This is a genomic window from Thioclava sp. SK-1, assembly GCF_001705665.1.
In the GTDB taxonomy this organism is placed as follows: domain Bacteria; phylum Pseudomonadota; class Alphaproteobacteria; order Rhodobacterales; family Rhodobacteraceae; genus Thioclava.
The window spans coordinates 113,275-170,945 of record NZ_MDHA01000021.1 but is presented as its reverse complement, the minus strand read 5'-3'; the positions used below and the strand labels follow the sequence as shown (position 1 = coordinate 170,945).

The following is a 57,671-nucleotide window of genomic DNA, read 5'->3' as shown; positions in this document are numbered from 1 at the left end:
CCGTATCAGATTTTGAATATGAATTTCAAATGGTTGGTATGAATCGTGCTTTGGACAGCAGCGTTGAGACGGTGTTCATGATGGCGGATGCCCGGCGGCAGGCGATTGCGTCGAAGCTGGTCAAGGAAATTGCCCGCCTGGATGGCGATGTCAGCCATTTCGTCACGCCTGCAGTGCAGACGCGACTAAAGGCCAAGATGCAGGGCTGATCAATCGACGGACACTGCAAAGCTGGGCAGAACACCGATCCCTACAAAGGCGTTAAGCACCGCATCAACCGCCACAGCGGCAAGAATCATGCCCATCACGCGGCTGATCACCATCGCCCCTGATGTGCCAATGATCTTATTGATCGGATTGGCCAATAACAGCAGGGCAAGCGTGACTGATAGCACGACGGCCATAAGCGCCGTCGTCATCGCCTGATGTGCGACCGAAAACCGATCATTGTCTGTCAAAACAACCACGGCCAACATTGCGCCAGGCGATGCAATGGATGGTATTGCGACCGGATAGACCGATGTCTGTTTGATCTGCTCTGCCTCGACGATCTCATCTTGTGGCTTTCCATGGCCAAAAATCATTGTCAGCGCAAATAGGAACAAGACGATGCCGCCGGCGATCTGGAATGCGGGCAGCGGAATTGAAAGCGCGTCAAGCAGCAGCTGGCCGCAGACGATGAACATTGCCAACACCGCCAGTGAAATTATGACCGCACGTATCGCGATCAGGCGCTTTTGGGCCGCGGACATTCCAGCCGTGGCAGCCAAGAATACCGGCAATGTTCCGATAGGGTCGATAACCACCCATAGGGTGATGAATTCTTGCAGAATTTGCGAGACAGATAGCACAGAAGGGAACTCATTTCATTGGAGGAGCGGCAGGGGAGGGGCCATAACCCCATAGTATTGCAAAAGAGCGCCCAGCCAAGGCCAGACGCTCTGAAAGATGTGCTAAATGGATAAAACCTGCGTCAGCCGTTGGACGTAGACGATGCTGGCTGATCAGCTGCGGCGTTCAGCATGGGCAGGGAGTCGGCCGTCCAGCTTTCAAAGACAACGGATTCTTCAACCGCCTTCAGCGCCATATTGGCCTCTTGCCAATTGTCGGATTTGACGGACTTGGCCGCGTCTTGCAGCTGCGTGATCGCCAGATCAGTGGGGATCAGCGCGGCCGAAAGGGTGGCCGAGATGTCCGCAGACGCAAGGGTTTGCACCGCGCGTTGGGTCTCGCCGCTTTGCGCCTGCGCCTGTGCTTTGGCCACGTCATTGGAATTTTGCGGCGTCACGGTGAAATCTTCCCCGACCATCATCGACAGATCAAAGGGGACATATTCACCCGGCTGCGTGGTATTCTTGGGCTCAAGGTTCATCGTTTTGGCGTCGCTTTGTGCGGCTTGCATCTGCGTTAGTGCGGCTGTGATCATCTTACCCGCGGCATCGGTCTGACCGTCAAAGATAGCCAGACGGGCGGCGCGCACGGCGTGAAGCGATAGCGCGGCCTCGTCCGAGACCTTCATAACGGCATCGGCATCGCCTTTGGCGGCCTGCTCATATGTCTGGTGTTGTTCGTCGGTGGCTGCGATTTGCTGTTGCGCTTCGCTGGTGGTGTTCTTCGGCATCGCTGCGCCCTCGGCGGCAAGCGCGGGGCTGAGTGCGGTCGAAAGTAATAATGCACCTGTCGCGGCGATCGTTGTGAATTTGGTCGTCTTGTTCATTGTGATGCTCCTTTTCTGCAAGCCGGTTGGCTGTAGAGCGTGGGCCGGAATGACCCGCGTTTCACATCACTTCAACGGTCTGGTCGACAAACAGTTCCCATTTTATCGATCACGTCGGCTCACGCCTGGCCAACCGGATGCGATTGCAGGGCGTTTGAAAACCACCAAAAGGCAAAGCCCACGGGGGATCCCGTGGGCTTAAATGACATGGTGGTCCAATATCAGGACGCTATCAGTCGGTGTGAATTACAAGAATTTCGCCATTGCGACGGCCGTATCTGCCATACGGTTCGAGAAACCCCATTCGTTATCATACCATGTCAGAATGCGGCACATCGTGCCATCCATGACCTTGGTTTGATCCAGCGCAAAAGTAGAGCTGTGCGGATCGTGGTTGAAGTCGATCGAGACATTCGGCTTATCCGTCACGGCCAGCACACCTTTCAGCGCACCATTGGCTGCGGCGGACACTGCGGCATTGATTTCTTCCACAGTTGTGGCTTTAGATGCCTCAAATGTCAGATCAACAACCGAAACATTCGGGGTTGGCACGCGGATGGCCACGCCGTCCAGCTTGCCGTTCAGCTCTGGCAGGACCAAACCAACCGCTTTGGCTGCACCGGTTGATGTAGGGATCATCGACATGGCCGCTGCACGCCCGCGATATAGATCCTTATGCATCGTATCCAGCGTAGGCTGATCACCAGTGTAGCTGTGAATGGTGGTCATAAAGCCTTTAACGATGCCGATTTCATCATTGATCGCTTTGACAACGGGTGACAGGCAGTTCGTTGTGCAAGATGCGTTGGACACAACCAGATCATCGGCGGTCAGCACGTCATGGTTGACGCCGTAAACGATGGTTTTATCCGCACCCGCAGCAGGTGCGGACACCAGAACGCGTTTCGAACCGTTTTCCAAATGCAGCGCGGCTTTCTCGCGTGTTGCGAAGATGCCGGTGCATTCCATCGCGATATCAACACCTTCCCAAGGAAGGTCTTTGGGATCGCGGATGGCAGTAACCTTGATCGGGCCGCGGCCAACATCAATCCAGTCATCACCCGTTGTTACGGTGCCGGGAAAGCGGCCATGAACCGAATCAAAACGGATAAGATGGGCATTGGTTTCCACCGGCCCCAGGTCGTTGATTGCAACAACTTCGATATCGGTGCGTCCCGATTCGATGATTGCCCGCAATACGTTACGGCCAATGCGCCCGAAGCCATTGATTGCTACCTTCACCGTCATCTTATCCTCCATAGGCTGTTAGCGCTAGCAGAAGCGGCCGTGAGGACCCCTCTGCGCTAGCGCTAACATGGACAATTCCAGTAAAAGGTCAATGCAGCGTTGCTGACTTCACCGCCAGAATTTCAGATAATCGACAAGGTCAGCGGTTTTTCGCGCCAAAAATAATGTCGCACCACCGCTGTTTAAAAGACAATCCGCCAAGATTGCCGCGACAATTAGCGCGGCAAGCCCTAGCGCGATAGAGTTGCTCATGCCCGTTCCTCCCGGTCCGGGCACGGCCCGGTTTAGTTCAACAAACGTCCCATAGCCCCGGCGACATCCGCCATCCGGCATGAAAAGCCCCATTCATTATCATACCATGCCAGCACGCGAACCAGCTTGCCGCCGGTTACTTTGGTCTGATCCGGCGCAAAGATAGAGGAATATGGCGTGTGATTGAAGTCGATGGATACTTTGGGTTCTGGATCATAGGCAAGAACCATTCCCATATAGCCATCAGCCGCTTCGCGCACGATTTCATTGACCTGATCTACGGTAACGGATTTTTTTGCAACAAAGCTGAAATCCACCGCAGAGACATTGGGCGTAGGCACCCGGATTGACGACCCATCCAACAGGCCGGCCAATTCTGGAAGAACCTCTCCAATGGCTTTTGCGGCCCCGGTGGAGGTAGGGATCATGGCCATCGCAGCTGCGCGGGCACGATACAGATCCTTATGACGACGGTCCAATGTCGGCTGGTCGCCAGTATAGGAATGGATCGTGGTCATGATACCGGTTTCGATGCCGATGGTATCATTCAAAACTTTTGCAAGCGGCGCGAGGCAATTCGTGGTGCACGATCCGTTGGACACAACCTCATGTGCGGTCGTCAGCTCCCGATGGTTCACGCCGTACACCACGGTTTTATCAACGCTGGTGGCAGGGGCAGACACAAGCACGCGTTTCGCGCCGCGCGTCATATGTACCGCAGCCTTGTTACGATCATTGAATTTGCCGGTGCATTCCAAAACGACATCAACGCCGTCCCAGTCAAGCTCCTCAGGTTTGTAGGTCGACATCACGTCAATCGGGCCTTGGCCGAGATCCAGCGTGCGATCTTTGATCTTCACCTGACCGGGAAAGCGCCCGTGAACGGAGTCATATTTCAACAGATGAGCATTCGTCTCGATAGGGCCAGTCGCGTTGATCTTGACGACTTGAACATCATTGCGTGCAGCTTCTGCGATATGGGCAAGCGTGCAGCGGCCGATCCGGCCGAAACCGTTAATCCCGATGGTGACAGTCATGAGACTCTCCTGAGTGGCTGGCATGGGGCGACGGGGAGGGTGGAATGTCGCACTGGTTGGATACCACGGTGTGCCGTTTCAGAAAAGAATGTTAAAACAACATGTTGGCGCAAACATGGGGCGTTTGCGCTAACGGTTGCGGTAGCATGGGCGCCGGGGCGGAAAATTAAGCGGTCGAAAAATCCCGGCCAGCGCCACATGGACATAGAATCATCGGTGGGGATCAATCCTCGTCTTCGGCCACAAGGAAGATCTCTCCTGCCTCTTCCAGTTTGCGGATGGCGCTGACCACTTCGGACATGGCCTCTTCGACGTCCTTTTCCTTGACCTTACCCATTTCGGCGATTTCTTCGCGCATGCCATCGGCCATACGCTGGGAAATATTGCTGAGGATGAATTCCTTGGATTTTTCATTTGCACCGGTAGAGCCGGCCAGTGCAACCAACAGCTTGGGCTGATCAACAGCACGCAGTATTTTCGGCAGATCTTTCTTGTCGATCCGCACGGGGATATTGGCGAAGGTGAAGATCGCTTTGCGCACCTCATCGGCGAAGACCTTATCGGCCTCGTCCAGCCCTTCCAGCACGTCATCGCGGCGCGATGCGGTTGTATAGTTCAAGATGGCGCCGACCCGTTCAACCGGACCCGAGGTGAAGGCACGCGCAGGCACCGCATCCAGTTGTGAGGCAATGGCCTGGCCAATGCGCCACACGGTTTGTGGTGCAACCGCGCCGGTCTGCGACACTGCATAGGCGACGCGTCGCGCCTTGTCTCCAGGCATCTGGCTGAGCAATTCGGCCGATTTCGCCACGGTCAGTTTTGACAAAAGAACGGCGCAGACCTCAATGCTTTCGTTTTCGATCAATGGCAGCATCGCATCAGTGCCCAGACCGGAGATCCGCTCCCACGGGTCCGAGCGGGAGCTGCCGGCTGCCAGTTTGCGCAACCGCGTTTCTGCTGATGGTGTCAGCTGCCCTTCCAGCAGCTTAAGCACGGAATCTAACCCGCCGGGAACGGCGATGCCGATGGTTTCCAGCTCATTGCAAAATTCTTCGACCACCTGCTCCAAGGTTGCGCGGTCAATGATCCGCAGCTTGGCAATTTCTTCTGCCAGATCGGTCTGCTGGTCATCGGACAATTCGGTCAGGGGTAACTTCTCTCCCTCTGCCGATAACAGGCGCACAATGATTGCAGCCTTTTGCTTTTTCGTCAGGCCCGGTGGTCCAGCTAAGTGGTCATCACCAAAACCGGCCAATTGTCCAAGCGGTGCCAAGGGGGCGATTTGGTTCACCGAACTCTCCATCTGCTAGGGGTGCCCGGTCACATTCGCAAAACCAGATTAAGACGTAGTTACTAAGCGCTAAAGCTCACGCTGGGTAAGCCGGGAAAGACCGTGCAATTTATTAAAATGCCAAACAAAAATGCCCGGAGTGCACACCCCGGGCATTGTGTCAGCACTGTCGCGCTTTGGTTTATTCGCCAAACACGCGGCGGAAGATCGTATCGACATGTTTGGTGTGGTATCCCATGTCGAATTTTTCGTTGATCGCGTCGACGCCAAGCGCCTTGACCACATCTTCATCCGCCAGCAGCAATTCGCGGAAATCCATCCGGTGCTCCCAGACCTTCAAGGCGTTGCGCTGCACCATAGAATAGGCGTCTTCGCGCGATACGCCGGCTTGGGTAAGGGCAAGAAGCACGCGTTGGCTCATGACCAAGCCAGGGAATTTGTTCATGTTATCCAGCATGTTCTGCGGATAGATGATCATCTTTTCGACAACACCTGCCAAACGGTTCAATGCGAAATCCAACGTCACGGTTGCGTCGGGGCCAATGCCGCGCTCAACCGAGCTATGCGAAATGTCACGCTCGTGCCAAAGCGCCACGTTTTCCATCGCCGGGATCACGGTCATACGCACCAAACGCGCCAAACCGGTCAGGTTTTCGGTCAAGACAGGGTTCTTTTTATGTGGCATCGCCGAGGAGCCTTTTTGCCCCATCGAGAAGAACTCGGCACCTTCCAGCACTTCGGTGCGCTGCATATGGCGAATTTCTGTCGCCACATTTTCAATCGAGGATGCGATCACGCCCAGCGTGGCAAAGAACATCGCATGGCGATCACGCGGAATGACCTGTGTGCTGATCGGCTCTGGGCGCAGGCCCAGCTGTGCGCAGACATGTTCCTCGATAGAAGGGTCGATATTGGCAAATGTGCCAACCGCACCGGAAATTGCGCCGGTTGCAATTTCCCATTTCGCTTTTTCGAGACGGTTCTTGTTGCGGTCCATTTCCGCATAAAACCGCGCGAAGGTCAGACCCATCGTTGTCGGTTCCGCATGGATGCCGTGGCTGCGGCCGACACGCACGGTGTTTTTATGCTCTAGGGCGCGCATTTTCAACGCTGCCAACAGCTTGTCCATATCCGCCAACAAAATGTCCGCGGCGCGCACCAGCTGCACGTTCAAACAAGTATCCAACACATCCGAAGACGTCATGCCCTGATGCACAAAACGGGCTTCATCTGATCCGACATGTTCGGCAAGATGGGTCAGAAAGGCGATGACATCATGTTTGGTGACGGCTTCGATCTCATCGATGCGCGCGACATCAAATTCCACATCCTTGGCTTTCCAGACGGCTTCGGCATTTTCTTTGGGGATCACACCGATCGCGGCCATCGCGTCGCAGGCATGGGCTTCGATCTCATACCAGATTTTGAATTTCGTGGCCGGTTCCCAGATGTCGACCATTTCCTTGCGGGCGTAACGAGGGATCATGTCCTTCAGACCTTTCGGTTGCGGGTGCCAATTCGTATAGGTTCGACGCGGCTTCTAGCCTGCAAGGACGGTTCGGGCAAGACAGAGGGGCGTGGATGACGCTGAAACTGACAGATTTCGCAGGGTTTTGGCGATTGCAGCGTCAGATCATTGACCGGGTGCAAGGCGATGCCCGGTTTGACGGGCGCGCAGAATTTACATCGGTGGATCAGGGGCTGGCCTATCGTGAGCGTGGCGATCTGATCTTGTCATCGGGCCAGCGATTGCATGCGCAGCGGGACTATCACTGGCGAATGCAGGCTGGGCGGATTTATGTGGAATATGCCGATGGGCGCAGCTTTCATGACTTTGCGCCCGGTGACGCCCAAGCGCAGCATTGGTGCGCCCCCGACAGCTATCATGTGCGCTATGATTTTGCAGATTGGCCAAATTGGTCAAGCCATTGGTCGGTGCAAGGCCCGCGTAAATCCTATGAAATGACCAGTCACTATCAAAAGATGACATAGGCAGGGTGTGGTCCGCCCGGGGGCGGGCCGGTGGGTTAGGAGGATGGGGTCTGCGCCAGTTCTTGCTCTGCTTCCGCGACGGCGATGCGGGCCATTTCCATAATGGCCTCGCGCCCATTTGCTGCGGCGATAAAGCGTCCGTTGTGACAGAATTTCGCGCCTTGCACGCCCGATGCCTCTTCCAAGGCCTCATTTGTCAGCCCGGCCCACGCCAGCGGCAAATCTGCGCGCTGTTCAAACCCTTCGTCAAATTTGCGGATTCCGCCCAATGTCCAATCTGATGGCCCACGCGGGGTTACGACGAACAACAGATGATCTGCCTCTGCCTTGATCACGGCGGGGCGGAACGGCATCCCCATTGGCAACTCTAGGATGCGACCTTCGCCGGCGGCCTCAATCGCAGCTTGCACCATGCCTTCGGCGCGACGTTTGGCGGCCGAGCGCGCGATCCGCGCTTCCACAAAGGCCCGTGCAATGGACAGTGCCTGATGGAAGGCCTGTGTCTCGGCTTCGGGGTCGGTGTTATCGAACACGGGTTTCAGTGTTTCCAATAGTGCCGACAATGTCATCCCTGCAAATGGGCCAGCGACAGCAGGGCTCAGCTCTCCATTGTCGACCTGATCAATCGGCAGCACGAAACTGCCATCAAATGACGCGTGAATACCATCCACATCTTCATCCTTTACGCCACTGGCGCGCAGGTAGTCATGGCCGAAATGCTTCCAGATCAATCCGAAGGAGCTGTAAGGTTGATCATCTTCCCGGCGGGGGGCACCGCGTTGGTGGTGATCGAAAATCCGCTGATCTGCGTCATAGGCGCCACCAACATCATAAATGATGCGATCTTGTGCCGGGGTGATCCATTCGGGTGATCGGGTACGAACAATCTGTGCATCCGGGAAAAGCCGTGTCAAAATGACAGAGCTTAGAAGCTCATCCGCGTGGAACCCACCGGAATGGGTGACAAGATAACTGGTGGACATACAAGATAGACCTTCGGTTGCAGCGGTATAAGCGCAGATAGGCCTGAGCGTGCGCGAGTTTCAACCCCAACATACTCAGGCAAGTTAAATCTGCGTGAACTTGCGGAATATTTGCCTCTTAACGTCGGGTGAGTTTGTACATCAACACGGGTTGAGTGGCGCGCATGCCGCCCTTAGAAGCAGCAACACTGCATTTGCCGACATAATCAGGAAACCTTTGCCATGATGCCTTCAGCCCGGATCCAGGCCGCGATTGAAATCCTTGACCGCGTTTTTGGGGGGGAGCCGGCGGAGCGTGTCTTGACCAATTGGGCGCGCGGTCATCGTTTTGCGGGGTCCAAAGACCGGGCTGCGATCCGTGATCATGTGTTCGATGCGCTGCGGTGCCGTGGCAGCTATGCGGCCCTGGGTGGCGGGCAAAGCGGGCGCGCGTTGATGCTTGGATGGGCGCGTGAGGCCGACCAGTTGGCAATGTTTGACGGTGTTGGACATGGGCCCGAGGTGCCAACCGCACAGGAACACGAGCATCTGTCGCGCCCCGCGCCGCATGATCTGGATCTTTTGGATTGGCCCGAATGGCTGCGCGATGATATTGCTGGTGCGCTTGGTGATGATTTTGCGCAGGTTAGCGCGGCCGTCCGCACACGCGCCCCGGTATTTTTACGCGTGAATGTTGCACGGATATCGCGCGACGATGCGCAGCAGGTTTTGGCCAAGCAAGGCGTGCAGACCCAACCCCATCTTTTGGCCGACACAGCATTGGAGATCACCCAAGGCGCGCGACGTTTGCGCCAAACCCCGGCCTATCTGGAAGGTTTGGTGGAGCTACAAGATGCCTCGTCTCAGGCGGCAGTGGCGGCAATTCCCTTGATGCCTGGTCAGCGGGTTTTGGATCTATGTGCGGGCGGCGGTGGTAAAGCGTTGGCGGTGGCTGCAACGACGCCCAGTGCGCAGATAACCGCGCATGACATTGATCTTAAGCGGATGGCAGATATTCCAACGCGCGCCGCGCGGGCGCAGGCCAAGATTGCGCTGGCCGCGCCGGGGCAGGTTGGCTCTGATTATGATATGGTGTTGATTGATGCGCCATGTTCGGGTTCTGGCACATGGCGTCGCACGCCTGATGCGAAATGGCGGCTGACGCGGGCTGGATTGTCTGATCTTGTTGCCGTGCAGCGTAAGCTGTTAAGCGAGGGCGCGCAGCTATTGCGGCCTGGCGGCACATTGGTTTACATGACATGTTCCCTGCTTGCGGTTGAGAATTCCGAACAAAGTGATTGGTTTTGTTCGGAATTTGGATGGACCAGAAGTGAAGAATATCACTTCACGCCAGTGCAAGGTGGGGATGGATTCTACTATGCTGCGCTGCGAAAAAGCTAAAACATCGTCAATCGGGGCAGTTTACGTCTCGTGACTTATTGACACATTCACGGGTTGTGATTTGATGTTGTTAACCAGTCCTTAAGGCTTTTATAGCGGAATGCGCCAGAACGACGAAGACTTTGAAAGGACCCGTGACGTGGCGCATCCAGACCAGCCCTTACAACCTTTAGGGCGAACTGTGTCGATGATGGCGCCGGCGGCTGGGTATCTTATTATTGCCGCGCTCGCTGCAGGAGGGGCTGCATTCATGGTCGAAGATCGGCTGGTCATGCTGATCTTGGCCGCGATGGCGGGGTCGTTATTGGTGCTCGCGCTGGTTATGAAACTGGTGGAACGACGCCAGAAACGCCAAGATTCGATGATCCATCAGCAGATATCGACCTTTGTCGCCAATGATGCCTCCCCCAGTTTTACGACAGATGCGGATGGCGAAATTGGCTATCAAAACCGCGCGGCGATTGATCGGTTTGGAACGCGGTCAAAACAAAGTCTGACCCACGCGCTGTCTGAGGTTTTTGCAAATCCTGGCGCGGTGTTGACGCGGTTGCAAGCACGCGCAGGCGCGTTAGGTGCGGCGCGGGAGGATCTTGTGACGCGACGCGGGCATGTCCGCCTGTCGGTGCATCAAATCGGTGAGCGTGACTTTTTATGGCGGCTAGAAGATATGGCCGAGCGCCCGACGGGCGGGCGCGGGGCGGAAAGCATTTCACTGCCGATGTTGACCGTATCGAAAACCGGCACAATTTTATTCATGAACGAGGCGTTGCGCAGGATTACGGGCGAGCGCATGCGCTCTTTGGATCGTATTTTTTCCGAGCTGCCGATCCGTTCTGGCGAAGAACACGAAATTGCAACGCCGGACGGTAGCTTACGCTGTCTGGTTGTGGAAATTGAAGGGCGTGGCGGCCGTAATGAGATCTATCTTTTGCCCTCATCTCAGGGGCGTGGTCTGACGCATGATCCCGCGTCATTTGACAGCTTGCCAGTGTCGCTGTTGCGACTTGATGGTGGGGGCCGGATTCTTGCGGCCAACCGCGCAGCGCGGGCCTTATTGGGGAAATTGCCCGATGATGCCACGATGAGCAGCCTATTTGAGGGGCTTGGCCGACCGATCAGTGATTGGGTTGCGGATGCCATCGCAGGACGTGCAGAGCGACGCCCAGAGGTGCTGCGCGCCCATCGTGGAGAGCGCGAGGTCTTTTTGCAGATCACGTTGAACCGGGTTGTTGAAGAAGGTCGGCCGGGATTGGTTGCTGTGTTGTCGGATGCGACGCAGCTGAAAACGTTGGAAGCGCAGTTCGTGCAAAGCCAGAAGATGCAGGCCATCGGTCAACTGGCAGGTGGTGTTGCACATGATTTCAACAATCTTCTGACTGCGATTTCAGGGCATTGCGATCTGTTGATGCTACGCCATGATAAGGGTGATCCTGATTATGCCGATCTGGATCAGATCAGTCAGAACGCCAATCGGGCGGCCTCACTCGTCGGTCAGTTGCTTGCATTCTCGCGTAAACAGACGCTGAAACTTCAATCGCTTGATCTACGCGATACATTATCGGACCTGACCCATCTTCTGAATCGTTTGGTGGGTGAAAAAGTCCTGCTAAGCCTTAGCCACGCGTCTGATTTGCGGGTCATCCGTGCGGATAAACGCCAGCTGGAACAGGTGATCATGAACCTTGTGGTGAATGCGCGCGACGCGATGCCAGAAGGTGGTGAGATCAAGATTGAGTCGCAAAATATGGTTTTGGAAGAAGACCTGACGCGAGATCGTGCCAATGTTCCAAAAGGCGAATATGTTGAGGTCAAGGTGACGGATGAAGGTACCGGGATCGCGCCAGATAAGCTGGCCAAGATCTTTGAGCCCTTTTTTACGACCAAGCGCACCGGTGAAGGCACCGGGCTTGGTCTGTCGACGGCTTACGGCATTATAAAGCAAACGGGCGGGTATATTTTCTGTGATTCGGTGCTTGGCTCTGGGTCGTGTTTCACGATTCTCCTCCCGGCGCATGATCATGTGGTTGAAGCAGTGGAAGAATCTGTCAAACCAATGCCGCTGCAGGAGCTGCCTGAAAATGACAGAACCGCGACTGTGCTATTGGTCGAAGATGAGGCCCCGGTGCGTGCGTTTGCCTCGCGTGCGCTGAAGCTGCGCGGATACACGGTGTTTGAAGCAGAGAATGCGGAAGAAGCCCTAGAAATTCTGGAAGATCCAGAGCTGCAGGTCGATGTGTTCGTGACCGATGTCATAATGCCAGGGCTTGATGGGCCGACATGGGTTGGCCAGGCGTTGGAGGCGCGCCCAGGCACGAAAGTCGTCTTTATGTCCGGCTATGCCGAGGATGTGTTCCGCGACGGTCGACCACCGATTGATGGCTCTTCCTTCCTGCCGAAACCGTTTTCGCTTAGTGAACTGACGGCCACAGTGCAAAACCAGCTTAGCAGTTGATTCACAGCAGACTGTTATAAAGTTGGATATCACGCGCCATATGCTGTTGCAAATTTTGGTGCGTCGCGGCGCTGAGCTGGGTATCGGCAACTGGGGGGACGTTCAACCGCGGCAGATTGATTTCAAACTGCAGTTGATCCTCTAAAAACATGATAAAGGCGGCCATATCTTCATAGGGAAAGATCCGGTCGACACAGCGGTTCCCTGCCGTATCCGTCAAATATTTTGACTGATTTCCAAGATCGGCGTAATCGGGTGGGCTTACCGCCATGTAATCTTGTGCGAAATGTTCAAAACTGTGCCCGTTCAGATCGGTCCCAGTCTCGTCAAATTCGTCACGCACGCGAAAACGATACCATGAGCGCAGCCAGTCAATGGGTTCGCGCATCAGTGCGACCGTGGTGAACTTTTCACCAGATGCATCGGTCAGGAACGGTGCAAGATGGGTCCGATACTGAACTGCAGTCATGTGTTTGATTGGCTCTGGCCGGTCTGCTGCAAGCGACGCCAGGGGTTCTAACGCGGCCTGAATGGCGGTCGAGCCGGATTTAGGTGTTGCCAAAAAGACCAAACGTTGGTCCCAAAAAATCAACATGCTATCCCTTTGTGTAACCTTCCCCTTGGATAATGGCCGTCAAAGCGGGCGTAAAGCTTTGATTAACTAATATTTGGCAGGCTTTCTGAAATTAATACGTTGAATTGTTCCTGTTTTGTGCTCATATCAATTAAGAACGATAGCAGAACATTCGCGCATGGGCTTGATTGCCGTTCCGCGCGCTCTGTGGAATAAGGGGAAAAACATGGCAACGGCGGGCCTCTTTGAAATGAACGATAAAGTCAAAGCAGACAAACAAAAGGCGTTGGATTCTGCGCTTGCGCAGATCGAACGGCAATTCGGCAAGGGCTCCATTATGAAGCTTGGGTCCGAAAACGCGTCAATGGATGTGGAAGCCACATCGACCGGGTCGCTGGGGCTGGATATTGCCCTTGGGATCGGTGGTCTTCCCAAAGGCCGCATCGTGGAAATTTATGGTCCGGAAAGCTCGGGCAAGACCACTCTGACATTGCACACGATTGCAGAAGAACAGAAAAAGGGCGGTGTTTGTGCTTTCGTCGATGCGGAGCACGCGCTTGACCCGTCTTATGCGCGCAAACTTGGCGTTAACCTTGATGATTTGCTAATTTCGCAGCCCGATACTGGCGAACAAGCGCTTGAAATCGTGGATACATTGGTGCGCTCTGGTGCGGTTTCGATGGTTGTCGTGGATTCTGTTGCGGCATTGACACCCAAGGCAGAAATCGAAGGCGATATGGGCGACGCGACTGTAGGTGCACAAGCGCGTTTGATGTCGCAAGCGATGCGGAAATTGACGGCATCGATTGGACGGTCCAATTGTATGGTGGTCTTTATCAACCAAATTCGGATGAAGATCGGCGTGATGTTTGGTAGCCCTGAAACCACTTCTGGGGGTAACGCGCTGAAATTCTACGCGTCAGTACGCCTGGATATTCGTCGTATTGGTGCGATCAAGGACCGTGATGAAGTTGTCGGCAATTCGACCCGGGTTAAGGTTGTGAAAAACAAGGTCGCACCGCCCTTCAAGCAGGTTGAATTTGACATCATGTATGGGGAAGGCATCTCCAAAGTCGGTGAACTGATTGATTTGGGTGTCAAAGCAGGTGTGGTAGAGAAATCCGGCGCCTGGTATTCCTATGGGGATGAGCGCGTTGGCCAAGGCCGTGAAAACGCTAAGCAATTCATGCGCGATCACCCTGATATTGCATATGAAATCGAAGATAAGATCCGGGCAAGCCATGGTCTTGATTTTGGTGAATCCGGCGATGACGTTTTAGCTGATGATGAATAAGTACGGCTAGCTTGGCTGGTGCTCCGCTCAGATGCCTGGGGGTTGGCCCAATCATGGCCAACCCAATCCACTGTTTAGGCCAATCCTGATTAGGGTAGCCGCGATTTTTTGCTGGCTTCGCATTTTTATCTGACTATTGTCAGCTAATGACGCAAGATTCTATTTCCCGCTTTCGCCGGTTCAGCCGCGCTGTCACCTCTCAGATGGGGGTGTTGGATCAAGATTTTCTTGGACTGGGCCGCCCGCTGGGCCCCGCGCGCGTTTTAAATGCTATTGGCCATGGCCTGCATGACATCTCGCAATTGCGTGAATATTTGCGCCTTGATAGCGGTTTAATGAGCCGGCTACTCCGCCAGCTAGAGGCAGAGGGGCTGATCACAACGACACCCGGCGCAGAGGACAAGCGGCGCAGGCAGGCACATTTGACACCTGCGGGCGCGACAGAATACGCAGCCTATGAACGGTTGAGCGATGCGCGGGCGCATGATTGTTTGGCGCGTCATCCCAAACCTGACGCGCTGCTTGCTGCAATGGATTTGGTGGCATCTGCTTTAGGTCGTGACCATATTCAAGTTCAGTTGGCCGACCCGTGCGGTCAAGCGGCGCAAGATTGTCTTGAAGCATATTATGCGGATCTGTCGAGCCGGTTTGGCCAGCGTTTTGATCCCGTGCGCTCAGGCGATCCCGAGGCATCTGCGATGCGCCCGCCCGATGGTGCATTTGTGCTGGCGGTGTCTGACGGGCTGGCCATTGGCTGCGGCGGACTGAAGCCTTTGGCAGACAGTGATATGCCCACGGGGGAGGTGAAGCGTGTTTGGGTTTCGCCAAATGCGCGCGGCATGGGTGTGTCGCGTCAGCTGATGCAAGCGCTGGAAGGTCATGCACGAGATCTGGGCATGCGCCGTTTGCGACTGGACACAAGTGCCAAGCTGTCAGAGGCGCGCGGGCTTTACCGTGCTACTGGTTGGACCGAAGTCGCGCGCTATAATGATAACCCCTATGCGGATCATTTCTTTGAGAAGGTGATCTAGCACGGATTTTCCGTGTTTTTCTCTGAAAATTCGGCCTGTTTGGCGGCTTTGCTGGACAGGGGCGGGCGTGAACGATAAACGATTGTCAAATCCCCAAAGGGCAAAAGATATGGCAAGTCTGAACGACATCCGCTCCACTTTCCTCGGCTATTTCGAGCGTAACGGCCATAAGGTCGTTGACAGCTCGCCTCTGGTGCCGCGCAATGATCCGACCTTGATGTTCGCAAATTCCGGTATGGTGCAATTTAAAAACTGTTTCACCGGGGTTGAAAAGCGCGACTATGTGCGTGCTACGACCGCGCAGAAATGTGTGCGCGCTGGTGGCAAACATAACGATCTGGACAATGTCGGCTATACTGCACGTCACCATACATTCTTTGAAATGATGGGGAATTTTTCCTTTGGGGATTATTTCAAGGAGCAGGCGATCACCCATGCCTGGACTTTGCTGACCCAAGATTACGGCATTCCGAAAGATAAGTTGCTGGTGACGGTCTATCATACGGATGACGAAGCCGCTAATATCTGGAAAAAGGTTGCGGGCCTGTCCGATGATCGCATCATTCGCATCCCGACCAACGACAATTTCTGGCAGATGGGCCCGACCGGCCCCTGTGGCCCGTGCTCGGAAATCTTCTATGATCATGGCGATCATATCTGGGGTGGTCCGCCCGGCTCCCCCGAAGAAGACGGTGATCGTTTTATCGAGATCTGGAACATCGTTTTCATGCAAAATGAACAGTTCGAAGACGGCTCAATGCGTGCGCTGGATATGCAGTCGATCGACACCGGCATGGGGCTGGAACGGATTGGCGCGCTGTTACAGGGCAAGCATGACAATTATGACACCGATCTGATGCGGGCTTTGATCGAAGCCTCGGCACATGCGACCAGCGCGGATCCCGATGGTCCGGGCAAAGTGCACCACCGGGTGATTGCCGATCACCTTCGTTCGACATCCTTTCTGATTGCTGATGGCGTGATGCCATCCAATGACGGCCGCGGCTATGTGCTACGCCGTATTTTGCGGCGCGCGGCGCGACATGCCCATATGCTGGGTGCCAAAGATCCGGTGATGTTTAAGCTGGTGCCGGCGCTGGTGCGTGAAATGGGCGCGGCCTATCCGGAACTGGGTCAGGCGCAGGCCCTGATCGAAGAAACGCTGAAGTTGGAAGAAACCCGGTTCAAGGTTACGTTGGAACGCGGCCTGAAACTGCTTGATGATGAGGTTTCCGGCCTTGCAGCAGGGGCGGCTTTGCCAGGTGCTGCAGCGTTTAAACTATATGATACCTATGGGTTCCCGCTGGATCTGACGCAAGATGCGCTGCGCGAAAAGCAGATGACGGTTGATACTGACGGGTTTGACGCGGCCATGGCCGAGCAAAAAGCCAAGGCTCGCGCGGCCTGGTCAGGCTCTGGCGAGGCCGCGGATAGCACGATTTGGTTCGATCTGGCTGATCGCGTGGGGGTGACCGAATTCCTGGGCTATGACACAGAAGAGGCCGAGGGGCAGGTTGTGGCTCTTGTCTCTGGTGGTGCAGAAATTGAGCAATGCTCTGACAGCTGTCAGATCATCACCAACCAGACGCCGTTCTACGCGGAATCCGGTGGCCAGGTGGGTGACAGCGGGATCATTCGCACGCCGACAGGCACCGCGCAGATTACCGATACCAAGAAGGTTGCAGGGGTTTTCATCCATTTCGCAACCGTGACCGACGGTGTGATCAGCAAGGGCCAGCCTGCAAAACTGGAGCTGGACCATGCACGCCGCGGTGCGATCCGGGCAAATCACTCGGCAACGCATTTGCTGCATGAGGCGCTGCGCCATGCGCTTGGGGATCACGTCGCTCAAAAGGGGTCGTTGAACGCATCGGACCGTCTGCGTTTTGATTTCAGCCATTCCAAGGCGATGTCAGCAGCGGAAGTTGCGCAGGTTGAGGCCGAGGTGAACGCCTATATCCGCCAAAATACGGCGGTAGATACGCGGATCATGACCCCGGATGAGGCACGCGGCCTTGGGGCGCAGGCCCTGTTCGGCGAGAAATACGGCGATGAGGTCCGCGTGGTTTCGATGGGCGAACAGACTGGTTCGGGTAAGGGCGGCACAGGCAATGTGTATTCGCTGGAACTTTGCGGCGGCACCCATGTGAAGCGCACAGGCGATATCGGTGCCTTTGTGGCCCTTGGAGACAGCGCGTCTTCGGCCGGTGTGCGCCGGTTCGAGGCGCTGACAGGGCAGGCTGCGTTGGACCATTTGAATGCGCAAAACGCGCGTTTGGTCGACGTGGCCGCGACGTTGAAGGCGGCACCGGCGGATGTGTTGGACCGGGTTAAGGCGCTGACGGATGAGCGTAAGGCGCTCGCCAACGAGGTTGCGCAGCTTCGCCGGGAAGTGGCGATGGGTGGCGGTGCGTCCGGCGGCGGCGCCGAGGCGATTGAGGTCAACGGGATCAAGCTGATTGCGCAGTCGATCACGGGCGTTACGGGCAAAGACCTGCCGCCGCTGGTGGATGAGCTGAAGGCGAAAATTGGCTCTGGTGCGGTGCTTGTGGTGGCCGATACCGGTGGAAAGGCGGCTGTTGCTGCAGGTGTAACCGCTGACTTGACGCAGCGCTTGTCTGCGGTGGAGATGGTGCGGGCTGCGGCAGGTGCGCTTGGCGGCAAGGGCGGCGGTGGCCGTCCTGATATGGCGCAGGCAGGTGGCGCGGATGCGTCCAAAGCCGAAGAGGCCATCGCGGCCGTCAAAACTGTTATCGAAGGAGTGTAAGATGCCCGGAGCATATTGGATTGCCCATGTGACCGTAACGGATCCCGTTGCCTATGGTGAATATGCCAAAGGGGCGGGGCCGGCGTTTGAAAAATACGGTGGTAAGTTTTTGGCACGCGGTGCGGCCTATAAGCAGTTGGAGGGCAAGGATCGCGAACGCAATGTGATTGCATTGTTCCCCAGCCTGCAGGCAGCGCAGGATTGTTATAATAGCCCCGAATATCAAGCTGCGCTGAAACATGCCGAAGGTGCAGCGGAACGCGATCTGGTGATCGTCGAAGCGATGGAATAATATGAAAGCGCCCCTTGGGGCGCTTTTTTATGCGGCCCGAGTGTTTATGCGGCCTGTGTGGGGTTTTCCACGCGGGTGGTGGTGGCGCGCATGCGGGCGTGCGGTGTTTAGCCTTCGCTGCGCTTTTTGCGTTGTTTCGCGTCCATCCGCCCTTCACGCAGTTTCCGGCGCATGCCCTTGACGCGCCAATGATCAAAAAGCTCACGCCGCGTGTGGTCGATGGCATTGATCCCAAGGTCGAAATGCCCCCGTGCCAAGGCGTTATGCAGCATCATTTCATGATAGCGGCCCAGATTGCGCCGTGCGCGCATCATCTGCGCCAGTTCCTGCCGGGTCAGCGTTTCCGATAGCGCGCGGATGGCCACAGATTTTAAAACCCCCATGCGTTTCAGGATTGGTGGCATCACATGGCCTATATGGCGCAGCGGATACAGCGTGACATTCGGTCCGCGAAGCCGGTTGATATGGGCCTTGTCCAGTTGTTGAAACGGGTCATAGAAAATCGTTGCGCGGCGCAGATGCGGCAGGGCACTGGCTGCATCCGAAAATGGCAGTGACCAATCGCCTTTTTCAAAGCCCCGCGTATAACGGGTCTCAAAGGGCACATCGCAGGGGTCCAAAGAGGATTGTGGTGCAAAACAGACTGCATGCGCGTTGGGTATGACGGCACCAAACGCCAAAGCGCCATATCCCCCCATTGACGCTCCATAGGTTGAGACACGCAAGAACCGGTCATAGAACCCGGCATTTCGCAGCCGTGTCAGGGCGGTCAGCAAGGCGCGGTCGCGCCACCAGTCACCACGTTGATTGATTACACCCAGAACCGACCAGCCCTGTTCAGCCAGCAACTTATATGCCCAAGGCCATTGCGGCCCACCTGCGCGATAGGTTGCAAGATTGCCGAAGGTGACAACCAAATTCTTCCCCGCCGCGCCGTTACCGGGCAAATAGGCCAGCGCATGATGGGCCATTTCCAAACAAAACCCACCATCACGTTTGGCTTTGGCAGTGACATCCTTGAAACAAGGCGGGGCGGTGGTGTCGGCCATAAATATGCTCACTGAAAACGGGAAAGATAGGGCTGGTGAAATACACGAAGGTCAGTGTCGTGTCTGTGGCGCCGAATGTCGAGCCACTTCAGGCGCGTTTCTTGCTTCACATGTATCGCGCGGCGCGATATGACGGGCGCATGAGACCGACCGCCACCAATTCGATTTGCTGCATTATCGGCTGACATGTGTCAGGCGGTCCGGTTCATGCAATTCTGTGCGATAACCATCCAAGGACCGCCGCACGGCAGCCGGATGCAGGGGACCGACGCCACGGGAGCCTGACCCATGACCGATACCGCCGCTGCGCCGCAGATTCGTTTGCGCAATACGATGACGCGCAAGGTTGAAGATTTTGCTCCGATTGATCCCAAGGATGTGCAGATTTATCTGTGTGGGCCCACGGTTTATGACCGGGCGCATTTGGGCAATGCCCGCCCGGTGGTCGTGTTTGATGTTCTGAATCGCTTGTTGCGCCATGTCTATGGGGCGGATCATGTCACCTATGTGCGTAATTTTACGGATGTGGATGATAAGATCAACGCCACCGCATTGGCGCGCCGCGAAGCAGGGGCAAGTGGCACGTTGGAAGAGTTGATCGCCGCGCGCACCGAAGAAACCATCGCATGGTATCACGCGGATATGGATGCGCTGGGGGCGGCGCGCCCCGATCATGAACCCCGTGCGACCGCCTATATCGGCGCGATGATTAAGATGATCGCAGGGTTGATTGCGGCAGGCCATGCCTATGCCAAGGACGGGCATGTGCTGTTTCGCGTGCGCTCGTATTCCGAATATGGCCGGCTGTCAGGGCGCTCGGTTGATGATATGATCGCCGGGGCGCGGGTTGAGGTTGCGCCCTATAAAGAAGATCCGATGGATTTCGTTTTGTGGAAACCGTCGGATGGGGAATTGCCCGGCTGGGACAGCCCATGGGGGCGGGGACGTCCGGGCTGGCATATTGAATGCTCTGCCATGAGCTATGAGCTGTTGGGTGACAGCTTTGATATCCATGGCGGCGGGATCGATCTGCAATTCCCGCATCATGAAAACGAAGTGGCCCAAAGCTGCTGTGCCCATCCCACAGGTGAATTTGCGCGGTACTGGGTGCATAACGAGATGCTGCAAGTGGAAGGGAAGAAGATGTCCAAATCATTGGGCAACTTCTTTACCGTGCGTGATTTGCTGGATCAGGGCGTGCCTGGCGAAGTGATCCGCTTTGTCTTTTTGCAGACGCATTATTCCAAGCCAATGGATTGGACGGCTGAAAAGGCGCGCCAAGCGGAGGCGACGTTGCGTAAGTGGCGGGCGCTCGTGGCGGGCATCGAACCCGCCCCAAGCGCGGCGCCCTCTGTTATCGCTGCGCTGGTTGATGACGTAAACACGGCGGGCGCCATTGCGGCGCTGCATGCGCTGACTGATCCGGCAGAGCTGAAAGCCTCTGCTGCGCTATTGGGGTTGTTGGAAGATGGTATGGGCAACTGGGCGAAGGGCGACGATGTCGATCCGTCCGCGCTGTCCGCGCTGTCTGCGCGGCTTGCGGCCCTGCGGGCCACTGCAATGGAAACCAAGGATTTCGCCCCCGTCGATGCGATGAAACAAGCCCTGCTGGCAGCAGGCGTAGAGGTGCGCATGTCGAAAGCCGGTGTGGAGCTGCTGGCCGGGCCGGGTTTTGATGCGACCAAGCTGGAGGGGCTGTGATGAACCGCGAACGTCTGTATCTGTATGACACCACGCTGCGCGATGGGCAGCAGACGCAAGGTGTGCAATTTTCGGCAGCCGAGAAAACCCAGATTGCACAGTCGCTTGATATGATCGGCATTGACTATATCGAGGGGGGCTGGCCGGGCGCAAATCCGACCGATAGCGAATTCTTCGATCAGCGCCCACAGACTCGCGCCATGTTTACGGCCTTTGGCATGACCAAGCGTGCTGGGCGTTCTGCGGAAAATGATGAGGTACTGGCCGGTGTTTTGAACGCCAAAACGCCAGCGGTTTGTTTGGTGGGAAAAACCCATGATTATCATGTGACCACCGCGCTGGGGATCACGCTGGAGGAAAATATCGAGAATATCTCGGCCTCGGTCGCGCATCTGGTCGCACAGGGACGCGAGGCATTGTTCGATGCAGAGCATTTCTTTGATGGCTATGTCGCGAACCGGGAATATGCGCTGTCATGCGTTTTGGCGGCTTTGCGTGGCGGGGCGCGCTGGGTGGTCCTGTGCGATACGAATGGGGGCACTTTGCCCGAACAGATCCATGATATCACGGCAGCGGTGATTGCCGCTGGCATCCCCGGCGACCGGCTGGGGATCCATTGCCATGATGATACCGGGATGGCGGTTGCGGGATCCTTGGCTGCGGTACGTGCCGGTGCGCGCCAGATCCAGGGCACGTTGAATGGTCTGGGGGAGCGGTGCGGCAATGCCAACCTGATTTCGTTGATCCCGACGCTGCTGCTTAAAGAGCCCTATGCCAGCCAATTTGCTTTGCAGGTGGCGCCAGAGGCGTTGTCGGGGCTGACACGTTTGTCGCGGAAACTGGATGATATTTTGAACCGCGTTCCACTGCGGTCCAGCCCTTATGTGGGGGCTTCGGCCTTTACCCATAAGGCCGGGCTGCACGCCAGTGCGATTTTGAAAGATCCTTCAACCTATGAGCATATCCCGCCCGAAACGGTGGGTAATGCGCGGCTGATCCCTATGTCCAACCAGGCGGGGCAATCCAATCTGCGTGCGCGGTTGCAAGATATGGGAATCGCGGTTGCCAAGGGCGATGACCGCCTAGGTCTTATTTTGGATCAGATCAAAGAGCGTGAAGATATGGGTTATGCCTATGATGGCGCGCAGGCAAGTTTTGAGCTTGTGGCGCGGCGTGCGCTTGGGTCTTTGCCAAAATACTTCGAGGTTGAACGATATCGCGTGTCAGTTGAACGTCGGCGCAACGGCCATGGGGTGATGGCAAATTCCTCAGAAGCGGTGGTGATCGTCAATATCGGTGGCGAACAGATGCTGTCGGTAAGCGAAAGCTGGGATGAGGAGGGGCATGATCGGGGGCCGGTGAACGCGTTGTGGCAGGCGTTGAAAAAGGACCTGGGCCCGTATCAGGCGCATGTGGATGAGATGAAGCTGGTCGATTTCCGGGTGCGTATCACCCAGGGTGGCACGGCGGCTGTGACACGGGTTATCATTGATAGCGAGGATGCGCAGGGGCGGCGCTGGTCCACTGTCGGCGTCAGCGCGAATATCGTTGATGCCTCGTTTGAGGCACTGCTGGAAGCCGTGCAATGGAAGTTTCTGCGCGATCAGGTGGCGGTTCAATGAGCTTGTCTCCTGCGGTGTTGGCTTGTGCGCAAACCGTTCAAGAGGGCGCGCCTGAACGGTTTGAGGCGTTAATGATTGTGCCGCCTGCGCTGCGCGAAACACTGTGGCCCTTGCATGCGCTAAATTTGGAAATTGCACGGGCGCCATGGGCGTCGAAAGAGCCGATCGTATCCGAAATGCGTTTGCAGTGGTGGGTGGATACCATTGACCGTATTGAAGAAAATGAAGAAGTGCCGCCCCATCCCATCGGTCCGGCCCTGACAGTGTTACGCCCTTATACGGCGGCATTGCGCGATCTGGCAGAGGCGCGCCGCGCCGATTGCTGGCCTGAAAGCTTTGTGGATGAGGCGGCGCTGTGGGCCTATTTGGGGCGGACCTCGGGGACGTTATATTGGATTGGTGCACAGCTTGCCGGTGCGCCGATGCAGTATCAGGCGCGTGTGCGCCAATTTGGTGAGGCAGCCGGCCTTGCGGCATGGTTGCGTGCGGTGCCGACCCTGGTCGAACGCGGTCGTCATCCCCTGCCAGATGGTCGACCAGAGGCGGTGGGAGAGTTGGCGCGCGCGGGGCTGGACCGGTTGCAAGCGGCTAAGGTTCCGTCATTGCCGCGCAATATACGTCATGCGCTGGTTACGGGCTGGGAAACCCGGCCCCTGTTGCGACGTATCTATGAAAGGCCCGACCGCGTGCATCAAGATGATTTCGACGGTCCCGAATTCCGGCGGCGTTGGGCGAAATTATGCGCGGGTTTTGGGCGTTTTTAAACCTGCTTACGGTTTAAAGGAAAATTCAGGTCTTCACGACATAGTCATACCAGCTGCTGCCGAACTGGCACTTCGTATCGACATTTGCGCCTGCGTTTTTGCGGGTCGGGGACCTTTGTATGAATTTTCTCCAAAATCTGAAGCTAGGCATTAAACTTCCTTTGCTGCTGGTTGTGACCGCAACCTTGGCGCTGACTTTGATGGGGGTGCAAGCCTACCGAGATGGTCGCGCTTTGCTTGCTGAAGCCAGCACAGAGCGACTGGCACATGTGATCTCTACGCGCGCGGATGCGTTACAGACATGGCAAGACAATATACTCAATTATGTTGGATCAACGGTCGCGGGTGCACAAAGCCAGCGGGCAATGAAGGACATGTCCGGGGCCTTGCGCCGTTTGGGGGATCAACCAAGCGACTTCTTGTTGAAAGCTTTTGTCGAGGATAATCCTAACCCGGCGTCAGAGCGGTGGAAGCTGGATCGCCCGGAGGATGTCAGCAGCAATTATGCCATTCAACACGGGCGATACCATCCTGGTTTTGTGAAGGCGGCGCAGCAAATGGGGGTGCAGGACATGTACTTGCTGACGGCTGATGGCTTCACATTCTATTCGATGCGCAAGGGCAAAGATTTCGCGACCAATGTGTTAGAGAATGAAAACTCTCCGCTGCATGACGTTGTTGTGCGTGCGCTGACATTAGGGGAAGGGCAGATCGCGTCGACTGATTTCATAGCGGATCCAGAAGTCAAATCCGGTCATTCGGTGTTTCTGGCATCGCCCATTATGGGGCGCGACGGAACTCCAAGCGGGGTAGCAGCATTTGAAATTCCGACCGACGTTATGGAAGAAATTCTGTTAGATCCACGTGGGTTGCAGAAAACCGGTCAAGCCTATGTTGTGGATTCGGCTGGGCTTTTACATAATAGCCTGCGAATGGACCCTGACGCCAAAGTGATGGGTGTGCTGTTGGGAAACGCGGCGATTTCGGCGGCGAACCGCGGAGAAATTGGCTCGCAAGAGATTCAATCCGGCACACATGGTGTGGCCGCAATGGCGGCCTATCGTCCGCTTCGTCTGTTTGATCATGATTTTTCGCTGATTGTTGAACAAGATGATGCAGAGCTGTTCATGCCGGTCCAGGAACTGGGCACGGCGATGCTGATGCATGGTGCGATGACGCTTGTCGTCTTGGTGCTTGTATCGTGGTTTGTGGCACGCAGTGTCGCGCGTCCCTTAGTATCCTTGCGTGACGCAATGCACCGAATTTCGCGCAAAGATTATGAATTTGAGGTCCCACATTTGAAACGCGGGGACGAGGTTGGCGATATGGCGAAGACTCTAAGCGCGTTCCAGCTGGATTTAGCGATTGCAGATGATGCCGCGCGGGATTCTACTTTAAAAGGTGCGGCGTTTAACTCTGGTTCCTCTGCGATGATGATGGCCGATAATGATTTTGGCATCACATTCTTGAACCCGGCCATGACGCAGATGATGCGAGACCGGATTGCCGATTTCCGAACCCTAGATGGTGGTTTCGACCCGTCTGATTTGGCAGGTCGCTCTATTGAGACATTCTTCAAGAATGGCGCGCGGATCCGTCAGCTTTTGTCTGATAGTGCGAATCTGCCGCTTGAAGAAAACTTGAAAATTGGCACGGCACAATTCTCATTGTCCGTGTCCGAAGTGATGATGCCGGAAGAAGGCCGGATCGGGTATGTCGTTGAATGGCGTGACATGACTGAAATCGGTATGTCGCGGGCGATTGTGGAAACCCTTGATAGGGCGCAATTGACTGGGGAGGGGCTCCCTGATGGTACGGCCGTCAAGCTCAACGAAAACTATTGTAAGGCCGTTGGCATCCAGGCGGAAGAATTTTTGGGCCGCTCCTTCATTGACTTCACCATTCCTTTGGATCGCCCAGAGACAATGGAAGAGTTGGCACGACAAATTGTGGAAACCGGCGTTCCTGTATCTGGCCTATGGCGCCTTGATGCAGGTGACGGCCGATTTGCGATCGCAGAAGGGATCATCGCACCTGTAAATGATCTGCAAGGCGATGTCGTCAAAGTCATCTTTATCGGTACGGATGTCACGGCTGTACGCCAAGAAATCGAAGCTGCGGAAATCCGTCGCAAAACGGTTGCGGAAAGCCAAAGCCGTGTCGTGGACTCTCTCCGTATCGGTCTGAAAGCTCTGTCGTCGGGCGATCTATGTTCCAAGATTGAGGCGCGTTTTGAGGCTGAATACGAACAGCTTCGTCAAGATTACAACGCTGCGGTCGATACTCTGGCATCTGCGATGCAGACCGTTATTGAAAACGCATTGACCATCGACAATGAGACCAGCGAAATTTCGAATGCAGCTGAAGACCTAAGCCGCCGGACTGAAAAGCAAGCCGCCACGCTGGAAGAAACAGCAGCCGCCCTGGATCAACTTACGTCTTCAGTGGGCAACTCCGCAGTTGGTATTGGTGAAGCGGATCGCGTCGTCGGAGAGGCACGCTCCAACGCAGAAACTTCTGGCCAAGTGGTGCAGCAGGCCGTCGCAGCCATGGGAGAAATTGCTGAAAGTTCACAAAAAATATCGCGCATTATCAGCGTCATTGATGACATTGCGTTCCAAACCAATCTGTTGGCGTTGAACGCAGGTGTTGAAGCCGCCCGTGCTGGCGAAGCAGGGCGTGGATTTGCTGTTGTGGCGTCAGAAGTTCGTGCCCTGGCACAACGATCCTCTGAGGCTGCTCGCGAAATTGACGGCTTAATTTCAGCATCTTCTGATCAGGTTCAACGCGGTGTTGGTCTGGTGGGACAGGCGGGCAAAGCGCTTGAGACAATCCTATCGTCGATGATTGATATCGCCGGGCGCGTTTCTGAAATAGCAGCCTCTTCAAAAGACCAATCCTCGGGTTTGACAGAAATCAACTCTGCAATGAACCAACTTGATCAGGTCACGCAGCAAAATGCGGCCATGTTTGAACAGACGACGGCGGCTAGCCATTCGCTTAGCGGGTCCGCACAGGCGCTGAACAGCGCAATGCGAAACTTCAAAACACCACAGCTAAGCAGTCATGTGGTGTCAGCGCCAACGCCTAAACGTCAGACCACACAGCCGGCAAAGCCTGCGGTGGTCACGCCACCACCCCCGGTTTCAACACCCGTGTCGCAGGGAAATACAGCGGTCAAAGTGGCGCCTCCGGCGGACGATGACTGGGAAGATTTTTGAGCGGTAAATAAGTGTATTGCTATAGTTCTTTCCGAAGAAGGACAAGTTTGAGATGAATGCAAAACGCGTCCTGATTGTGGATGATTCCGCAACAATCCGGCAGCTTATTCGTGCGCGCTTGGCGGGGGACACACGGCTGGAAGTGGTCGGGGAGGCTCATGACCCATATGATGCACGGGAAAAGATAAAAGCGTTACAACCCGATGTCTTGACCTTGGATGTTGAAATGCCGCGTATGAACGGTCTTCAATTCCTTGAAAAGGTGATGACTTTACGTCCGTTACCGGTGGTGATGGTCTCGACGCTGACCCAACGCGGATCTGCGGCTGCGTTAGAGGCGTTGTCGCTTGGGGCAGTTGACTGCGTGGGAAAACCTCAGCGCGGAAGCCCGGTTGCGGCCTTTGCCAACCTGCCAGATATCTTGGTTATGGCTGCAGATGCGCGTCTTCGGTTGCCCGGAAACCGGCGTAAGATTGTTCCATCTGAAGGGTTTGTGTGGAACGGACGCGTCGTGTTGATCGGATCGTCCACGGGGGGGGTTGACGCGTTGGAAACCGTGCTTTCCGGGTTTCCGAAGAACTGTCCGCCAACGCTGATCACACAGCATATGCCAGAAAGTTTCCTAGCCAGTTTCGCGCGGCGTTTGCAATCAAATATCGCGCCTAATATCATCTTGGCACGCGAAGGTGTGCCCCTGGCGCAGGGAAGTATCTATCTGGCCCCAGGTGGGGCGCATCATCTGGAGGTTCGACCGGGAAATCCTGAAAAATGCCATTTGTCCGCGTCTGAGAAACGCAATGGGCATCGCCCGTCGGTCGAAGTGCTCTTTGATTCTGCGGTGCCGATTGCGTCTAAAGTTGTTTCTGTGATGTTGACGGGAATGGGCCGGGACGGTGCTGACGCTATGTTGCGGCTTCGGAAAAACGGGGCGCGATGTCTGGCGCAGGATGCGGCATCCTGTGTGGTCTATGGTATGCCACGCGCTGCTGCCGAAAACGGCGCCGCCGAAAAAGCATTGCCACTGCGCCACATCGCAAAAGAAGTTTTGGACTTGTGTGGGCGCTCCGCAGAGCGGTCGGTTAATAAAGGACGGTCACTCTGATGAGCAGCTTACACATGCCACGGCCTAAGCATATATCGCAGGGAGAATATGCGACCGGCGGCGCAGATAGCACGTCCATTGCCACTATATTGGGATCCTGTGTTGCCACTTGTATGTATGATGAGGTCGCCCAAGTTGGCGGTATGAACCATTTTCTACTGCCCGACAGTTCAGGCGGCCTTGCCCACACTGCAAGCTTTGGCGTGAACGCGATGGAACTTTTGATCAATGACCTTGTCAAAATGGGCGCGCGCCGTGATCGGCTGAAGGCCAAGGTCTTTGGTGGTGGGCGCATGATTGCCGGCCTGTCAGATGTGGGTCAGAAAAACGGCGCTTTTATTTTGGATTTCTTGTCTAAAGAAGGCATTCCGTGCGTCGGCCAGTCTTTGGGGGGAACGCAAGCTCGGCGCGTTGAATTTTGGCCAAGCACAGGTCGTGCTCGGCAAAAACTTCTGGGCGAAGCACAGCTGCCAGAAGAAGTGCGGCCACCACCCAAACCGATTGCGAATGATGTTGAATTGTTCTGATCTACGTAAGGCTGCGTAATAGAACTGTGATGGGAAAGGGTCACAGTTGGACCCATCACAGTTCTTTTTGGTGCAAGGGTCATAGACATCGGGAGCAATGTGCCATGCGGTGCTGTGATTACCAAAAGTCGCATTACTCGGCGTGATATTTGCGCGGCAATCACAAAAAAACTTCTGTCGTTGAATGCTTTGCTTTGCACAAAGGCGCGGTTTCTTTCAGATTTCTTGTTAAGTAATTGACGGGTCAAAGGAGGTTTCAATGCGCAACCGTTTGTCATGCATTGTATTGAGTGCAGTTTTCGGGGGTTTTGGAACCGCAGGATCGGCCTTTGAGCTGGCAACGGGGCTGGATATCCTGAACCAGCCCGAAAGCAAAATTGAGGCTTTGCATCGGTTCTATGTCGGCAAAGAGCTGGGCGCTGGCTGGCATTTGGGGCAATCTATTTACTCCTCTGCTGCAGGGGATGCAGGCGGTGCTTTTTTTTGGGGCTTTGAGGCGATGAAAGATGTGTCTCTGGGCCGGAATGTCACCTTACGGTTTTCTGGTTTCATAGGCGGCGGCGGCGGAGCGGCGGAGGTTGAAGGCGACGGGCTGATGTGGCGCACGAATGTGGCGTTCGCTTTCCCAGTGACTGCGAAAAATGAGCTGGAGCTGGGCTTGTCCTGGGTGTCCATCGATGGGGTTGATGTTGATGACCCGGCATTGAGCGTTGGTCTGCATCGCGCGCTTGCCGCGGAGGGGCAAGCGCCGGTTTTGCGTTCGGTTGCATTAAGAGCAACGGGGGGCGCAGCCTCTGACAGTAGCCGAAACCGAAGCGGTGGCGCGCAGGCCGATCTTGGTTTGGTGGGCGCGGAATTGGCGTTTGCCCATAGCCCGCAAATGGATGTGATCTTCGCCGCCGACGGTGCGGCCGACGGCGCAGAAGGCTACATGCAAATCCTTTCGGGGGCACGGTATTACTGGGGGCTGGGGGCGGTGAACCTTTATGGTGAGGCGGCGCTTGGCCTGGGCGGTGGTGGTGATGTTGACACCGGATCCGGGTGGTTTGGTCAGGCAGGCGTCGGTTTGGCCGTGCCACTGTCCAGTGGTTTGGACGTGCAATTCAGTCTTGGCCAGCAAATTGCGGATGGGGCGTTTGACGGCACGTATGGTCAAATCCGTTTGGCCCGGGTGTTCGCGCGCGATACCCGGGCACCTCAGGCGCAGCGCTGGCAATTCAGCGCCGGCCTGTCACTGCAGGTTGAAAATGATGGCCTGCGCAAAGCGTCGAGCTTTGGCTCAGGTAACATTGTCATGCAGGAATCGTCTCTTGATATGTTCCTGACAGATCAGCTGTATTTGACCGGCAATGCGCAGACCACGATGTCTGGCGATGTCTCGGGTTATGCGATTGGTATGCTGGGGGTTGGATATGAGCTGCCGCTTACATCCGATTGGACCGTGTCGTTAGAAGGGCATGTGGGCGCTGCTGGTGGTGGGGCTGTGGAAACCAACGGTGGGCCAATCGGGTCGCTTCGGGCGGAAATTGACTATCGTGTGACCGACCGCGCCAAGCTTTCATTAGGGATTGGCAAGTTGCAGGCCTTAAAGGGTGACGGCGGGATGGCACCAACTTTTGCGCAGCTGGGGTTGAAAATTCCGTTCATGACGCACTGATCGGTTTTAACGCCCTGGATGCGGTCGGGCTTCGGGGGGGCGGTTGCGTAGGCCGCGCATTTCCGCACCGTCTTCGGGCCGCAAGCGCATGAAAATCAGGGCAGAGACAGGCCCGGTCAATGCGATGATACAAAAGCCTACGGTAAAGGCGGACAAGCCTATCGCAGAATTGGACATTGCAGCCTGTGTCAGCGCTGCGCCGATTTCTATCGCGATCCCGGCCAGGGCAATACCAAGCGTCAGAGAGACCTGTTGCCCGACAGAGGACATCGAGGTGCCTCGGCTCATTTCGACCGAGTTCAGGTCACCAAAGGTGATCGCGTTGATCGCGGTAAATGTAACCGCCTGCGCGATCCCGCCGATCAGCAAAAGCGGAAGGATTTGCCAATCAGAAGGCGTTGAGACGGTGACGAAGCCCAGTAATGTCAACCCGCGGATCAGCGTGCCAGCAATCAGCACCGGACGAAAACCAAAGCGATTGACGATGTTGGCAGAAAACCCACGCACAATCAGGGCCCCGATGGCAGTTACCCCGGTCAATGCGCCCGACATCAGGATCGACATGCCCAAGCCCAGCTGAAAGAACAGCGGCAAGATGAGGGCAGAGCCGCCGATAGCCAAGCGAAAGATCAGACCGCCCCAAATTCCCACAGAAAATGTCCGGTGTTGAAACAATTGCGGGTCCAGTAACGCATCATCACGCCGCCGGACGCGGCGCCAATAAACAAACAACACACCCGCGCCAGTGACAGTCAGCGCCCATGCCAAGGGCATTGGCAAGACATGTTCACCCAATGAGCTGAGCCCTGCCATGATCGACATCAGTCCAATCGCGGAAAGGAAAAAGCCAATCACATCAAACGGGGCAGGGTGGCCAGGGGTGTCTTTTGGCAGGTGACGCATCGCCAAAGCCAAAGCGATGCCCCCTAACGGCACATTGATCAAAAAGATCCAACGCCAACCCAAATACTCGGTTACGGCAGCACCGATGAACGGACCCAGCGCGGGGCCAATTAACGCGGGGACGGTCAGATAGACCATCGCGCGAACCATGTCCGATTTCTCGGTGTTGCGCAGCACGATCAATCGTCCGACCGGGGTCATCAATGCTGCGCCCAGACCTTGGATTGCGCGCGCGGCGATCAGCCCGTGCAGATTGGTCTGCACCGCGCACAGCGCCGATGCCCCGATAAACACCACCATTGCGGTTAGGAACGTGCGGCGCGCACCATACCTGTCTGCGATCCAACCTGATACCGGCACAAACCCCGCAAAACAGATCATATAGGTGGTCAGCGCCAGCTTCAGGGCCAGAACCTCAACATCCAAAGCACGCGCGATTGTTGGCATCGCGGTGGTCAAAATGGTTGCGTCAATCAGCTCCATCAACAGGGCAAATGCGACGGTCAAAGGCAGGATATAGGCGCGAAGGTTGGGCATTTGGGGCTCAATAGCTACGGGGACGAATCTGATAGGCGTGTCAGATAGAGGTATGTGATCCATTGTTTTGCATCGTCCACCTCCCAAATGCAGAACTCACTGTGCAAACCAGTGAAATGGCGCAGTGGTTTTGGCAAAATGGCGCTGAAATCTGTGGCGATGCACGATTTTTTGTTCACAAAGCTTGCCGCTAAGTCATTCGACTGTTGCATGGGCGCCGGACAGTGGAGAAAATTGTCCTAAGAGTTGAGGAGAACGGATATGGCCCAAGACCCGATCACCCCTGAGGCCGAAATGGCCGCACCTGCACAGGATGCTGTGGCATCGGACGCCCCACTGAAACCGACCGAGAATGTGACGTCAGCACCAGTATCAGATACGGAGCTGGAGGCATCGGATACGGTTGCGGCAGCAGTTGTTAAAACGCCCGCACCTGTTTCTGAGAGCAAAACCGAAAAAACGGTAGCAGTCGAAGACAAGCCTGCGCCGGTCGCGGCGAAGGCCGAACCTGCTGAAATGCCGAAGGCGGCCGCGAAACCTGCCCCTGCGCGCAAAAAAGCCCCGGCGAAGCCGCGTGCTGCTGCACGTCGCCCTGCCAAAGCCGCAGCACAACCGGCTGCTGCTGCGGCCGACGTTGGCGCGGCATCAAAAACTGCGGCAGTCAAATCAGACTTTGCCGGATGTCTGGCCATACCCAGCTTTGATTTTTCCGCAATGTTCAAGCCACAAGCCGCGCTGACCGATGCGATCATTGAGCAAAATATAGAAATGCTGGATTTCGTAAAAAACCGGTATAATCAAGAATGTGATACGCTAGAGGCGCTTTGTGCCACGCGCTCTCCGATGGAGGCGATGCCGATCATGACGGATTTTTGGCATAGTGCGGTAAGCGATTACACAGCACAGGCCGAGAAATTTACATCCGCTTTGATGGGAATGACCGAGAAGAGCGTTAACGCCGCGCTGTGAGTCGCAGAGATTCGTATATTTCGGTTCATCTGTGTTTAGGAATAGCCGAAAAATATTACAAATGGCGGGAAAATCCATCCCGCCATTTTTATTTTCGCTAAATTTGAAACCGATTTGTTAAGGGCGGCGCAACCTGTGGCTGTATTTACGCGGCGCCTTTCCAAATCCAACCTCCGCCCAGAATACGGCTGTCATCGGGGGAGTAGAACACGCAGGCCTGCCCGGGGGAGACCCCTTCTTCCGCAACGATCAGCTCAACCTCAGCTTCGGTTTCCGAAATCGGGCGAACGATCGCATCGCGTGGCGGCCGGGTGGAGCGCACCTTGACCGCGAGATGCCACTCCTTGCGGGATGTGAAAGGCTCATCGCCAAGCCAGTTGATCTCGCGCACGGGAATCACCCGAGTCGCAAGGGCCTCTTTCGGGCCGACGATGACCTGCTTTTTATCCGGATCAAGCCGAACAACGTAAAGAGGATCGGCTTGCCCACCGATTCCAAGCCCACGTCTTTGACCAATTGTATAATGAATGACACCTTTATGCGTGCCGACAACGGTTCCATTCATATCGACGATATCGCCAGGATCGGCCGCACCCGGACGCAGCTTTTCGATCACGCTGGCATAGTTCCCATTTGGTACGAAACAAATGTCCTGACTGTCAGGTTTATCCGCGACCGAGAGCCCGTATTTAGCAGCCAGTGCGCGGGTTTCGTTTTTGGATGGCAGATGACCGAGTGGAAACCGTAGGAAGTCCAACTGCTCTTGCTTGGTGGAAAACAAGAAATAGCTTTGATCGCGATTGGCATCGGCAGCGCAGTGCAGCTCGGCCTTCAGCGGGCCGGGTTTGCGCTGAATATAATGGCCTGTTGCCATACAATCTGCATCCAGATCCTTAGCTGTTTCCAGTAAGTCTTTGAATTTAACGCGTTCATTGCAACGAATGCATGGAACAGGGGTGGCCCCCCCCAAATAGGCATCCGCAAATTCATCAATCACAGCCTCGCGGAATGTGTTTTCGTAATCCAGCACATAATGTGGGAAACCCATGGCTTCAGCGACCCGGCGGGCATCGTGAATATCTTGCCCCGCGCAACAGGCACCTTTTTTCGCCAAGGCGGCCCCATGATCGTAAAGTTGCAACGTGACACCGACCACATCGTAACCTTCTTCAGCCAATTGTGCTGCCACGACGGAGCTATCGACGCCACCAGACATGGCAACAACGACTCGGGTGTCAGCGGGTTTCTTGGCGAAACCTAGCGAATTCAACGGTATGTCCGTGCTCATGTCAGCGATCCCTTAACCAGGTCCGCAGAAATATATGAAAATGCAACATATTAACAAGGGAAGGTTTCACCCGTCGTTAAGAGCCTGCGGTCACAGTTGCTCATAGAAAGTTGAAGGGGGTGTGCCCATGTATCTGAAAAAAGTTGATGGTCCACGCTCGGTGAGCCTACCTGACGGAACGATTTTGACTCGTGCAGATCTTCCGCCACAGAAAACACGGCGTTGGGTGGCGTCGCGTAAGGCAATCATCGTGCAAGCAGTGGCCTTTGGTCTGATCACACGATCAGAAGTTCTCGAAAGATATGATCTTTCGGATGAAGAGCTGGATATCTGGACACAAGCTGTCCAGAAACATGGTATTGCAGGTTTGAAAGTCACCGCAATCCAAAAATATAGACAACCATAAGGTGATTATGAAAATTAACCTATCCCAGTAAGAGTGTGTTAACCATTTGGCTGCAATGTATAGTTGACCGAGGGATTAATGCGGAGAACCCAGAATGCGGATTTTGTTGGTGGAAGACGATCCCACAACGTCGCGAAGCATCGAGCTGATGCTGACGCACGCCAATTTGAATGTCTATTGCACCGATCTTGGTGAAGAGGGAATAGATCTTGCCAAGCTCTATGACTATGATCTGATCTTGCTTGATCTGAACTTGCCCGACATGAACGGGCATGAGGTTCTGCGTCAGCTGCGCCTGTCCAAGGTTGATACACCCATTCTAATTTTGACGGGTGCAGATGACACGGAAAATAAGATCAAAGGTTTTGGTTTCGGTGCCGATGACTATATGACCAAACCGTTCCATCGAGAAGAATTGGTTGCCCGGATCCATGCGATTATTCGCCGTTCAAAAGGGCATTCTCAGTCGATCATTCGCACAGGGCTTGTGTCTGTTAACCTTGATGCCAAGACGGTTGAGGTTGAAAACAAACCTGTTCACCTGACTGGCAAAGAATATCAGATGCTGGAGCTGTTGAGCTTGCGTAAGGGAACGACACTTACCAAGGAAATGTTCCTGAATCATCTATATGGCGGTATGGATGAGCCAGAGCTGAAGATTATCGACGTTTTCATTTGTAAGCTGCGTAAAAAGCTTGCTGATGCAACAGGCGGTGAGAATTATATCGAAACGGTGTGGGGGCGTGGCTATGTCCTGCGCGATCCAGATCCAGGTGAGATGGAACGCCGCGTCGCTAGTTAAGCTGTAGTATTCGCGCTTATTGCTTGGGTGCCTTGTCACTCTTTGCGTAAAATGGGCCTGGCGAAACGGCTATGTCGACCTGCCGGGCGCATCAAGCGCGGAACTTAAAATTGGCTTTTGGCTGCGCTGGCCGTCAGGATTGGCCGTTAGGCGCCAATATCCGTTAAGGACTTGACCAAGTAAGGCTGGTTTCAACAGTCAGTAATGGACTGAGCATTTTGAAGCTATGTCTGCTGCATAAATCTAGCATGATAGATTTTAGGCAGGTATTCTAGAAATATACTACCAAAGGATGTGAGCCCCTTCTGGTAGGGTTGTTATATGAGATCCCTCATTGCAACCTCGGCCCTTGATGGGGCCGAGGTTCAGCACTTAATGGATTTGATCCATTATATGCCTCCGCAACGGGTGCGACACTCCCACGGCATGCTACTTTAATGCGACTCAGCCACGGCCGCGGTAGGGCGGGACGCCCTGATCAGGGATCCAGACGCCGTCGGGGGCAGTACTTGTTTGCCAGAATACGTCAATCGGGATGCCACCACGTGGGTACCAATAGCCACCGATGCGCAGCCAAATGGGGTTCAACGTATCTGCCAACCGCTTGCCGATGCCGACGGTGCAAGCCTCATGAAAATCGCCATGGTTGCGGTAAGACCCCAAAAGCAGTTTGAGGGATTTGGATTCTACGAGCCAATCACCAGGCACGTAATCAATCACCAAATGGGCAAAATCGGGCTGACCTGTCATTGGACACAATGATGTGAACTCAGGCGCGACAAAGCGAACGCAATATTGCGTGCCCGGATGCGGGTTTGGCACGCGCTCCAACACCGCTGTATCTGGCGAATTGGGTAATTTTGTCTCGCCGCCCAGCTGCGTTAAATGGCTATAAATATCGTCGGACATATCCCGGCCTCCTGTTTCCCACCACCTAAGATATAAATCTTTAAAATGGAATGCACACGGTTCGCTTTGGTGCAGGCTTCACGCGTCAGTATAGGCACATAGCAGTGGTTGTGCATTTTTACGATGGTTACCACGGAAGCTAAGATGTCGCACATACACCCGATATCTATGTGGGGGGCGCAAAAAGCCGTGTGGCAGGGGCAGATTTATATCGTAATCTGGTAAGTGTGTTTGCACGCGATCTCTTGATACTCCGGGGTGCAAGGGATAGGTTCAGGGCAACTTGAAATCGGAGGGCGTTTGCTATGGCGCCCAAGCGTCCCAGGTCTGCGGGCGCGTTCCCGAAAAAACCGGTAGAGCCACCCGCGACCCAATGGCCCGAATCCGACGAGCTTTATGCCGCGTTGGATCTTGGGACCAACAGTTGCCGCATGCTGATTGCCCGACCGAAAGGGTCTCAGTTCCATGTGGTTGACAGCTTCTCAAAGGCTGTCCAGCTTGGCCAAGGTCTTGAGACCTTTGGCCGGCTTTCGCGTAGCTCTATGTCAAGAACGGTGCAGGCGCTGCAGATTTGTCGACGAAAAATCGAAAAGCACCATGTGACCCGAATGCGCCTTGTTGCTACGGAAGCCTGCAGGCGCGCGCGTAACGCCCGTGATTTCATTCGCTATGTACGGCGCGAAACCGGGCTGCCATTAGAGATTATCCCAGCCGAAGAAGAAGCCCGCCTTGCGGTAATTTCATGCGCCTCACTTGTTAAACCCGCGACCGAGCAGGTTCTGGTGGTTGATATCGGCGGCGGATCGACAGAGCTGGTGTGGATTGATCTGGAAGACGTGCCACCGCGCGACCGGGCGCGTGCGATCATGCGGCTTGGCAAAGGGTTCGATCAGCCCGACGGGCCAGAGCCCGCGGCGCGTGTCGTCGATTGGATCTCTGTTCCGCTTGGGGTGGCTACGCTGAAGGACCAATATGCCGATGTGGAAGATGATGCGGCCCGTTTCGCGTTGATGAGCTGGTATTTTGAGGAAAAGCTGGCTGATTTCGCACCCTATTCTTCGGGTAGCCCGCAAGAGGGGTTTCAGATCATCGGCACATCCGGAACGGTGACCACCGTGGCCGCCTGTCATCTGGGATTGCGTCGATATGACCGGAACCGGGTGGATGGGTTAAGCATGTCGACCGGACAGATTGACGCCGTTATTCGCACGTTTTTACAATTGGGGCCGGATGGCCGGCGCTCGGATCCGCGGATCGGGCGCGATAGACATACGCTGATCATGTCAGGGGCTGCGATTTTGCAGGCGCTGATGCGGGTCTGGCCGACGGATCATCTGTCGGTCGCGGATCGCGGCCTGCGCGAAGGGTTGCTATATGCGCAGATGGCCGATGACGGCGTGCTCAAGGAAATGGAGTAAGACAATGGTCAAAACGCCCACCGGAAAGAATACATCGGGGCGCGGTCAGCGGGATCTGCGGGTTCGTGTGAAATCGGCCAAGGGTCGCAAGCTGTCATCGACATTATGGTTGGATCGGCAGCTGAATGACCCCTATGTCGCGCGGGCCAAGAAAGACGGCTATCGCGGGCGTGCAGCCTATAAAATTATGGAGCTGGACGACAAATACCGCTTCCTTGTGCCGGGTGCACGGGTTGTTGATTTGGGCTGTGCGCCGGGTGGCTGGTGCCAGGTGGCGGTGCGCCGGATCAACGCGTTGGGCGATAAATCCAACCGTCGTAAAGGCACGATTTTGGGCATTGACCTGCAAGAGGTGGAGGCCATTGCCGGGGCAGAGCTGCATCAGCTGGATTTCTTGGAAGACGATGCGGATCAGAAGGTCAAGGCATGGCTGGGTGGCAATGCGGATGTGGTGATGTCAGATATGGCGGCCTCTTCATCCGGGCATCAAAACACCGATCACCTGCGGATCATGACGCTATGCGAAGCAGCGGCCTATTTCGCCTTCGACGTGTTGGAAGAGGGCGGAACATTCGTTGCCAAGGTTTTGGCAGGCGGGGCCGAACAGGATTTGCTGCGCGCGCTGAAAATGAACTTTACCAAAGTCGCGAATGTAAAGCCGCCAAGCTCGCGTCAGGACAGTTCCGAGAAATTCGTTGTGGCGATGGGATATCGCGGCAAGCGCCACGAGGGGGCGATTGACGAAGACGAAGACGACGCCTGACATCGTTGATTGCGTTACGACGAAAGTCGTAGGGTAGGGACATTTACACCCATTTGGAAAAGCCTATCCTTTTTTTCGGTCAGATCGGAAAGAGGGGAGGCTTTTCGTTTATGCGACAGCACAGGCAGATATCACGTGGGATGGCTGCGCCTAGGCGTGATCATGGGGCGATCGTGCAGGCGGTGGTGTCGTCCAAATCAGCGGCAGGCCAAGCAGGTTTCGCGGCCAGCTGGCGCAGATCCCTTATTCATCACAAATTGGACCCGGTCGCGCAGATCCCGGTTGAACGTTTGGCACAACAAGACATGCAGCGCCGACGTGAACGCGCGGGGTTGATGATGTCTATTGCAGCGCCTGTGCTGGATCGTTTGGCGCGCGCCGCAGGTGACGCGGGCTGTGCGGTGCTGTTGTCCGATGCAGGCGGGTTGATTTTGGATGAACGGTTGCGCGATGGCGATGCGGTAGATTTCCATGCCTCCGGATTGGTGTCAGGGGCCGATTGGTCCGAAAGCCGCGAAGGCACAAATGGTATTGGCACCTGCCTAGCCGAGGCGCGGCCGATCACCGTATGGCGCGATCAACATTTTCGCGCGGGAAACACAGCACTTACCTGTATGGGCGCACCGATTTTTGGTGCGACGGGCGAATTGGCTGGGGTGATTGATGTCAGCTCAGCGCGGTCGGATATGACAGAAGGTTATGCGCGGCTTGTTGCGTTGACGGTGCAAGATGCCGCACATCGAATTGAGGCTGATCTGTTCCGTGCCACCCATGACGGGGCGCGTATTTTGTCCACGGGGGGCGGTGAAACGGCCAGTCAGGGTGTCATGCTATTGGCCATTGACCGTGATGATTTGGTGATCGGAGCAACGCGTGCGGCGCGTCGACATTTGGATCTGCAAGATGGGCAGATCGGAAAATTGCCTGCAGCAGACCTGCTGGAAATTGATGCGGCCAAAGGGCTGGAAGAGGCGCAGCGCTCAGAAATGGCGCGGGCCTTGGCCCGTTCTGGCGGCAATGTGTCTGCAGCAGCGCGAGAGCTGGGCATCGGGCGGGCCACATTTTACCGCAAGGCCAAGGCCTTGGCGCTGACGGTATCATAATCTGGCATGCACGGATCACATACGGGGGCCTTCGGGCCCTTTTTTATTGCTCATTTTGGGCGCAGGGCCGCGGATCGGTGCAATCTGTCTCAGGGCTGAGACAACTACGACCTTCTGCCAATGCAAGGCCGCTATGCAATGGGGTTAAGGTGAGTCACGCTTAGGCGATACTAGCTCCGGGAGGGAGCTGATCATTCTGGGAGGAAATACCAATGGCCAACGATCTGGCACAGAATTTTAAGGGCGTAATGGTGTCGCCTTTCCGCGCACGTTACGACAACTTCATCAACGGCACATTCAAAGCGCCCAACGCCGGCCGCTACTTTGAGAATGTCACCCCTTTGACCGGTGGCGTCATCGGTGAGATCGCCCGCTCGGACGCGTCCGATGTTGAGGACGCCTTGGATGCGGCACATGCTGCCAAGGAAAACTGGGGCCATAAGATGTCCGCGTCGCAGCGGTCACAGGTTTTGCTGAAAATCGCAGATCGTATGGAAGAAAACCTGGATCTGCTGGCAGCGGCGGAATGCTGGGACAACGGCAAGCCGATCCGCGAGACAACCGCCGCAGATGTTCCGCTGGCGATTGACCATTTCCGTTATTTTGCAGGCGTTCTGCGCGGCCAAGAAGGCAGCATGTCGGAAATCGACGCTGACACCGTTGCCTATCACTTCCATGAGCCGCTGGGCGTTGTTGGCCAGATTATTCCATGGAACTTCCCGTTGTTGATGGCGGCATGGAAAATGGCGCCGGCTCTGGCTGCGGGCAACTGCATCGTGTTGAAACCGGCCGAGCAGACGCCGGCAACCATCATGGTCTTTGCCGAGCTGATCGCAGATATCCTGCCACCGGGCGTGTTGAACATCATCAACGGCTTTGGTTTGGAGGCAGGCAAGCCGCTTGCATCGTCCAAGCGTATCTCCAAGATCGCATTCACCGGTGAGACAACAACCGGCCGCCTGATCATGCAATACGCGTCAGAGAACCTGATCCCGGTCACGCTGGAACTGGGCGGTAAATCTCCGAATATCTTCTTTAAGGACGTGTGCCGCGAAGATGACGCCTATTTTGACAAGGCGATCGAAGGGTTTGTTTTGTTCGCACTGAACCAAGGCGAGGTCTGCACCTGCCCGTCGCGCGCCCTGATCCAAGAAGACATCTATGATGAATTCATGGAACGCGCATTGAAACGCACGCAGGCGATCATCCAAGGCGATCCACGCGATGCCGCCACAATGATGGGCGCGCAGGCCTCGGCAGAGCAGAAAGAAAAGATCCTGTCCTATATGGATATCGGCCGCAAAGAAGGCGCTGAAATCCTGACTGGCGGTGGTGCAGCTCAGCTGCCCGGCGAATTGTCGAACGGCTATTACATCCAGCCGACGATTATGAAGGGCCACAATAAAATGCGGGTCTTCCAGGAAGAGATCTTTGGCCCTGTTGTCTCGGTCACCACGTTTAAGGATGAAAATGAGGCGCTGGAGATCGCGAATGACACGCTATACGGTTTGGGTGCCGGCGTGTGGTCGCGTGATGCAAACACCTGCTACCGATTTGGCCGCAACATTCAGGCCGGCCGTGTATGGGTCAATAACTACCACGCCTATCCGGCTCATGCGGCCTTCGGTGGTTACAAGCAATCCGGCATTGGTCGTGAAAACCACAAGATGATGCTGGATCACTATCAGCAGACCAAGAACATGTTGGTCAGCTATAACCCCAATAAATTGGGCTTCTTCTAAGTCAGGAGGGGGCGCCCCTCTCGCCCCCTTTCAAATCTATGCCCTTTCGGGGGCACAGTGTTTACCTCCCCGATCCCCGCTGCCCCTTTCAGGGGTGGCGGGGTGACGCGGTTTAACCCAAAGGATGCGTGATGACGGAAGTAACAGCCACCAAAGCCGCATTGGAGCTTTTGGAAGAGATTGTCGCGGACCATGGCCCGGTTATCTTTCATCAATCGGGGGGCTGCTGTGATGGGTCGGCGCCAATGTGTTACCCGCTTGGAGAGTTCCGCTTGGGCGACAGCGATGTCAAGCTGGGCGAGGTTGGCGGGATGCCCGTCTATATGTCGCAATCGCAGCATGAGCTGTGGAGGCATACCGACCTGATCCTGGATGCCATTCCTGGATTGGGGGGCGGACAGTTCAGTTTAGACAATGGGCGCCCAAATAGGTTCCTTACGCGATCAAAAATGCATCAGCGTTAGAAATAATATCATTTTTCTACCCTGAATTGTTAAGGTAGCTCACTTTTGTAGTGGGACTGTCACGAAACTCCGCTATGGATCAGGCTATCGTTCAGACGATGCCGGGAGGGCGGGGATGAAAGACGCATTTTTCTATGATGTAGAATTGGCAGGCGGCGCGGATCTGGGGCGGGCGCCTGTGTTGAATGCGATGCGCCAGGCGGCGATTGCGAAATGCCGCACATATCACACCACGAATAAAAGCCTTGGCTTTTTGGAGCGCGCGCAAAAGGCGTTGGCCCATCACGGTGATGCCACGCGCCGGGCAGAACCGTTTTTGGACGACATGCGTGCACAGATTGAATCTGAATTGTCCCGCATCGGGAATGCCGGTCATCACTGACCTGTTGCGCCCATGATGCGCAGCACGAAATGTTCTGTTTCCCTGACATGAAGGACAGACCGATACACGCGGTTTAGGCCTTGCGGCGGAACCCTGATGGCGTCGCCCCCGTGCGGGCATGGAATGCACGGGTGAAATAGCTGGGTGTTTTGAACCCAAGCTGCAATGAAATATCTTTCACCGACAATGTGCTATCTGACAGCAGGCGGCGTGCCTCATACAGGCGGCGGTCTTGCAGTAAATCCAACGCGGACCGTCCACAGGCTGATTTGCACGCCCGTGTCAGATGGGTGGGCGTAACGCCCAGATGCTGCGCATAGTCTGAAATGCTGTTTCCCGATTTGAAATCCCGCTCCAATAAAGCAGAATATCGCCCGACAAGACGCCGCGCGGCAGAGGGTTTTACGCTATCGGCGGGCGCTTGTGCTATCTGGCGTTCCAGCCAAACACCCAGAAGACCCAGATGATGGCGTGCGGCACGATCTGCACCGGGGGCGGTGCTGTCCATCTCTCGCTGAACCGATTCCAGAATATTAGAGAATTCCGATTGCGGCGCGGCATCGCGAATGCGCAGATGCTGTGCTGTATGGGGCAGGGTCAGATCCGTATTGCGGCCCAGAAAAATTGCCGTTCCTTGGGTTTGCGGGCCCAGTTCCATTGCATGCATCATCCCAGCTGGAACAAAGACAGCATTATGTGGCCCGTATCCGCGGGTGATCCCACCGACGGTGATGCGGCCTTGTCCACGGGTGAACCAATACAGGCACGGCTCTGACAGGGCACGCATGGCCTCCACCCGCCATTTGCCACCCTGCGCCAAACGCGCAACTTGCAAAATGCGCACCACACTGGGCGTATCCTTTGCGGCATTGGTTGCGCGTGGCTTCGCCGTTGCAGATGCAGGCGCGGTCAATTTGGCAGGCGGCGGAGCAGAGAACAATTTCACAGGGATGATTCCAACTTCAGGCAACAGGTTAAAACTACGCCGGAAGCTGTTCGGATAAAAAGAAAATTTTAACTTTTACATTTATTCTTGGTCGGGCCGCATGATCTTGTGCCATGTGGACATGCGGCTACGAAACCAAGTGCGTTGCCGCTTGGCATACTGCCGGGAGGCGGCCTGTGCACGGCTGCGTGCCTGCGCTAAATCGCAGCTGCCTTGCAAATAATCGATCAATTCCGGCGCCCCGATCGCCTTGGCCCAAAGCGCAGAGCTATCCCACATCGGCTGCACAGCGCGCACTTCTTCCAGCGCACCGCCCTCCAGCATCAGGTCAAAGCGGTGGTCGATACGCTGCGCCAACCAATCCCGCTGCGCCTCGATTACCAGCGCGTCACATTCGGTCAGCGGCAGCAGGGGCGGTGGGGTATCATCTTGCCATGCGGCCAAACCGCGCCCGGTGGCCTGCAGCACTTCCCATGCGCGCTGCACCCGCATCGGATTTGCCCGGTCCACCCGTGCGGCGGTCGGCGCGTCCAGCTGTGCGAACATCGCGTTATGGCCGTCTTCATGTCGCAGCTTATCACCGGCGTCACGGATGGCGGCCGGGGTGGGTGGGATCTGTGCCAGGCCTTGGGTCAATGCGCTAAGATACAGACCGGTGCCGCCGACAATAATGGGGCGTGCGCCGTCGCCTGCGCGCCATTCTTCCACAATCTGCGACACCTCGCGCAGCCAATGACCCACCGAATAATCCGCCCCTGGCGTGATATGCCCATAAAGCAGATGCGGTGCTTGGGCCGATTCTTCCGCGCTGGGACGAGCGGACAGAACGCGCCAACATGACCAGACCTGTAACGCATCGGCATTGACCACTACGCCGCCGTGATCGCGCGCAATCTGCAAGGCCAATGCGGATTTTCCACTGGCCGTCGCGCCGCCGATTACGATGGGTCGCGCAGAATTAAATTTAAGGTCAATGGCCACGAAACTTGCCTCTTTCATGCGTTTGATATGGCCCGACCGGCTAACATACGCCTTTCTCGGAATATCCGAGTTGAACCCAAACCATATTTGCGACATTTTGCGCGGCAATGACAACAGCCATATGGGGGCCCCGGGATGACTGCGCAGACCGACACCAAAGTCAAATACAAGCGTGTGTTGCTCAAGATTTCGGGGGAGGCGCTGATGGGCAATCAGGGCTATGGCCTTCACCCGCCGACCGTTGCACGTATCGCCCGTGAGGTGAAATCCGTTCATGATCTCGGCGTTGAGATTTGCATGGTCATTGGCGGCGGCAATATTTTCCGCGGCCTGGCCGGATCGGCACAGGGGATGGAACGCACCACCGCCGATTATATGGGTATGCTGGCAACCGTGATGAACGCGCTGGGGATGCAAGCACAGCTGGAGGAATTGGGCCTGCATACGCGGGTAATTTCGGCCATTCCGATGGATCAGGTCTGCGAACCCTATATTCGCCGCCGTGCCGTGCGCCACCTTGAAAAAAAACGGATCTGTATCTTTGCGGCGGGCACGGGAAATCCGTATTTCACCACCGATACCGCCGCGACGCTGCGCGCCAATGAGATGAATTGCGAAGCGATTTTCAAAGGCACTAAGGTCGATGGCGTTTATAACATGGATCCGAAGAAACATCCGGAGGCCGTGCGTTATAACACTGTCAGCTATGATGAAGTGTTGCAAAAGAACCTTGGGGTGATGGATGCCAGCGCGATTGCCTTGGCGCGCGACAATGACCTGCCGATTATCGTCTTTTCTTTGGATGAACCAGGTGGTTTCCGTGGTATTCTGGCTGGCGAAGGCACCTACACCCGCGTTCAGGGGTAAGCCTGCGGCAACGCTTAGGAAAGAGGGCACGTGCAGGTGCTATCTTTCCGGCGTAAGCTGGGGTAGAACCGGGGCGAACACATGTCTAAATTCGTTTAGGATTGGGCATATCAGGATAAAACCGCCGAAACTAAGGACGGAATTAGAAGATGGCTGACGAAATTGAAATCGATGTAGACGGTATTGAACGCCGTATGGACGGGGCTTTGTCCGCGCTAAAGCATGAATTCGCATCTTTGCGGACCGGGCGTGCGGCGACATCCATGTTGGACCCGATTCAGGTCGATGCCTATGGTCAGATGACGCCGATCAATCAGCTTGGCACCGTCAACGTGCCAGAACCGCGTATGGTGACGATCAATGTCTGGGATAAGGGCATGATCAATAAGGTCGAAAAGGCCATCCGCGAATCCGGTCTGGGGATCAACCCGCAGACCAACGGCCCGATCATCATGTTGCCAATTCCCGAATTGAACGAAGAGCGCCGCCGGGAGCTAACAAAAGTTGCCGCGCAATATGCAGAATCGGCCCGTGTGGCGATTCGCAACGTGCGCCGGGACGGTATGGATCAGGTGAAAAAAGCCAAGGCCGCCGGGATGTCGGAAGACGACCAAAAGCTGTGGGAAGGCGAAGTGCAGGAATTGACCAACACGCATATTGCTGCGGTCGACAAAGCACTTGAGAGCAAACAAGCCGAGATTATGCAGGTTTAACGCACCCTGCTGTTCGCGACTGAAAGGCTATTACATGGCGCTGACCGACCCGACTGACCCCAAAAACGCGCCGCTTGATGCGGGGCCGATCACGGATTACGGGGTGCGCCATGTGGCCATCATCATGGATGGTAACGGCCGTTGGGCCAAAAACAAAGGCTGGCCGCGTTTGGCCGGCCACCGTCGTGGTGCGGAACGGATCAAGGAAATTACCCGTGTTGCGCCAGATTACGGTGTCACCCATTTGACCGTTTATGCGTTTTCCACCGAAAATTGGAAGCGTTCGACTGAAGAAGTCCTTGGCTTGATGGGGATTTTCTCTCGTTATATAGAGAAAGAGGCCGATGCGCTGTCCTCGCTTGGGGTGCGGATGCGCTTTATCGGATCGCGTGGGCGGTTGGATGGGCGCTTGTCCAAGTTGATGACCTCGATCGAGGAACGCACGCAGCACAACTCGCGACTGACAATGACGGTTGCGATCAATTACGGTGGCCGTCACGAGCTGATGCGCGCCGGTGCCCAGTTGGCCAAAGATTATGCCGCGGGACTGATTTCCGAAGAAGACCTGTTGTCAGAAGCAGCCTTGGCAGATCGTTTGGACACCGCCGGTCTGCCTGACCCGGATTTGGTCATCCGCACCTCTGGTGAAACGCGGACATCGAATTTTCTGGCATGGCAAGCCGCCTATGCGGAATATGAATTTACCGAGACGCTGTGGCCCGATTTCACTCCCGCGCGGCTGGAAGAAATTTTGGCCGGGTTTGGCAACCGCGACCGACGGTTTGGCGGGGTTAAACTATGACGCAACCGACGGCTGGGCGTTGGGGGGATCTGCGCAAGCGGATGCTGTCAGCCATCGTTATGGTGCTGATCGGTGGCGTGGCCATCTTTTGGGGCGGGCTGGCCTTTGCGGGGTTGGCCTGTATCGTCACCGGGCTGATGATCTGGGAATTGTCGGCCATGACCGCACCAGACCGGGTGAACCGGGCGATTTTGCTGGGCGTTATTGCCGCGCTGACATTGGCGCTGGTGTTGTTCATGCATTCGCCGTTCTTTTTGGCATTGCTGATCTTGCCACCTATTGCCGGGCTGTGGCGACCGCGTCGGGATCGCCGTATTTTCACCGTTTATGCCTTGGCCATGATGTTGACGGGCTACGGGTTGGTTGCCCTGCGTGAAACCCAAGGTGTGGGGGCGATCACCTGGATCATCTCTGTGGTGGTTGTGTCTGATGTTGCGGGCTATTTCGTAGGCCGCATCATGGGCGGTCCGAAATTCTGGCCCAAAATCAGCCCGAAGAAAACATGGTCGGGCACGGTTGCTGGCTGGGTTGGTGCGGCGCTGCTGGGCGTGGTGTTTTATATGGCGGGGGGCGGTGCTGGCCTGATCTGGCTGTCGCCACTGGTGGCTTTTGCCGGGCAGCTTGGCGATATCGCCGAAAGCTGGATCAAGCGGCGCTCTGCGGTCAAGGACAGCTCAACTTTAATCCCCGGCCATGGCGGTGTGATGGACCGTTTTGATGCGCTGATCGGTGCCGTTTTATTGCTGTTATTGATCGCGAGTTTCGGACCTTTGCCTTTGACATCCGCGCTTTAAGCCGGGGCAGGCACAGCAAAACAGGGGTAGAACAAATGCGGGTTTCCGTGTTCGGGTCCACGGGGTCTATTGGCGAAAGCACGTTTGATCTGCTGTCGCGGGCCAATCATGATGTGGTTGCGTTGACGGGCGGTGCGAATGTGGCGCGGTTGGCGCAGCAGGCGATCGCGCTGAATGCACAGCTGGCTGTTACGGCCTATGATCACTGTCTGCCAGACCTGCGCGCAGCGCTTAGCGGCACTGGGATCGAGGCTGCGGCTGGAACCCAGGCCTTGATTGAGGCCGCAGAGCGTCCCGCCGATTGGGTCATGTCTGCGATTGTTGGCGCAGCAGGCTTGGCACCAGGGTTTCGCGCTTTGGCACAGGGGGCGACATTGGCGCTGGCCAACAAAGAAAGCCTTGTAACCGCAGGGCCTTTGTTATTGGCACAGGCGGCCAAATATAACGCGCGCATCTTACCTGTTGATAGTGAACATTCCGCTGTGTTTCAGGCACTTGTGGGCGAGGATATGGCCGCAGTGGAGCGCATCGTGATCACCGCCTCTGGTGGTGCATTCCGTGACTGGCCCATGTCCGATCTGGCACATGCAACGGTGGCGCAGGCCTCTAGCCATCCGAATTGGGACATGGGGCAGCGGATCACGATCGATTCTGCTTCAATGTTCAACAAGGCGTTGGAAGTTATTGAAACGCGTGAATTTTTCCAAGTCGATCCAAAGATGATTGAGGTGTTGGTCCATCCGGAATCGATGATCCATGCCTTGGTTGGGTTCCAAGATGGGGCGCTGATGGCACATCTGGGTGCGCCGGACATGCGCCATGCGATCGGCTATGCGCTCAATTGGCCACAGCGCGCCCCGCTTCCGGTCGAGCGGCTGGACCTTGTGAAGCTGGGACAACTGACATTTCAGGCCCCCGATCCGGGCCGTTACCCCGCGCTTCGGCTGGCCTATGAGGTGATGGAGATCGGCGGCACCGCAGGTGCGGCCTTTAACGCGGCCAAGGAAATTGCATTGGACGGGTTTATCGCAGGCGATGTCGGATTTTTGCAGATGGCTGGCGTGGTGGAAACTGTGCTGACGGAAATGTCAGGGCGCCAGGGCCTTGGAAATGCCGCAGTCACGCTTGATAACGTGACCCAAACTGATACCGAAGCCCGGGCGCTTGCCCGTGCGTTGATCTCTACCGGAAGGATCTAAGCCGTGGAATTCCTGCCCGACTTCGGCAATTTGCTATATACCGTTGTGGTCTTTGTCGTGGCGCTGTCGATCATTGTGACAGTCCATGAATATGGTCATTACATCGTGGGGCGTTGGTCTGGGATCAAGGCGGATGTTTTTTCTATCGGCTTCGGACCGAAACTGTTCAGCCGTGTAGACAAACATGGCACGCGCTGGCAGGTCGCGCTGCTGCCGCTGGGGGGCTATGTGAAATTTCGCGGTGACGCGGATCCGGCTTCTGCGCAGGCGGATGACGCCGAAATGGCCGCCCTGACGGCGGAGGAACGCCGCCACACCATGCATGGCGCGCCGCTTTGGGCGCGGATGGCGACCGTTGTGGCCGGGCCGGTGTTCAACTTTATTTTGTCGATTGTGGTGATCTTTGGCCTGATGATGTGGTCGGGCACTGCGGTGGAAGAACCGATTGTAGAGCAAGTGGTGGCGTTGCCACAGGGGGCTGGCGATCTGTTGCCCGGCGACCGTATCATTGGTGTGAACGGGGTTAAGACGCCCGATTACGCAGCGCTTAATGACGGGGTCGATACCCTGCCAGATACGCCCATGTTGGACTATCGCGTGTCACGCGACGGGGCAGAGCACCAGATCGAGGGGCCGCAATTGTTCCCACCGCGTCTTGCCGGGGTTGCGCCGCAATCGGCGGCATATGATGCGGGTCTGCAGGCGGGGGATGTGATTGCCGCCGTGAATGGAACGCCGATTTGGCGCTTTGCAAATTTGCAATCGGCGGTGAAAGCCAGTGACGGCGCCGCGCTGGATCTGCAGATCTGGCGTCCCGACCAGGGCATGTTTGACGTAACCTTGGCGCCCAAACGCACTGATCTGCCCAAAGCGGATGGCGGGTTTGAAACGCGCTGGCTGATCGGGGCCTCCGGCAGCTTCGTGTTCACCCCGCAAACCCGCCCCACCACAGTGTCAGAGGCAGCGACAGGCGCGGTCAAACAGACATTCGGCATTGTGACGCAGTCAATTTCCGCATTGCGGGCGATGATCACGCAAGAAATTTCAAGCTGCAATATGCGCGGTGCGATCGGGATTGCCGAAGGGTCGGCCGCAGCAGCCAAGGCAGGGTTCACTGATTTTATCTGGTTCATCGCGATGCTGTCCACTGCGGTTGGATTCTTGAATCTTTTCCCGATCCCGGTTCTGGATGGGGGCCATTTGATGTTCCACATCTGGGAAGGCATCACCGGCAACCCTCCGCCGCCTGCCGCAATGAATGTGCTGATGATGATCGGCATCGCACTTGTCGCGAGCCTTATGTTGTTTGGCCTGTCTAACGATATATTATGTCCCTAACGACAGGCGCCACTTTGGTGCGTCAAGGTGACGCCCAAACTCCGCCCAATTTCAGCCATATTGTTCGCATACCCCTATTTTAAGGACTTCGGAGACGCGCTTCGGGGTGGGGGTAAGACTGTAAGGGGTGTTGGTATGGACGTGGTTATTCGTGAAGGTTCGCGTGGGCTGTCGATGATGATCGATCTGACACTTGATCGGCTGTTGGTTCCTGCCGCCTTGGTCGTGTCTTTGATCGGTGCGACCTTGATTGCCTATAACCTGTCCGAAATGATTGATCCGACACAGTTCTTGCCGCATCAGCTATAAGCTGCCCTTTGCGGTAAAATCCGCATTGGGCCGGCACGAATAGCCATGCGCGATGACTGGATGTACGTCAAAGCCACAGAGCCGGATTTGCTGCGTGCAAATCCGGCTCTGTGCTTTGACAAGGCCCGTCTTTCCGGCTACTCACTTTCTTAAGAGAAAAACAACTGCCCCAGGGGCGGGAGACGGCGATGAATAACAGGCGGAACCACGCAAAAGGGCAGTGCGCGCGTTCGATTGTGAAACCGGCAGCGATGGCTCTGGCTTTGGCGCTGACATCTGTGGCCTTGCCGCAGGCAGTCTATGCACAATCTTACACGTTCTCGAATGTTCAAATTGAAGGCAATGAACGGATCGAGCCAGAAACGATTCTGACCTATGCGGGCATTTCGCAGGGGCAATCGGTGTCTGGCGGGGATTTGAATGCGGCCTATCAGCGGTTGCAAAATTCAGGCCTGTTTGAAAGCGTGGATATCACCCCACAAGGTGGCACTCTGGTCATCAATGTTCAGGAATATCCAACAATCAATATCATCAACTTTGAGGGCAATAAACGCCTTAAAGATGAGAACCTTGCAGGGTTGATCGGGTCCGAAACCCGCAAGATCTATAACCCCGCCACTGTTGAAGCCGATGCGCGCAAGATCGCACAGGCCTATGCAGAGTCAGGTCGTATCAACGCCCGCGTCGATCCAAAAGTGATCCGCCGGTCGGGCAACCGTGTCGATATCGCCTTTGAAATTCGTGAAGGCAAGGTGACCGAGGTTGAGCGGATCTCGTTTACCGGCAACCGGTCTTATTCAGACCGTCGTTTGCGCAATGTTTTGGCGACGAAGCAGGCGGGTTTCCTGCGCCAATTTATTCAGCGCGACACATTCATGGGCGACCGCGTCGCGGTTGATCGCCAATTGCTGAGCGATTTTTACCGCTCGCGTGGGTTTGTCGATGTGCAAGTATCGGGCGTGTCGTCCGAGCTGACGCGCGAACGTGACAGTTTCTTCGTGACTTTCAATATCCAAGAAGGCCAGCAGTTCAACTTTGGTCAGATTTCTACCGTGTCCGAAGTTCCCGGTGTTGATGTTGCGGAATTTGAAGATCTGGCAAAAATCCGCTCTGGGAAAACCTACAGCCCGGCGGCCGTCGATCTGGCTGTAACCCGGATGGAAGAAAAGGCCCTGCGCTTGGGCCTGAATTTTGTTCGCGTTGACCCCCGCGTGACCCGCAATCCGCGCACACAGACGCTGGATATCCAATTCGCATTGGTGCGTGGTGAACGTGTCTTTGTGGAACGCATTGATATCGAAGGCAATACCACTACGCTGGACCGCGTTGTGCGGCGGGAATTCCAAACGGTTGAAGGCGACCCCTTTAACCCGCGTGAAATCCGCAGGTCAGCAGAGCGGATCCGCGCGCTTGGCTATTTCTCAAATGCCAATGTGGAATCGCGCCCCGGTTCCGCGCCCGATCAGGTTGTGGTCGATGTGAATGTCGAAGAACAGCCCACAGGCGCGCTGAGCTTTGGCGCAAGCTATGGCCAAGACGCCGGTCTTGGTCTGCAAATCCAGCTGAGCGAGCGCAACTTCCTTGGTCGTGGTCAGCAGCTTAGCGCATCGATTGGAACGACATCGTCGAACCAGCGGTCGTCGTTCAATTTTGTAGAGCCCTTTTTCCTGGGCCGTGATCTGGCGCTTGGGTTCAATATTTATCACACGGTGTCGGAAGACGATAACTCTGATTACAACGTGCGCCGGTCGGGCCTGTCGCCATCGATCGAATTCCCGGTTGCTGAAAATTCCCGTGTGCAATTACGTTATTCGCTGTCGCGTGATGAACTTTATGGTGTGAATGCGCTGAATGATCAGGGCACCGCAACGCGCGATGATGACACCGGCTCGTCCCCGATCTTGTCGCGTGAAGAAGGTGCGCTGTGGAAATCCTCTGTCGGGTATAGCTATATCTATGACACGCGGACCACGGGTCTGGATCCGCGCTTTGGCTATTACCTGCGCTTTGATCAGGATTTTGCAGGGCTGGGGGGCGATGTTGAATCGGTTACCACCACCGCGCTTGCAACAGCCGAACGCAAGGTCTGGAACGAAGAGGTCACGCTGCGTGCGGAATTTGAAGGCGGCATCATCGCCAGCAAAGCCGGCGGCAATGACACGATCTTGGAACGTTTCTCGGGCAATGGCAAAATGCGCGGCTTTGAAAGCAACGGTTATGGCCCGCGCGACACGGCTGCACCAAACCAGGATGCGTTGGGCGGTAAATATTTTGCCGTCGCACGTTTGGAAGCAGAGTTTCCGCTGGGCCTGCCAGAGGAATATAATATCAACGGCGGTTTGTTCATGGATATGGGCTCCGTTTGGGGGCTGGATGACAAGACAGGTGCCTATGGCACCGAGGTCGATGACGGGTTCAACCTGCGCTCGGCCATTGGTTTCGCTGTGATGTGGTCGTCACCGATTGGTCCGCTTCGGTTCAATTTCTCCAAGGCAATCGCCAAAGAGGATTATGACGAAGAACAGACCTTCGACATGACGGTATCAACCCGGTTCTGACGATGAAGCGCCATGCGCATATTGGCCTTAGGGGGCGGTTGCTTTTAGCATCCGTCCTTTTGGCAGTTTCTTCGGCCGGCGGCGCTGCGGCACAAGATACAGTGTCGCGGATGGGATCACCTGCCGGCGCGACGGGCACGGTGGGGGCGGTGCAAACCCCTGTTTTGACCGTGGATTGGGAACAGCTGTATCAGCAATCGGCATGGGCCCAGCGTGTCCGGCAAGAAGTGGCCGAGCAATCCGCCGCCTTGAATGCTGAAAACGATAAAATTGCCGCGGATTTGGTGGAAGAAGAGCGAAGCCTGACAGAACGTCGCGCCAGCATGACACCTGAAAATTTCCGCGCAGCAGCACAGGCTTTTGATGAAAAAGCCACAACCATCCGCACCGCGCAAAAGAACAAGGCACAAGCGCTGAACCGTAATTTTGATGCGGAACGTCAGGCATTTTTACAGCAGGTCTTGCCGCTGTTGGATCGGTTGCTTTTGGCGCGCGGTGCCTATGCGGTGCTGGATCGCCGGGCGGTGGTGCATGCGCGCGCTGAAGTCGATGTCACGTCCGAGCTGGCGGATCTGGTCGATGCCGAGCTTGGCAATGGCGCGGTGACGCCGCCAACGCCATAGGCGCGGCGCGGGATTCCTTGCCAAATGCGGTCTTCATTGATAGGTCATCCCACCAGAGACGATATCTGCCGCTGATTTTATTGCACGCTGCAAATTGCATGGCATCCCATTGGCCAAGAACGAAAGAAAAAGAATGACAGAACCTGCACCCTATACCGACGTCGATCTTGCAATGATCAAGCGGATTATTCCGCATCGGTATCCGTTTTTGTTGATCGACAAAGTGGTCGATATCAAACCAAATGAAAGCGGTGTGGGCATCAAGAATGTCACAGCAAATGAACCCCATTTTGAAGGCCACTTCCCGGCAGAGCCGGTGATGCCCGGTGTGATGATCGTCGAAGCGATGGCCCAGACCTCTGCCATTGTCACAGGCATTTCGATGAACTTGATCGACAAAGACATGACAGTCTATTTTATGGGCATCGACAAATGCAAGTTCCGCCGCAAAGTGGTGCCGGGCGATGTTTTGCGTATGGATGTTGTGGTCAAACGCGGTGGCGGCAAGGTCTGGAAATTTGAGGGCACGGCCTCGGTCGATGGCGAAATTGCGGCAACCGCTGAATTCACCGCGATGATGAACCTAAGCTAAAAGAGGGCAGAAATGGCCATTGATCCGACAGCACAAGTTCACGCAAGCGCCGTGATCGAAGAGGGTGCCGTGATTGGCGCTGGTTGCCGGATCGGGCCATTTTGCCTTATCGGGGCCGAGGTTGTTCTGGCCGAAGACGTGATCTTGCACAGCCATGTGGTTGTGACAGGGGCAACCCAGATCGGCACCGGCACAGAGGTATTCCCATTTGCCTCGCTTGGGCAGATCCCGCAGGATCTGAAATTCAAGGGTGAAAAGACGCGGCTGGTGATTGGCGCGCGAAATCGCATCCGTGAATATGTTACCATGAACACAGGCACCGAAGGCGGTGGTGGTCTGACTCAGATTGGTGATGATGGGCTGTTCATGTCATCATGCCATGTGGGCCATGATTGCAAGATTGGTGATCGGGTGATCTTGGTCAATTCTGTTGCCGTGGCTGGGCATTGTCATTTGGCAGATGACGTGATCGTCGGGGGATTGTCAGGTGTGCACCAATGGGTGCGGATCGGGCGCGGCGCGATGATCGGTGCGCTGTCCATGGTGACGGCGGATGTGCTGCCCCATGGTTTGGTGGCCGGGCCGCGTGCGCAGTTGGAAGGGATGAACCTTGTTGGCCTGCGCCGGCGTGGAACGGAACGTGCGCAGGTGTCTGAACTAAAGGCCTTGTATGCCACGCTGTCGTCGGGCAACTTCCGTCAGACGGCGCGCGAGAAATCCGATCTGGGCGTCGAAGGTGCCTTATCGCGCGAGGTGCTTGATTTTATTCTGGGGCCGTCGGATCGGTCCTTCCTGACGCCACATGGTAAATAGGCCCGTCGGGGCGAAGAAGAAGGCGCATGCATGACAACTGAAACGATGCCGTCGGGCGAGACAATCGCCCTGATCGCAGGGCAGGGCAGCTTGCCGATTCAATTGGCGCAGGCGCGCTCTGATCTGTTGATCTGTGAAATGGATGGCTTTCCCTGTGGGATTGACGGCGCTGCGCCTTTGCGGTTTCGGCTGGAACGTTTGGTGCCTTTTCTGGATACGCTTGTGGATCGGGGCGTAAAGCAGGTGGTGTTTGCAGGTGCGATGCAGCGTCCGCAAATTGAGCCAGAGCTGTTTGACATGCAAACCATGCAGATTTTGCCGCGCCTGATGGGGGCAATGGGGCAGGGGGATGATGCCACATTGCGCGCAGTGATCGAACTGTTCGCCGAATGGGATCTGGAGACAGTGGGTATTGATCAGCTCCTGCCACAGATCTTGCCCGAAGATGGCGTGTTGACCGGCGCGGTCACTGCCGCGGATGAGGGCGACGCCATTCGCGCGGCGGCGATTCTGGCCGCGATGGCGCCGGCCGATATTGGGCAGGGCTGTGTGGTGGCCGGTGGGCTGTGTATGGCGGTGGAAACCCTGCCTGGGACCGATGCGATGCTGGAGTTTGCCGCGCACTATCGCGACCTTAAACCCAAAGGCGGGGTATATTTCAAAGCGCCCAAACACGGGCAGGATCGTCGGATCGACTTGCCGGCCATTGGCCCCAAAACGGTAGAGCAGGTCGCCAAAGCCGGTTTGGCCGGGATTGTGATTGAAACAGGTGGCGTGATGATCTTGGACCGCGATGCCACATTGGCTGCCGCCAATGCAGCGGGCTTGTTTATCTGGGTGCGACCGCGATGAAGATATTCCTGATCGCCGGAGAGCCTTCGGGTGATATGCTGGGGGGCGCTTTATTGGCCGGGTTGAAATCGCTTTGCCCGGATGTGCAAATCAGTGGCGTCGGTGGTCCGCAGATGATCGCACAAGGGCTGGACAGCCAATTCCCGATGGAAGAGCTGTCGGTGATGGGTATCGCGGAAATTTTGCCGAAATATTTTCACCTCAAACAGCGTATTCGTGAAACGGCGGATGCGATTTTGGCCGCAAAGCCCGATGCGGTGGTGTCGATCGACAGCCCTGATTTTTGTTTGCGCGTTGCAAAGTTGGTCAAGCAGGACGCCCCGGACCAAAAAATCATTCACTATGTCGCGCCGTCGGTATGGGCATGGCGTCCGGGCCGGGCCGCGAAAATGGCCAAATGTGTCGATCACGTCCTGGCGTTGCTGCCGTTTGAACCGCCCTATATGGAAGCTGTGGGGTTGGGCTGTGATTTTGTAGGACATCCGGTTGTGGCAGAGCCGCGCGCAGATAAAGCTGCCGCCGATGCCTTTCGTGAGACCCATATGATCGCCCCGGATCAGCCATTGGTGCTGTGCCTTCCCGGATCGCGTAAATCCGAAGTTAGCCGCCTTGGCGCACGCTTTGACGAGGCACTGATGCAGCTGCGCGACCGGGAACCGGGGTTGCGCGTTGTTGTCCCCACAGTAAAGGGTGTGTCGAAAATGGTGGGGGAAATGACCGCTCGCTGGCCGATCGCGCCGATTGTCGTGCAAGATCCTGCGGAAAAACGTGCGGCTTTTGCGGCAGCGGATCTGGCGCTTGCGGCGTCGGGCACGGTGTCATTGGAATTGGCCGCCAGCCGCACGCCAATGGTTATTGCCTATGACGCGTCGATGATTACATGGAATATTATCTGGCGAATGATGAAGATCGACACGGTTACCTTGGTCAATCTGGTGTCTGATACGCGTGTTATTCCTGAATTTCTTGGTCCGGAATGCAGGCCTGAAAAGATCGCGCGCATGATGTCGCGCCTGTTGGAAGACAGCGCCTTGCGGGCGGGGCAATTGGTCGCGATGGACCGCACCATGGAACGCCTGGGTGAGGGCGGAGAGGCGCCGGGCATGCGCGCGGCCCGTGCCGTTTTGGACGTGGTCAACGGCGGAAAAACCGTTTCGGCCTAATGATCTAACGGGATCACATCCACCGTTTGCACGCTATCATGCCCCCCAGCAGAGCGCATTGCGCCCAAAACCGGCGCGACATCTGAATAATCCCGCCCGTGTCCGATTTTGATATAGTCCGTGCCTGCGAATTGGTCATTGGTGGGGTCAAATTCGATCCAGCCCATGGTTTGCCCCGCCCAGGCGCGCACCCAGGCATGCATCGCATCCGCGCCTTCCAGCCGGGGTTTGCCGGGGGGGGGGAACGTGCGCAAGAACCCCGATACGTATCCCGCCGGGATACCCACGCCACGCAGCGCAGCGATCATGATATGGGCGAAATCCTGGCACACGCCATGGCGTTTTTCAAACGCCTCACTGGGCGGGGTTTCGACGGTTGTGGCCTCGGCGTCGAATTTCATCTCCCGGTGCAGGGCATGTCCGACGGCCTCAATCGCCTCAAGCGTGCTGTGTGACGTGGTGATGGCGTCTTTGGCGAAGGCAGTCATTGCTGACATTGGCCCGGTGCGCGGCGAGGGGCCAAGAAAGTGATGCGGACTTTCGGGATGCAAAGAGCGGCTTGCGATCAGTTCTTTATGCAATGACACCAAAGGCGGCGACATATCATGCATGCTGTCGCCTTGCAGCCGCTCAACATAGGCTTCGATGCTGAAACTGACGGCCGGTGTGGGGTTGTGCCACACCAGATGGCTGGCAGAGTTTCCAAAAAAATCAATCAGATGGCGTTCTTCATCGGGGAAGGGTGTCGCAATCAGCCGGGCCTGTTCCACATGTTGCACACCGGGGATAAAGCAAGGCAAAAGCCGCACGATATTGCGCCCCCGGTCCGAGCCGGATTCGTAGGTGTAATCAATTGTCAGCTGGATTTCATAGCGCATCACATCACCGTAAATAGGCCGCGGTCAGGTCATCCGAGACGGCGATAATATTGTGCCGCACGCGTGTCATCCATTCGGGCGTGATATCCTCTGGCATGCAAATCGTGCATTCGGTTTCCATCTTTAGCAAATGCCGCACCAGCTGCGAGGGCCGGCCGTGGCGTTCGGCATTTGGCAATGCGCGGGCCAGCTCATGCATTCGGTGGATCAAAAACGCCAATGCCCGCGGGTTGTTCACATCCAGGGCCAGAAGATCCATGACCGTGTCGCGGTTGGTTTCCACGCGGTAGCGGCGTTGATGGGTGATGACGGAATCGGCCAATTCGACCGACAGATCCAACGAGCCTTGCGGAGCTCCAGGTCCGGCGAAATAGGACAAGATCGACGCAAGCGTGTCTGCCCGCTCTAACGCGCGGCCAAAGGACAGGAACCGCCAGCCTGAAAAGCGATACATATTTTCATGCACCAACCCTGAAAACCCTGTCATCTTGCGCAGCAGGACTGACATGGCGCGGGCTGCATCATCGCCGGGCACAGCGCTGCGTGACATGCGCTGCGAGGTGGACAACAGGTCATTCAGCGCGTTCCAGCCGTCGGTTGAAAA

The 57,671-nt window shown here is 56.0% G+C and carries 54 protein-coding genes (2 of these 54 only partly in view); 37 read left to right on the top strand and 17 right to left on the bottom strand.

Features of this window, described 5'->3' with window-relative positions; translation table 11 throughout:
- Window positions 1-209, top strand: partial view of a pantetheine-phosphate adenylyltransferase gene (coaD, locus tag BFP70_RS01615; RefSeq protein ID WP_066009687.1) — the 3' portion only. 286 nt of this gene lie to the left of the window's left edge; the window shows 209 of its 495 coding nt (coding positions 287-495); the start codon falls outside the window, past its left edge; it ends in the stop codon at window positions 207-209.
- On the opposite strand, the gene BFP70_RS01610 is transcribed toward coaD, so the two are convergent.
- The 7 genes from BFP70_RS01610 to purB all read right to left on the bottom strand — a co-directional run bounded on the left by BFP70_RS01610 (window position 210) and on the right by purB (window position 7,031).
- Window positions 210-851, bottom strand: a complete 642-nt coding sequence (locus BFP70_RS01610; protein ID WP_066009488.1) for a MarC family protein — start codon at window positions 849-851, stop codon at window positions 210-212.
- Window positions 852-973: 122 nt separating this feature from the next.
- Entirely contained in the window at window positions 974-1,717 is a 744-nt protein-coding gene (locus BFP70_RS01605) for a YfdX family protein (RefSeq protein WP_066009486.1), read from the bottom strand.
- A gap of 246 nt (window positions 1,718-1,963) precedes the next feature.
- On the bottom strand, window positions 1,964-2,965 hold the full coding sequence (gap, locus tag BFP70_RS01600) for a type I glyceraldehyde-3-phosphate dehydrogenase (protein WP_066009485.1): 1,002 nt from the start codon (window positions 2,963-2,965) through the stop codon (window positions 1,964-1,966).
- 108 nt (window positions 2,966-3,073) lie between these two features.
- Window positions 3,074-3,217 (bottom strand): hypothetical protein, encoded by a 144-nt coding sequence (locus BFP70_RS20920; RefSeq protein WP_176715465.1) that lies wholly within the window; start codon window positions 3,215-3,217, stop codon window positions 3,074-3,076.
- Between the two features lie 32 nt (window positions 3,218-3,249).
- Window positions 3,250-4,254, bottom strand: coding sequence for a type I glyceraldehyde-3-phosphate dehydrogenase (gene gap, locus BFP70_RS01595; protein WP_066009482.1), 1,005 nt, complete (start codon window positions 4,252-4,254; stop codon window positions 3,250-3,252).
- Window positions 4,255-4,477: 223 nt separating this feature from the next.
- Complete coding sequence (locus BFP70_RS01590; RefSeq protein ID WP_083217288.1) at window positions 4,478-5,545, bottom strand: flagellar motor switch protein FliG; 1,068 nt, start codon at window positions 5,543-5,545, stop codon at window positions 4,478-4,480.
- A gap of 181 nt (window positions 5,546-5,726) precedes the next feature.
- The gene (purB, locus tag BFP70_RS01585; RefSeq protein WP_066009479.1) at window positions 5,727-7,031 is read right to left on the bottom strand and encodes an adenylosuccinate lyase; all 1,305 of its coding nucleotides are present in this window, start codon (window positions 7,029-7,031) and stop codon (window positions 5,727-5,729) included.
- A 95-nt stretch (window positions 7,032-7,126) separates the two neighbouring features.
- On the opposite strand from purB, the gene BFP70_RS01580 reads away from it, so the two are divergent.
- On the top strand, window positions 7,127-7,537 hold the full coding sequence (locus BFP70_RS01580; protein WP_066009477.1) for a DUF6314 family protein: 411 nt from the start codon (window positions 7,127-7,129) through the stop codon (window positions 7,535-7,537).
- A gap of 35 nt (window positions 7,538-7,572) precedes the next feature.
- Here the strand turns inward: BFP70_RS01580 and BFP70_RS01575 are convergent, their stop codons facing one another.
- Entirely contained in the window at window positions 7,573-8,520 is a 948-nt protein-coding gene (locus tag BFP70_RS01575; protein WP_066009475.1) for an MYG1 family protein, read from the bottom strand.
- A 222-nt stretch (window positions 8,521-8,742) separates the two neighbouring features.
- Here BFP70_RS01575 and BFP70_RS01570 point away from each other — a divergent pair, with 222 nt between their 5' ends.
- Together BFP70_RS01570 and BFP70_RS01565 are read left to right on the top strand one after the other, a co-directional pair.
- Window positions 8,743-9,900: an RsmB/NOP family class I SAM-dependent RNA methyltransferase gene (locus BFP70_RS01570; RefSeq protein WP_066009473.1), complete on the top strand. Its 1,158-nt coding sequence runs from the start codon at window positions 8,743-8,745 to the stop codon at window positions 9,898-9,900.
- Between the two features lie 187 nt (window positions 9,901-10,087).
- Window positions 10,088-12,352 (top strand): ATP-binding protein, encoded by a 2,265-nt coding sequence (locus tag BFP70_RS01565; protein ID WP_141693059.1) that lies wholly within the window; start codon window positions 10,088-10,090, stop codon window positions 12,350-12,352.
- Between the two features lies 1 nt (window position 12,353).
- Here BFP70_RS01565 and BFP70_RS01560 read toward each other — a convergent pair whose 3' ends face one another.
- On the bottom strand, window positions 12,354-12,947 hold the full coding sequence (locus BFP70_RS01560) for a hypothetical protein (protein ID WP_066009467.1): 594 nt from the start codon (window positions 12,945-12,947) through the stop codon (window positions 12,354-12,356).
- A 205-nt stretch (window positions 12,948-13,152) separates the two neighbouring features.
- On the opposite strand from BFP70_RS01560, the gene recA reads away from it, so the two are divergent.
- The 4 genes from recA (at window position 13,153) to BFP70_RS01540 (ending at window position 18,310) form a co-directional block, all read left to right on the top strand.
- Window positions 13,153-14,220 carry a recombinase RecA gene (gene recA, locus BFP70_RS01555; RefSeq protein ID WP_066009465.1) on the top strand — a complete coding sequence of 356 codons (1,068 nt, stop codon included), beginning with the start codon at window positions 13,153-13,155 and terminating at the stop codon, window positions 14,218-14,220.
- A gap of 146 nt (window positions 14,221-14,366) precedes the next feature.
- The gene (locus BFP70_RS01550; RefSeq protein WP_066009463.1) at window positions 14,367-15,251 is read left to right on the top strand and encodes a helix-turn-helix domain-containing GNAT family N-acetyltransferase; all 885 of its coding nucleotides are present in this window, start codon (window positions 14,367-14,369) and stop codon (window positions 15,249-15,251) included.
- 109 nt (window positions 15,252-15,360) lie between these two features.
- A complete protein-coding gene (alaS, locus tag BFP70_RS01545; protein WP_066009461.1) occupies window positions 15,361-18,018 on the top strand; it encodes an alanine--tRNA ligase in 2,658 nt (885 codons plus the stop codon).
- Between the two features lies 1 nt (window position 18,019).
- A complete protein-coding gene (locus tag BFP70_RS01540) occupies window positions 18,020-18,310 on the top strand; it encodes a DUF1330 domain-containing protein (RefSeq protein ID WP_066009459.1) in 291 nt (96 codons plus the stop codon).
- A 107-nt stretch (window positions 18,311-18,417) separates the two neighbouring features.
- Here the strand turns inward: BFP70_RS01540 and BFP70_RS01535 are convergent, their stop codons facing one another.
- The gene (locus tag BFP70_RS01535) at window positions 18,418-19,359 is read right to left on the bottom strand and encodes a S9 family peptidase (RefSeq protein WP_066009457.1); all 942 of its coding nucleotides are present in this window, start codon (window positions 19,357-19,359) and stop codon (window positions 18,418-18,420) included.
- Window positions 19,360-19,647: 288 nt separating this feature from the next.
- Between BFP70_RS01535 and cysS the strand changes: the two genes are divergently transcribed.
- From cysS to BFP70_RS01500, 7 genes are all read left to right on the top strand, one after another.
- Window positions 19,648-21,060, top strand: coding sequence for a cysteine--tRNA ligase (gene cysS, locus BFP70_RS01530; protein WP_066009456.1), 1,413 nt, complete (start codon window positions 19,648-19,650; stop codon window positions 21,058-21,060).
- A complete protein-coding gene (gene cimA, locus BFP70_RS01525) occupies window positions 21,060-22,682 on the top strand; it encodes a citramalate synthase (protein ID WP_066009454.1) in 1,623 nt (540 codons plus the stop codon). Before cysS ends, cimA begins: the two co-directional genes overlap by 1 nt.
- On the top strand, window positions 22,679-23,446 hold the full coding sequence (locus BFP70_RS01520) for a squalene/phytoene synthase family protein (protein WP_066009453.1): 768 nt from the start codon (window positions 22,679-22,681) through the stop codon (window positions 23,444-23,446). Before cimA ends, BFP70_RS01520 begins: the two co-directional genes overlap by 4 nt.
- A 119-nt stretch (window positions 23,447-23,565) precedes the next feature.
- On the top strand, window positions 23,566-26,667 hold the full coding sequence (locus BFP70_RS01515; protein WP_066009450.1) for a methyl-accepting chemotaxis protein: 3,102 nt from the start codon (window positions 23,566-23,568) through the stop codon (window positions 26,665-26,667).
- Window positions 26,668-26,719: 52 nt separating this feature from the next.
- Entirely contained in the window at window positions 26,720-27,769 is a 1,050-nt protein-coding gene (locus BFP70_RS01510) for a chemotaxis response regulator protein-glutamate methylesterase (protein WP_066009448.1), read from the top strand.
- A gap of 14 nt (window positions 27,770-27,783) precedes the next feature.
- On the top strand, window positions 27,784-28,296 hold the full coding sequence (locus tag BFP70_RS01505; protein ID WP_255356558.1) for a chemotaxis protein CheD: 513 nt from the start codon (window positions 27,784-27,786) through the stop codon (window positions 28,294-28,296).
- Between the two features lie 259 nt (window positions 28,297-28,555).
- Window positions 28,556-29,953, top strand: coding sequence for a hypothetical protein (locus tag BFP70_RS01500; protein WP_066009444.1), 1,398 nt, complete (start codon window positions 28,556-28,558; stop codon window positions 29,951-29,953).
- A gap of 6 nt (window positions 29,954-29,959) precedes the next feature.
- On the opposite strand, the gene BFP70_RS01495 is transcribed toward BFP70_RS01500, so the two are convergent.
- The gene (locus BFP70_RS01495) at window positions 29,960-31,393 is read right to left on the bottom strand and encodes an MFS transporter (protein WP_066009442.1); all 1,434 of its coding nucleotides are present in this window, start codon (window positions 31,391-31,393) and stop codon (window positions 29,960-29,962) included.
- 261 nt (window positions 31,394-31,654) lie between these two features.
- On the opposite strand from BFP70_RS01495, the gene BFP70_RS01485 reads away from it, so the two are divergent.
- Window positions 31,655-32,362: a hypothetical protein gene (locus tag BFP70_RS01485; protein ID WP_066009439.1), complete on the top strand. Its 708-nt coding sequence runs from the start codon at window positions 31,655-31,657 to the stop codon at window positions 32,360-32,362.
- 145 nt (window positions 32,363-32,507) lie between these two features.
- On the opposite strand, the gene mnmA is transcribed toward BFP70_RS01485, so the two are convergent.
- The gene (gene mnmA, locus BFP70_RS01480) at window positions 32,508-33,650 is read right to left on the bottom strand and encodes a tRNA 2-thiouridine(34) synthase MnmA (RefSeq protein WP_066009437.1); all 1,143 of its coding nucleotides are present in this window, start codon (window positions 33,648-33,650) and stop codon (window positions 32,508-32,510) included.
- A gap of 127 nt (window positions 33,651-33,777) precedes the next feature.
- Here mnmA and BFP70_RS01475 point away from each other — a divergent pair, with 127 nt between their 5' ends.
- The gene (locus BFP70_RS01475) at window positions 33,778-34,056 is read left to right on the top strand and encodes a DUF1153 domain-containing protein (protein ID WP_066009435.1); all 279 of its coding nucleotides are present in this window, start codon (window positions 33,778-33,780) and stop codon (window positions 34,054-34,056) included.
- A gap of 94 nt (window positions 34,057-34,150) precedes the next feature.
- Complete coding sequence (gene ctrA, locus BFP70_RS01470; protein WP_066009433.1) at window positions 34,151-34,858, top strand: response regulator transcription factor CtrA; 708 nt, start codon at window positions 34,151-34,153, stop codon at window positions 34,856-34,858.
- A gap of 444 nt (window positions 34,859-35,302) precedes the next feature.
- On the opposite strand, the gene queF is transcribed toward ctrA, so the two are convergent.
- Window positions 35,303-35,767 carry a preQ(1) synthase gene (gene queF / locus BFP70_RS01465; protein WP_066009431.1) on the bottom strand — a complete coding sequence of 155 codons (465 nt, stop codon included), beginning with the start codon at window positions 35,765-35,767 and terminating at the stop codon, window positions 35,303-35,305.
- Window positions 35,768-36,072: 305 nt separating this feature from the next.
- Here queF and BFP70_RS01460 point away from each other — a divergent pair, with 305 nt between their 5' ends.
- The 6 genes from BFP70_RS01460 to BFP70_RS01435 all read left to right on the top strand — a co-directional run bounded on the left by BFP70_RS01460 (window position 36,073) and on the right by BFP70_RS01435 (window position 41,639).
- Window positions 36,073-37,185, top strand: coding sequence for a Ppx/GppA phosphatase family protein (locus BFP70_RS01460; RefSeq protein ID WP_066009429.1), 1,113 nt, complete (start codon window positions 36,073-36,075; stop codon window positions 37,183-37,185).
- 4 nt (window positions 37,186-37,189) lie between these two features.
- Window positions 37,190-37,948: an RlmE family RNA methyltransferase gene (locus tag BFP70_RS01455; RefSeq protein WP_066009427.1), complete on the top strand. Its 759-nt coding sequence runs from the start codon at window positions 37,190-37,192 to the stop codon at window positions 37,946-37,948.
- A gap of 140 nt (window positions 37,949-38,088) precedes the next feature.
- The gene (locus BFP70_RS01450; RefSeq protein ID WP_066009426.1) at window positions 38,089-39,051 is read left to right on the top strand and encodes a GAF domain-containing protein; all 963 of its coding nucleotides are present in this window, start codon (window positions 38,089-38,091) and stop codon (window positions 39,049-39,051) included.
- 212 nt (window positions 39,052-39,263) lie between these two features.
- Entirely contained in the window at window positions 39,264-40,793 is a 1,530-nt protein-coding gene (gene adh / locus BFP70_RS01445) for an aldehyde dehydrogenase (protein ID WP_066009423.1), read from the top strand.
- A 131-nt stretch (window positions 40,794-40,924) separates the two neighbouring features.
- Window positions 40,925-41,257, top strand: a complete 333-nt coding sequence (locus tag BFP70_RS01440; protein WP_066009418.1) for a DUF779 domain-containing protein — start codon at window positions 40,925-40,927, stop codon at window positions 41,255-41,257.
- Window positions 41,258-41,372: 115 nt separating this feature from the next.
- Window positions 41,373-41,639, top strand: a complete 267-nt coding sequence (locus BFP70_RS01435) for a hypothetical protein (protein WP_066009417.1) — start codon at window positions 41,373-41,375, stop codon at window positions 41,637-41,639.
- 73 nt (window positions 41,640-41,712) lie between these two features.
- On the opposite strand, the gene BFP70_RS01430 is transcribed toward BFP70_RS01435, so the two are convergent.
- Window positions 41,713-42,585 carry a helix-turn-helix domain-containing protein gene (locus BFP70_RS01430; protein ID WP_255356557.1) on the bottom strand — a complete coding sequence of 291 codons (873 nt, stop codon included), beginning with the start codon at window positions 42,583-42,585 and terminating at the stop codon, window positions 41,713-41,715.
- 81 nt (window positions 42,586-42,666) lie between these two features.
- On the bottom strand, window positions 42,667-43,584 hold the full coding sequence (gene miaA, locus BFP70_RS01425; protein ID WP_141693056.1) for a tRNA (adenosine(37)-N6)-dimethylallyltransferase MiaA: 918 nt from the start codon (window positions 43,582-43,584) through the stop codon (window positions 42,667-42,669).
- Window positions 43,585-43,701: 117 nt separating this feature from the next.
- Here miaA and pyrH point away from each other — a divergent pair, with 117 nt between their 5' ends.
- From pyrH to lpxB, 13 genes are all read left to right on the top strand, one after another.
- On the top strand, window positions 43,702-44,433 hold the full coding sequence (gene pyrH, locus BFP70_RS01420) for a UMP kinase (protein WP_066009415.1): 732 nt from the start codon (window positions 43,702-43,704) through the stop codon (window positions 44,431-44,433).
- Window positions 44,434-44,582: 149 nt separating this feature from the next.
- The gene (frr, locus tag BFP70_RS01415; protein WP_066009413.1) at window positions 44,583-45,146 is read left to right on the top strand and encodes a ribosome recycling factor; all 564 of its coding nucleotides are present in this window, start codon (window positions 44,583-44,585) and stop codon (window positions 45,144-45,146) included.
- Window positions 45,147-45,180: 34 nt separating this feature from the next.
- Complete coding sequence (gene uppS / locus BFP70_RS01410; RefSeq protein WP_083217285.1) at window positions 45,181-45,948, top strand: polyprenyl diphosphate synthase; 768 nt, start codon at window positions 45,181-45,183, stop codon at window positions 45,946-45,948.
- Window positions 45,945-46,742 (top strand): phosphatidate cytidylyltransferase, encoded by a 798-nt coding sequence (locus BFP70_RS01405; protein ID WP_066009409.1) that lies wholly within the window; start codon window positions 45,945-45,947, stop codon window positions 46,740-46,742. The genes uppS and BFP70_RS01405 overlap by 4 nt, the downstream gene beginning before the upstream one ends.
- Window positions 46,743-46,777: 35 nt before the next feature.
- Window positions 46,778-47,941, top strand: a complete 1,164-nt coding sequence (gene dxr, locus BFP70_RS01400; RefSeq protein ID WP_066009407.1) for a 1-deoxy-D-xylulose-5-phosphate reductoisomerase — start codon at window positions 46,778-46,780, stop codon at window positions 47,939-47,941.
- Window positions 47,942-47,944: 3 nt separating this feature from the next.
- On the top strand, window positions 47,945-49,279 hold the full coding sequence (gene rseP, locus BFP70_RS01395) for an RIP metalloprotease RseP (RefSeq protein ID WP_066009406.1): 1,335 nt from the start codon (window positions 47,945-47,947) through the stop codon (window positions 49,277-49,279).
- Between the two features lie 135 nt (window positions 49,280-49,414).
- A complete protein-coding gene (locus BFP70_RS20915) occupies window positions 49,415-49,588 on the top strand; it encodes a hypothetical protein (RefSeq protein ID WP_176715464.1) in 174 nt (57 codons plus the stop codon).
- A 188-nt stretch (window positions 49,589-49,776) separates the two neighbouring features.
- The gene (gene bamA / locus BFP70_RS01390; protein ID WP_141693055.1) at window positions 49,777-52,146 is read left to right on the top strand and encodes an outer membrane protein assembly factor BamA; all 2,370 of its coding nucleotides are present in this window, start codon (window positions 49,777-49,779) and stop codon (window positions 52,144-52,146) included.
- A gap of 38 nt (window positions 52,147-52,184) precedes the next feature.
- Window positions 52,185-52,769 carry an OmpH family outer membrane protein gene (locus tag BFP70_RS01385; protein ID WP_176715463.1) on the top strand — a complete coding sequence of 195 codons (585 nt, stop codon included), beginning with the start codon at window positions 52,185-52,187 and terminating at the stop codon, window positions 52,767-52,769.
- Between the two features lie 133 nt (window positions 52,770-52,902).
- Entirely contained in the window at window positions 52,903-53,361 is a 459-nt protein-coding gene (fabZ, locus tag BFP70_RS01380) for a 3-hydroxyacyl-ACP dehydratase FabZ (RefSeq protein ID WP_066009404.1), read from the top strand.
- 12 nt (window positions 53,362-53,373) lie between these two features.
- Window positions 53,374-54,174, top strand: a complete 801-nt coding sequence (gene lpxA, locus BFP70_RS01375; RefSeq protein WP_066009402.1) for an acyl-ACP--UDP-N-acetylglucosamine O-acyltransferase — start codon at window positions 53,374-53,376, stop codon at window positions 54,172-54,174.
- A gap of 30 nt (window positions 54,175-54,204) precedes the next feature.
- A complete protein-coding gene (locus tag BFP70_RS01370; RefSeq protein ID WP_255356555.1) occupies window positions 54,205-55,026 on the top strand; it encodes an LpxI family protein in 822 nt (273 codons plus the stop codon).
- The gene (lpxB, locus tag BFP70_RS01365; RefSeq protein ID WP_066009400.1) at window positions 55,023-56,189 is read left to right on the top strand and encodes a lipid-A-disaccharide synthase; all 1,167 of its coding nucleotides are present in this window, start codon (window positions 55,023-55,025) and stop codon (window positions 56,187-56,189) included. Before BFP70_RS01370 ends, lpxB begins: the two co-directional genes overlap by 4 nt.
- On the opposite strand, the gene BFP70_RS01360 is transcribed toward lpxB, so the two are convergent.
- Both BFP70_RS01360 and BFP70_RS01355 read right to left on the bottom strand, forming a co-directional pair.
- Window positions 56,186-57,067, bottom strand: coding sequence for a transglutaminase family protein (locus BFP70_RS01360; protein ID WP_066009398.1), 882 nt, complete (start codon window positions 57,065-57,067; stop codon window positions 56,186-56,188). The genes lpxB and BFP70_RS01360 overlap by 4 nt on opposite strands.
- Before the next feature lie 4 nt (window positions 57,068-57,071).
- Window positions 57,072-57,671: the 3' portion of a circularly permuted type 2 ATP-grasp protein gene (locus tag BFP70_RS01355; protein ID WP_066009396.1), read on the bottom strand. It continues 1,821 nt past the right edge of the window; 600 of the gene's 2,421 nt are visible here — the last part of the coding sequence; the start codon falls outside the window, past its right edge; the stop codon is at window positions 57,072-57,074.

Excerpts from the sequence above, each read along its gene's own strand:
- miaA (WP_141693056.1), bottom strand. The coding sequence starts at position 43,584 with ATGAAAGAGGCAAGTTTCGTGGCCATTGACCTTAAATTTAATTCTGCG.
- BFP70_RS01405 (WP_066009409.1), top strand. The coding sequence starts at position 45,945 with ATGACGCAACCGACGGCTGGGCGTTGGGGGGATCTGCGCAAGCGGATG.
- BFP70_RS01520 (WP_066009453.1), top strand. The coding sequence starts at position 22,679 with ATGAGCTTGTCTCCTGCGGTGTTGGCTTGTGCGCAAACCGTTCAAGAG.
- BFP70_RS01565 (WP_141693059.1), top strand. The coding sequence starts at position 10,088 with ATGATGGCGCCGGCGGCTGGGTATCTTATTATTGCCGCGCTCGCTGCA.
- BFP70_RS01570 (WP_066009473.1), top strand. The coding sequence starts at position 8,743 with ATGATGCCTTCAGCCCGGATCCAGGCCGCGATTGAAATCCTTGACCGC.
- BFP70_RS01460 (WP_066009429.1), top strand. The coding sequence starts at position 36,073 with ATGGCGCCCAAGCGTCCCAGGTCTGCGGGCGCGTTCCCGAAAAAACCG.
- alaS (WP_066009461.1), top strand. The coding sequence starts at position 15,361 with ATGGCAAGTCTGAACGACATCCGCTCCACTTTCCTCGGCTATTTCGAG.
- BFP70_RS01535 (WP_066009457.1), bottom strand. The coding sequence starts at position 19,359 with ATGGCCGACACCACCGCCCCGCCTTGTTTCAAGGATGTCACTGCCAAA.
- BFP70_RS20920 (WP_176715465.1), bottom strand. The coding sequence starts at position 3,217 with ATGAGCAACTCTATCGCGCTAGGGCTTGCCGCGCTAATTGTCGCGGCA.
- lpxB (WP_066009400.1), top strand. The coding sequence starts at position 55,023 with ATGAAGATATTCCTGATCGCCGGAGAGCCTTCGGGTGATATGCTGGGG.
- ctrA (WP_066009433.1), top strand. The coding sequence starts at position 34,151 with ATGCGGATTTTGTTGGTGGAAGACGATCCCACAACGTCGCGAAGCATC.
- bamA (WP_141693055.1), top strand. The coding sequence starts at position 49,777 with ATGAATAACAGGCGGAACCACGCAAAAGGGCAGTGCGCGCGTTCGATT.
- mnmA (WP_066009437.1), bottom strand. The coding sequence starts at position 33,650 with ATGAGCACGGACATACCGTTGAATTCGCTAGGTTTCGCCAAGAAACCC.
- lpxA (WP_066009402.1), top strand. The coding sequence starts at position 53,374 with ATGGCCATTGATCCGACAGCACAAGTTCACGCAAGCGCCGTGATCGAA.
- BFP70_RS01505 (WP_255356558.1), top strand. The coding sequence starts at position 27,784 with ATGCCACGGCCTAAGCATATATCGCAGGGAGAATATGCGACCGGCGGC.
- pyrH (WP_066009415.1), top strand. The coding sequence starts at position 43,702 with ATGACTGCGCAGACCGACACCAAAGTCAAATACAAGCGTGTGTTGCTC.
- cysS (WP_066009456.1), top strand. The coding sequence starts at position 19,648 with ATGACCGATACCGCCGCTGCGCCGCAGATTCGTTTGCGCAATACGATG.
- BFP70_RS01440 (WP_066009418.1), top strand. The coding sequence starts at position 40,925 with ATGACGGAAGTAACAGCCACCAAAGCCGCATTGGAGCTTTTGGAAGAG.
- BFP70_RS01435 (WP_066009417.1), top strand. The coding sequence starts at position 41,373 with ATGAAAGACGCATTTTTCTATGATGTAGAATTGGCAGGCGGCGCGGAT.
- BFP70_RS01550 (WP_066009463.1), top strand. The coding sequence starts at position 14,367 with ATGACGCAAGATTCTATTTCCCGCTTTCGCCGGTTCAGCCGCGCTGTC.
- BFP70_RS01605 (WP_066009486.1), bottom strand. The coding sequence starts at position 1,717 with ATGAACAAGACGACCAAATTCACAACGATCGCCGCGACAGGTGCATTA.
- BFP70_RS01575 (WP_066009475.1), bottom strand. The coding sequence starts at position 8,520 with ATGTCCACCAGTTATCTTGTCACCCATTCCGGTGGGTTCCACGCGGAT.
- fabZ (WP_066009404.1), top strand. The coding sequence starts at position 52,903 with ATGACAGAACCTGCACCCTATACCGACGTCGATCTTGCAATGATCAAG.
- BFP70_RS01450 (WP_066009426.1), top strand. The coding sequence starts at position 38,089 with ATGGCTGCGCCTAGGCGTGATCATGGGGCGATCGTGCAGGCGGTGGTG.
- BFP70_RS01560 (WP_066009467.1), bottom strand. The coding sequence starts at position 12,947 with ATGTTGATTTTTTGGGACCAACGTTTGGTCTTTTTGGCAACACCTAAA.
- adh (WP_066009423.1), top strand. The coding sequence starts at position 39,264 with ATGGCCAACGATCTGGCACAGAATTTTAAGGGCGTAATGGTGTCGCCT.
- dxr (WP_066009407.1), top strand. The coding sequence starts at position 46,778 with ATGCGGGTTTCCGTGTTCGGGTCCACGGGGTCTATTGGCGAAAGCACG.
- BFP70_RS01485 (WP_066009439.1), top strand. The coding sequence starts at position 31,655 with ATGGCCCAAGACCCGATCACCCCTGAGGCCGAAATGGCCGCACCTGCA.
- BFP70_RS01580 (WP_066009477.1), top strand. The coding sequence starts at position 7,127 with ATGACGCTGAAACTGACAGATTTCGCAGGGTTTTGGCGATTGCAGCGT.
- BFP70_RS01370 (WP_255356555.1), top strand. The coding sequence starts at position 54,205 with ATGACAACTGAAACGATGCCGTCGGGCGAGACAATCGCCCTGATCGCA.
- BFP70_RS01495 (WP_066009442.1), bottom strand. The coding sequence starts at position 31,393 with ATGCCCAACCTTCGCGCCTATATCCTGCCTTTGACCGTCGCATTTGCC.
- BFP70_RS01455 (WP_066009427.1), top strand. The coding sequence starts at position 37,190 with ATGGTCAAAACGCCCACCGGAAAGAATACATCGGGGCGCGGTCAGCGG.
- gap (WP_066009485.1), bottom strand. The coding sequence starts at position 2,965 with ATGACGGTGAAGGTAGCAATCAATGGCTTCGGGCGCATTGGCCGTAAC.
- purB (WP_066009479.1), bottom strand. The coding sequence starts at position 7,031 with ATGATCCCTCGTTACGCCCGCAAGGAAATGGTCGACATCTGGGAACCG.
- BFP70_RS01360 (WP_066009398.1), bottom strand. The coding sequence starts at position 57,067 with ATGCGCTATGAAATCCAGCTGACAATTGATTACACCTACGAATCCGGC.
- BFP70_RS01515 (WP_066009450.1), top strand. The coding sequence starts at position 23,566 with ATGAATTTTCTCCAAAATCTGAAGCTAGGCATTAAACTTCCTTTGCTG.
- recA (WP_066009465.1), top strand. The coding sequence starts at position 13,153 with ATGGCAACGGCGGGCCTCTTTGAAATGAACGATAAAGTCAAAGCAGAC.
- gap (WP_066009482.1), bottom strand. The coding sequence starts at position 4,254 with ATGACTGTCACCATCGGGATTAACGGTTTCGGCCGGATCGGCCGCTGC.
- BFP70_RS20915 (WP_176715464.1), top strand. The coding sequence starts at position 49,415 with ATGGACGTGGTTATTCGTGAAGGTTCGCGTGGGCTGTCGATGATGATC.
- queF (WP_066009431.1), bottom strand. The coding sequence starts at position 35,767 with ATGTCCGACGATATTTATAGCCATTTAACGCAGCTGGGCGGCGAGACA.
- uppS (WP_083217285.1), top strand. The coding sequence starts at position 45,181 with ATGGCGCTGACCGACCCGACTGACCCCAAAAACGCGCCGCTTGATGCG.
- BFP70_RS01510 (WP_066009448.1), top strand. The coding sequence starts at position 26,720 with ATGAATGCAAAACGCGTCCTGATTGTGGATGATTCCGCAACAATCCGG.
- cimA (WP_066009454.1), top strand. The coding sequence starts at position 21,060 with ATGAACCGCGAACGTCTGTATCTGTATGACACCACGCTGCGCGATGGG.
- BFP70_RS01500 (WP_066009444.1), top strand. The coding sequence starts at position 28,556 with ATGCGCAACCGTTTGTCATGCATTGTATTGAGTGCAGTTTTCGGGGGT.
- frr (WP_066009413.1), top strand. The coding sequence starts at position 44,583 with ATGGCTGACGAAATTGAAATCGATGTAGACGGTATTGAACGCCGTATG.
- BFP70_RS01540 (WP_066009459.1), top strand. The coding sequence starts at position 18,020 with ATGCCCGGAGCATATTGGATTGCCCATGTGACCGTAACGGATCCCGTT.
- BFP70_RS01475 (WP_066009435.1), top strand. The coding sequence starts at position 33,778 with ATGTATCTGAAAAAAGTTGATGGTCCACGCTCGGTGAGCCTACCTGAC.